Source organism: Aurantivibrio infirmus (assembly GCF_054767315.1).
Window position 1 is genome coordinate 288,357 of record NZ_BAAFSK010000003.1, and the last position, 57,671, is coordinate 346,027.

Sequence of the window (57,671 nt, forward strand, 5' to 3'; positions counted from 1 at the left end):
CTTTCTTTCTCTGTGATCTATGGTTACCGCCTGGGTGACAGCACACCCCTACTATCCGAGCAAAACAAGAATCAGTTCTTATTGGGCTTTTCGGAAATTGTTAAGTAAATTTCAACTAGCCTAAAGCCCTTCCCCCCCTCGCACTGTATTTAATACCCCAGAAACGCGCGAAACCAATTCCGAACAACTTTCTTTGAAATAATTTAAAAATCTTTGTTAATTCCTCGATCCCTGTCCGTCTAATTAAAGCAACGACGGAAAACTTACTTAAATACGGGGAATTCAACCATGGCTACACAAGCAGATTTAGACTGGGAACAATACCAATTAGGACAGCAAGGGACGGTAACAGGCTCGTGTTACAACGAAATGGGTCTCAATGATCGACCGCAATCAAATCCGAGCTGGTCTAGCTCAAGCACACGAAAGACATCCAAGCCAAAAGCGGCTACAAAACCCAAAGCTAAAGCTGCACCTAAGTCAGCTAAAGCCAAGGAAGAAGAATACGAGATGTTTTTTGGTTTTATTACTTTTGCAATCGTTGGCTTATACCTCTATCAACCCGCAGACGAAAATGGCGTAGCGGCTTTGATTTGCGCTGGTATCGCCGGCGTTGTGGTAGGGAAACTGTATAAAGTGATTTTGGCCGGTGCAATTTTGGTAGGGATTATTTACGCGATGGGTTACGCGGCGTAAATAAATTTAGCAGGGATGCTCTTTTTCCCAAAGCATTAAGAATCGCATCATCGCGAGCCGTTACTAAAAAACTAATGGGGAAGTATTTAGCTTAGAGTAGGAAGCTCTCATCGATAGGATGAAAAACATTCGCTGAGTCAATTAGCGAATTCGAGGTTAAACTAGGGACGCCATAAACTTCTGTTGAGACCGAAAAATCCTTTTTTATTTTTTCCAGCAACATATCGAAATCGCCATCTCCAGACAACAAAATAACCACATCAACATGTTTCGCGACATCCATTACATCAATTGCAATTCCAACATCCCAATCACCTTTAGCACTGCCGTCACTACGCTGGATAAAGGGTTTCAATTTTACCGTGAAGCCAATGTGTTTAAGAGCAGATTGAAATTTTAATTGGCTGTCATCGCCCCGATGAATAGCATAAGCGAAGGCTTCAACTATCTCACCTTGCTGTGAAATTTCTTGCCAGAATTTTCGATAATTAAACTGGCGTTGATACGCTTGGCGAGTTGTATAGTAAATGTTTTGTACATCGACAAAAATTGCGATTTTTTTCAATGGAACCTCATATTCACATCAATTCTTAGTCAAACTCGTGTCTAAATCATCACCTAAGAGATTATCAAAATCGAACTCATCGGAAATTCGATTTGACCGGCAATATAGCATCATTTACTTGTCTTAAATCGGTAATTTTAAATAGATTCCTTATGCCATGGGTCTTAGCGACAGTTAATTGACGAGTCAACAACACCTCCTCTTTGATCAACAGTAAGGTGTGTGTGCAAAAGCAATGCTTTCTTGAACAATGCGCGCAAATTGTGTAGTATTCGCGCCGCTTTAGCCCCCAGCATCTATACTGAAATGATGGTTAGTTTTTTGAATGGTTTTGTCTTTAAAAAACTAGCGAGCTATGTTGTAGATAGTATCGTTTTACCTTAAGCGTTAAGTAATTTATATCTCTCCACATCCCAGCTTTTTGATGGCAACGCCATTTTTACGCTTTCAAGCCTTAGCTGCTGTTGTGCAAGATCAAAACTTATCTCCAAAAGTAATTCCGCTATTTAAATCAATTTGCGTCAGTAAAATTCTCGCGCACTACTTCTACGCCATCCATTGCTAGCCAAATAATTTATTGTTAGCGGCATGGGCGTAAAAACAGAATGGAAACGAATAGGTAAATCATGATCGAGCTAATCAGCAATAGTGCCAGCAGCGTAAAGAACGACATACTTTCTGGACTCACCGTTGCTCTCGCACTTGTCCCAGAAGCCGTCGCTTTTGCGTTTGTTGCCGGCGTCGACCCACTTGTTGGATTATATGCAGCATTTATGGTGGGCTTGATCACCTCTATATTCGGAGGCCGACCCGGAATGATATCCGGCGCTACCGGTGCACTAGCCGTCGTCATGGTCAGCTTAGTTGCAGATCACGGCGTAGAGTATTTATTTGCGACGGTTATTTTGATGGGGATTTTGCAGGTATCTGCTGGTGCATTAAAGCTCGGTAAATTTATTCGCATGGTGCCCCATCCAGTAATGCTAGGCTTCGTCAATGGTCTTGCCATTGTGATTTTTCTCGCGCAACTGAGCCAGTTTGGCGACGGTGGTGAGACGGGCTGGCTCGCAGGCACATCATTAGAAGGTAGTATCATCGATCAATCTTGGCTAAGCGGCAACGCGCTATATATGATGCTGGGCTTGGTTACCTTAACCATGGCGATCATTTATTTTTTACCCAAATTAACTACAGCAATACCCTCTTCATTGGCTGCGATCGTCGTTGTTTCTCTCATCGTTATAGGCTTTGGTTTAGAAACCAAAACAGTTGGCGATGTCGCTTCGATCGCCGGTGGCCTACCAACTTTTAGCATTCCTTCAGTGCCGCTTAATCTTGAAACTCTGAGAATAATATTTCCTTACGCCTTTATTCTCGCGGCCATAGGATTAATAGAATCCTTGCTGACACTGCGTCTTATCGATGAAGTTACCGAAACACGAGGACGCGGCAATAAAGAATGTCGGGGTCAAGGATTTGCCAATATCGTATGCGGATTTTTCGGTGGCATGGGTGGCTGCGCGATGATCGGGCAGTCAATGATAAACGTAAACGCCGGAGGTCGTGGTCGCTTATCAGGAATAACCGCCGCACTCGCCTTACTCAGTTTTATTTTGTTTGCGTCAAGCCTTATTGAAAATATTCCCATCGCGGCGCTTGTTGGCGTTATGTTTATTGTTGTTATTGGCACCTTCGAGTGGTCAAGTTTAAGAATAATGAACAAAATTCAAAAATCTGAAGTATTTATTATTGTTTTGGTCTCCGCTATAACCGTTGCTACAGACTTAGCTATCGCCGTAGTTGCTGGAGTCATTGTTTCTGCATTGGTATTTGCTTGGGAACATGCGAAACACGTCGCTGTATACAAGATAGACGGGCGGGAAAACTCAACCTTCTACAAAGTTTCAGGCCCATTGTTTTTTGCTTCGACCACTGAATTCCTCAAGCAATTTAAACCCAGTGAAGATCTCGATGATGTGGTCATTGATTTCGCCGACTCCAAAGTTGTCGACCACTCCGGCATCACCGCTCTCGACACCCTGGCAGATCGTTATACCGCTAGCGGGAAAACATTACACTTAATTCACTTAAGCGCTGACTGTAAAAAACTACTTAAGAAAGCGGGTGACTTAGTCGAAGTTAACGTGGTGGAAGATCCTAAATATTTTGTTGCCGATGATGCTATTGCCTAATTTTTTATTATTATTAAAAATTATTTTTCGCAGAATAAATTTATATTATAAATGCTAATTTATGATGAAAAATATTCAAACATCATCATGACTATGCGCTCAATATAGCCACCTGTAAGGTGGCTTGTTTATCCTCACCCTAAAATTAATTAACTATTATTTTTCCGTTCCGCCTCAAGTCCCATTTGTGCCGCTAGATAATTTTTGAAGTGCTCGGCAAGATCCTCACCATTAATATCTTCGGCGACGGTAATGTCTCCATCAGAAACACTACTAGCGATAATTTTAAAGTGCTCTATTTTCTTAACGCCCTGCCCCGTACTGCCACTTTTCTTGAGCTTTAATCCAGTGATGGCATGAGTCGAAACGGTTTTACTGGACACAGGAATGAATAGGATTTTTCGAATTGAGCGAAGCTCTGTTCGGCTGACTCGTGTTTTGAGATTATTAAAAGGTAAATAAATACTTGCGATAGACGCTGCCAAAGCAACTAACGCAAAAGGAATCGAGAATAAAAACATGAATACACCGCCAAGGCCGCCACCCATTTGAGAATTGATACCATAAGTCGCAAAACCAAAGCCCCCCGCAAACACCCATGCAAACAAGGTCAATCCTTTATTTCGAAACATTGGAAAATACATAGACAATCCATCGCCAAGTTTATCAACCCTCACCACCTTGTTAAGGTCCGTTAGGTGGAAATTACCCTGCTCCACCGCTCGGGCTTTTTCTTCTGAGGCCTCTTTTTTTAACTCACTAACTTGTTCACTGATGTCATTTCTAGCAGTAGTTGATTTTTGGTTAGTTGCAAAAACAGGAATATTGTACGCGCGCTTCAAATCAAACCCTGGAAGATCACCATACACTTTTAGTCGCCAAAAATAATAATCTCCATTTTGCGCTACACTTGCTTCCGGTAAATGTTCCGGAACCGAAAACTTAAACGACAACATTACACCGGATACCGAGCGTTGCACTTCAGCTGCACCTTCCTCCGCCCACTTAATAGACTCACTCCTAGATCTATTCTTACCGCTTCCGGAAATATAGCTGTAAACACATTCTAAAGTCACTTTAAATTGTTTAGCGCTTGGATCCAGCTCAGCATACGGCAAACGCTTGACGTCGATATAACCGCCCACATCGCCACCAATTGAACCTGGATAAGGATCCATGACGAACTCTACCCGACCAAATCGGCGATACCGAAAGGTAATTCGCAGCGTTTGTAGAATCAACAACAAGGCAACGAGAGAGAATATACTTCCAACAACAAATTCTTCGTCAAACCTATCAAACCTTATAGAGATTTTGGATGCGATCAAAGTACCGATAGCAATCAAAAATAAACTAACGACCCACATCCCAATAACACCCGCGAGAGCATGGGACTTAATGCGATTGGTTTTCCAACTTTTGCGCTCTTGCCAAGAATCATCCGAAACGCGCTCGTCATTTAAAAAATCAACCAGCTCGGGATTCTTCGTCGCAACAAATTCGGGAAATGATTGCTTTTCTTCTCCAGAAAGTAAACGCCGGGTATCTCGATCCCATCGCCGCCTGAGTTTTTCAAGACGCTTTTTATTCTTACTTTTTTCAGAGGGCTTATATCTTATGCTTGCATAACATATAAACAATCCTATGAGGACGAAAACACCGGTAAAAGCAACGATGATAGAAAACAAACCCCACCGCATTTCTTTATCGATTATTGCTTCGCGCGGATTAGTGGGGTTAATCCAAATTGGAACGCTTTGATTGTTATTTCGAGAATGGTTTAAATCTGAGTAAAGTACTTGGTGATAAGAGCCAAAGTTATCGTTAAAATCCGCTAGATACACCCTATTGCTCTGATAAACATTCCCCTGAAAGTTATATTCGTAATCTGCTTTGGTATAGTTATCCGCGCCGTTTACCGCGATTATTTTTGCATCGACACTCACCCAGTCTCGGGTTTCCTGCCAATCCAATACCATTGGCACTACCGTCTCATTGGCAACATATAAACCCATCAAGGTAAATGGCAAACCAAAAAGACAACCCAACAACGCCCCAAATAATCTCACAGTGCACCCCAATTCAGTCGCTACGAATTATTTGGAAGAAGTGAACTCAGCAAAAATCTCTGCACCGGTTCTATTTTTGGTTTTGTTTGAAAAATCATAATAGCTTGGCTTCTCCTCGATAAAAACTTGATGATCAAAAACCAAACCCGCATCATTATCAAACAGCCCTACTGGTACCATATGCAACTGCCCTTCTTTTATCCGATAAAAAAGATGGCTACCGCAGTGTTTACAAAAACCTCGCTCCGCCCATTCCGAAGAGTCATACACAGAAATATTGGCCACATTGTCGAAGCTGACATTAGTACCGCAGTCAACTTCCAGATAGGGCCCACCACCCCACTTTCTGCACATATTACAATGGCAGGCACCAACACTATGCCCCAAACCCGTCGCAGTGAAGGTTACCGCTCCGCACAAACAACTCCCCGAACTTTGAAATACATCTGACATACATCCTCCCATCAAAATCTGTCGAAATTATTTTCGAGTTATTCTAAATGATTCATTAATAAAAACGAAAGCAAGACTAGCACAAAAATGATAAGAATCTATCGTTAACTTTTTATTGAGTTAGAGGAACTGTGTGATTGTACTGATCGCCTAATAATTTATTTTGCGCAACTCATTCGCAGACAGTATTTTTAATTTAGCACTTCACGCCAAAAGATAACCCTGTCATGCCCTCGGTATGAACCGAAGTTAATATTCGCTGAAGGTTGCGTTGTATCATCAGCATTATCATTATTCTGGTTCCAATCAAAACGCAGCCAAGGATAATTGGTCATCTGCGCATCAATAACAAACGTTCCAAGATTACCAACACCCGGCGCGGAAAAACTAAGGCCTGCACTACCATTAATAATATTGATATCGCTGTTTCCGGTAGGGTCTTGCGTAAATGTAGCGTTAGTACTACCACCACCAACCGGTACGCTAATTGGATCACCGCTAATCGCGGAACCATTAAAACGAATATCATTTCGCGCCAAACGCGTACAACTATCGTTTCCATTTAAAACAAATTTTGAGCCGTTCCAATATTGAACTTCAAAAGGAACCGTTAATGACGCAGATTCAGGGCCATATGTATCGCGCATATATAAACGCGCGAACAAAACATTTAGCGCGCTTCCTAACGGTACCGCATCACAATTTGTTGCGGCGACACAATCGCCGGTAGAATTTGCGTTCATGGTTAACTGTGAGGCGCTAAAACCCACCGGATCAACGCTAGCCGGATTGCTTTGAATACCCAACTGTAAATTCGCGTGGGGTCCATCCACTTGTTCCGTCGTAGAAAATAAACGACGGAACCCACCGTTATCTGTACCAGCAACAGTTAATTCTCCTTGCACCCATGCACCGGATGGAACCAAGGCTCGAGATGCTAAGTTGGTGCCGTTATTATTATTTTCTGCAACAACAGCAAATGTGTCGACGGGATAACCGAGAGCTGCGTCGTAATTCGTTACAATTTGATTATCAAGATATTCAGCATTAATGAGGTAATTAATATCGACCGGCGCATGAGAAAACCCTTGGTCCGACATGTAAGTAAAATTATCCGCCGAACAACCATTGTCAACACTACTGCTCATCAAACGTAATTGTCGCGGATAAAAACGACCAACGTTTCCGGATGTTGGACTAGTAAGATTTCCTGATCCCAAATAATCGCCACCAACAATACTGGCATTGATTGTTATCGTTCCTACCTCCAACCAGCTGACGGCGTTATTAACGAACTCGCCGGCGGTTCCGCTACCGACAAAACTATTCGCATTTTCTAGCGGCGGATTATTTCCACCGGCGGGCATCACCAAGGCAATCGAGTTCAACAACAAACCTTCACTGACAATTTCATTGCCAAAGTTAGGCGTTAAACCACCAAGGGCATTTCGAACTTGAACAACAACATTAAACGCTTCACCTGCAGGAATAAATCCATCGCCACTGACTGTTGTGCCTGGGTTCGCAACAGCAGTATTGGATTCAATTGTCGTAATCGCCAAACTTGCAGGGCGCACGGTGCTAACTTCACTAATACCATCAAGCGTTACTGCCGGATCTGGACCAGAAGCCGGTATCGTTAATTCTGCGTGCAAGCGAATATTGCCAACATCGCGATAATTAACTGTAAAAGGCGCTTCACCTTCAGCATCAAAAACAAGAGTAACCGCTTGAAAATCGACAACACTATTTAGATTATTTTCCTCAATCGCTGTGCCATTAATAGTGAGATCACGATTGTTAATGCAGGTCGTAGGGTTGACGCATTCATATGCCATATCGACACTGCGAGCGCCGGCAACGCGCGCTTGGCAGGCACCCGTATTGGTATTCGTTTCAATGGCACGCACAATCATTTGCGGTGAATTACTTCCCGACGTCAATGGCGTGGGAATAGGATCAGGAGTCCCATTTAAATCAAGGTCGTCCGCATTGCCATCGCCGTTCAAGTCCGCGTAAAAACGTAAACCTTGATCAGCAAAACTCAAGGGTAAATCTTCAGAGCCACCATCATCAAGATCCGTTAGTGTGCCTGAAATGGTTTCGAGCACGTCGATATCAATATCCGCTACGGAAGTATTGGCCAAAGCAAGTACAACTTCTGTCTCACCTCCAGAAAATTGGTAAGTCGCTTGTCCCGCGCCAGGTCCAACACTAAAGTTCGCGGGAGTCCCCGTTACCAATGCCCAAGTTGCATCGCTCGCCATCCATCCCGGCGTCGCTGATGTCGCACTCACTTGAATATTGGCTGTAGTCGCCACCGAGGCGTGCAAAATATCGTGAGGGGATATAGTAATACTAGCTGCTTCACACGTGACTGAACCGCCTCCATGAGAAATCCCAAAATGCGTTACTCCCTCGAAACTCGCCTCGAAAGCTTCAGAAAAAACAAAGACACTCGCGGATTCAGAGGTGTGGGCACGCTCAGTATCGTTCGCCCTATCTTCGTCTATGGTCAAGCCCACAAAAGAGTTTTGTAAATTACAGCGGCGAACCCAACCGCCATTGCTACCGTCACGACGAATCTGTGCGGCGACGACGATAGGTGCTGTGTAGATATCTGCGAAGTTAGTTGTGTAACAGCCGTTGTCCCAACCCAAAATATCATCGGCGCTACGAAACATTTCATAATCAATAATATTCATGTTATCGGCAGTTAGTTGTTCATTGGAGTTGTGCTGCACAGAAAAATAAGCAATCGTTTCTGCTTGTGTGACGCTGCCAGAAATGGCTTCTGCTCGATCAAGTGCGACATCAATTCGCGTCGAGGTTAAATTTCTTGCTGCTGTTACCAACCAAGGAACGGAAACATTATTAGGATCAAGAGCGGGCTCGTTGTTGGTCGTTTGAATCTGTAATAACACCGCTGGTGCGGACGAATATATTCGAGAAAAATTGATAGTATCCCAACCCGTTGATCCACCAACACCGGTTTGCACTCTATCGGTGTCAATACTACCGACTTCAAATACATCGCCATTTGGCAACGTGTGCTCACCCGGTTCAATTGCTATGTAGTCGACTGTTGTTTCTGGTGCAGCTCCTGCTTCACCGCTTGGACGAACCGAGGTAATTTCAAAACCATTAATAGTCACATTGCGAATGCGAACGGTATTCGGCGCCGAATCTTGGTCGGTAGGCAAAGTAAAGATATGAGGCGTAGTAGTAAAAGGATTGGGGAAACTTACTGTTGTCCATTGAGTATTAAATCCTCCTGCACCAACAATGGAGTTGCTTCCCGCCTCCATGTGATTGCCGTTCCGCGTGCCGTGAAAAGCAGCTGAAATTGCTAGCAGACCAACCCGTTCAGTAGTGTGACTTCTTTCGCTGTCTGCAGCACGATCTTCATCAATGGTCATTCCAACACTTGAAGTACTGATAGCACAGCGTCTTACCCAGCCACCATCACCGCCGTCGCGAGTATTCTGACTGGCAACGACTAAAGGTATCGCCGAGAAACTCGAAGGGTAATTACTATTACGACAATTATTACTCCAGCCCTGAATATTATCTGCGGTGCGCAAGGACTTTATTGTTTCGCCACCAATGCTGAGTTCTTCTCCCGACTCCATCGCTAAGTAGCCGATTGTTTCACTCACTACCGTGCCATCATTAGTTTCTGCGCGCTCTAAGGATATTTGCATGGAATTAGAACTCACACTTCGCATCGCTACTTCGAGCCAAGGTGAGGCAAGCACGCCAGCATCTAGTCCTGCTTGACTGTTGATTGTTTGAACTTGAGCTACTACAACAGGGGTCGAATTAAATGAGTTATTGGGGAAATTAATCGTATCCCAGCTCGTACCGCTTAATCGTTTGCCTTGATAGCTCGCGGTGGAATGAGTGGCAACCACAACTCTTACACCACCAGGAAAATTATACGTTCCTGTTTCAGCCGCGAAATAATCGAACTGCATCGCTGACGTTTGGCCATCTTCACCTTGTGGCTCGACTACACCCACCTCAAAACCCGTGGTGGTAACATTGCGAATTCGAAGACTTGCGGGGTCGGCATTAGTATCGGTAGGCAATACGAATACCACCGGAGTGGATGGAAATACTTGTTGAAACGTTACGCTTGTCCAAACCGCGCCACCGCCTATAGGGGTGTTAATGGTAACTTGATCGACCTTCATCGTTATCGAAAAAGTTGAAGCCGAAAAAGCACAAAATAATAACGTCAAAAAAATGACGTTTATGTAACGCTTCAGGGGTAGATTACTTTTGTAATTAGTCAGAAACATGAGCCTTTGCCATTTTTTTGCTTTATGCAAAAGAACACTTCAAGTCGTAAAAGTATGATGGAAAAAAGAGTATTTTCCATTAAAAGAAGTCGCAAAGGAGTCACTCGTGGAGCCAACGGAAGCTCTATCCGGGAGACATAGATTTATAGGAAATAAAAGGCTATGAAGGAAGGGAAATTCAGCCAGTTTTTCTTGAAAAACCAAGCGCTAGGTATTCCAAAAAAATGACGGTTTAGTTCAAAAACTCAACACACGCGCTAAGAATTTGTCTATTTCATTGTTCACAACATCGGGCGACTCCAAAGCAGCAAGATGCCCGACCCTAGGCAACACGTGAAACACGGAATGTGGGATAACATCGGCCATCCGTTTGGTCTCTACGACACTAAAAGTTCGATCCTCTTCACCGGCAATAAGCAATACCGGCTTACGTATATTTTTTAACAAGGCATGCTGATCTGTACGGCGAGGAACCACACTTTCAATTGCCCAGCTCACGGATTGAGGATCAACTTTGCTTATGGTTTCCCGAATTTGGTTTATCACATCAGGCTTTTTTAACTCCGTCGTCTTACCCGCAAAAGCTTTCACGGATTGTTCAATTAAGGACTGAGGATAAACGTCCGAATTGCGAAGCAATTTAATAGTTTCAGAATAAGCACGTTTTTGGGAATCACTCGCCACAGAAGCCGTGCAGTTCATTAATATTGCAGCACGAATTTGTTGAGGAAAGAGCGCCGTAAACACCCCGCCCATCATGCCGCCCCAGGAATTACCCAGCAAAACACATTCGCTTATTTTTAATGCTTGTAGGATCTCCGATAAGCAGTGGGCACACTCTTCAAGTGTAAACACCGTATTCAAACGGTCACTTAAACCCTGCCCCGGCGGATCAATAAGAATTACCTGAAAGGAACTTGAAAAATGTTTTGCTTGCCCCGCCCACATAAGCCCGGTCATCAACAAACTCGGCCAACACACCATCGCTGGGCCTTGACCACTAATGCGGATATTTATATTCCCTAGACTGGTTTCAACGATTGTAGATTTCAAATGAAGAGAACTCTTTTTAAAATTCTAGATACTCCGCAAACAGTAACTTGATAGCCGTTGAAAACTTAAAGAATGTTTTCTTTAAGAATTTGCGAAGTAAGCCCACGACAATATCAACGCGATAAACAGCGTCATGCTGATCAACTGCCAAAACAATAAAGGGTTTTGAGCTAAGATCGGTACTTGAACGTTATCTTTATATTTTGTATTTCGCGTGGTCAACTCGTATATAAATTCTGAAACATCACCATAGCGTCGATTGGGATCGAACCGCAAAGCTTTCTTTATCGCCCCATCTATCCAAACGGGAACTAAGGGATTAATTTCATAAGTCGGAATATATTTAGTCTTCAAATATGCCTTATCGGTACGACAGTGTGCTAACTTACCCTCAAAAGGTTGCTTGCCCGTTAGCATTTCAAAAACAATAACAGCTAATGAAAAAATGTCGGCCTGCGTTGACACCTCTCTATGCAACACCATCTCCGGTGCCGAATAGCTAGCGGTACCTAAAATAATATCTCGCTCAATCGGTGTATCAATTTCTTTAATCCCCTGTACTGAACAGGAACCAAAATCGATAATTTTTACTTCGCCATTGTTATCAATCAAAATATTACCAGGCTTAATATCCTGATGAAGTATTTCGCGGCGATGGAAGGCACGAATTCCCTTGGCAATTTGTTCAATGATATAGATCGCGTCTTGAACTGAGGGTTTTGGATTCTCTTTAATCCACTGCTCTAAGGTAACCCCCTCGATATACTCCGTCAGGTAGTACAAAAATGTTCGTTGTTTGCCAGGGTTCAACACTTTCACAACATAAGGACTTTGAATCCGGCTGCCGATCCAACTCTCCAATACAAACCGCTCAATATAAGCAGGATCATCGTCAAAATTTACCGACGGTGTCTTCATACAATAATGTTTGCCAGTATTAATTTCTTCGACGACATACAATTGACTGCGCCGACTCGCGTGTATTTCGCGAAGTACTCTATAACCGTTTAAAATCAGGCCTTTTTTTAACGGCGGTGGAAATTGCAACTCGGTAAGTTTTTCGTAAACTTCATTGGCATCTTGGGCAGGGAGTGAGTCGACTCGTAAAATCTGGCAACTTAAATTGTCCTCACTACCATTCGCCAGCGCTTTCTGAATTAATGATTCGCAACATTTTTCAAATTCATCACTTCGATGTGCTGCAACAATATCGACAATCGACTCATCACTCACGAAATCATGAATGCCATCGGTCGACAACAAAAATAGATCGCCATTCTCAATAGGAACGGTTTTAAAATCGACATCCAGACGAACATCAAGACCCATCGCTCGAGTTAGATAAGTTTTTTCTGAATTAATTCTCGTCGCATGATCTCGAGTGAGCTGCTCCAACTCTCCATTTCTCAAACGGTAGATGCGTGAATCACCGACATGAAATAAGTACGCCGTCGTTGATTTAAAAACCACACAACTAAAAGTACTCACGTAACCGCGCTGGGCATTTATATAGTGCTGCCCTTTACTATACAACCAGCGATTTAGTGCATTAAGCACCTGAGAGGTGGACTCTTTAACTCCCCAAGAGTCCGGCGTGGAATAGTAATCTGATAGAAAATTAGTAACGCAAGTTTGACTCGCTTCCTTTCCCGCTTCTGCGGCGGAGACACCATCCGCTATCACCGCTACGGCACCTTTGTTATCTAACAGCATGCCTTTCGGAATACGAATCCCAATTGCGTCTTCATTTTCCTTCTTTTTGCCGGCGATGGAAGATTGGCCGATAGAAAAAGCCAAATTTCCCGCGAGGTGCCAGTCGGTCATGGATTTGAAAGCCGTCGCTGAATGATAAACACAATGTCACGATCCGTTAATTATTATTAGCTCACTACGATTACTAAATTAGAGTTCGCTCACGCCCTCATGCTCATCGGAAAGCGTGCCTAATAGAGCAAACAATAAATTATAAATTTTTAGCTAGGCACTTCAACGCTATGAAAAGGTGGCTCGTTGTAAACATAGGCTAGCTGCATGGCATCAAGCATCGACCAAAGCACATCCAGTTTGAATTGCAAAATACCAAGCGCCTGCTCTTGTTGTTCACGGGTTTTAAAATAATCTAAGGTGACGGCCAGACCTTGCTCAACATCTCGACGCGCTTCACTAAGGCGCTGCCGAAAATACTGATATCCTTTTTCTTCTATCCAAGGATAATGCTGCGGCCAAGTATCTAAACGATTTTGATGAATTTCTGGTGCAAATAATTCGGTCAGCGAAGAGCAAGCAGCTTCCTGCCAACACGCCCGTCTCGCAAAATTTACGTAAGCATCACACGCAAAACGTACGCCGGGTAACACATGCTCTTCTGACAAAATTTCTTCACGACTCAAGCCGACGGATTCTCCCAGACGCAACCATGCTTCAATGCCCCCTTCACTGCCTTCAAAACCATCATGATCGAGAATACGTTGCACCCACTGGCGGCGAACATCACGTTCATGACAATTGGCAAGTATCGCAGCATCTTTAATCGGAATACTGGTTTGATAATAAAATCGATTCGCCACCCAACCCTGGATCTGCTCTTTACTACTCTTACCCGTATTCATTGCCACTTGAAAAGGGTGATGAATATGATAAAAACGGCCTTTATCGTGTAGGGCCTGACGAAATTCTTCTTTACTCCAAGGGGTTTGGCTCATATCTTTCTCTACTAAATTTTTCGAGTCTAAGGTAATCCCAATCGACAATCATTCAAGTTCTTTCGCTTGGATTAACTTAGCATTGCGAGTATTTCGAAATACAATTTTTTCTTTATCGACTTCATTCTCAGCTTGCGCAAGCGCTTCTTCAATAATGTGATGTTGCGGAGACAAACTACACACGGGATCAGCCGCGCGAACATCGCCGGTTAGCAAATAAGCCTGACAACGACAACCACCGAGATCAAGCTCTCGCTCCGGACATTCGCGACAAGGCGCTTGCATCCAATCGGTGCCGCGAAAAGCGTTAAATAATTCTGAGTCATTCCAAATACTACCGAGGTCATGATCGCGTACAGAGGGAAATTCTAGATCAGGAATTACTTTCGCGCTTTGACAAGGTAGCACTTCACCATTCGGTGTTACCGTCATAAAGGTCGTTCCCCAACCATTACTGCACTTCTTAGGTCGATCATCGTAATAATCTGGCGCGACAAAAAATACTTGGGTTTTACCTTGGTGTTGTTGGCGAAATTCTTCCGTCGCTTGCTTTGCCTCGTGCAATTGTTCTTGCGTAGGCATAAGAAGATCACGATTATGCAAAGCCCAAGCGTAATATTGGCAGTTTGCTAACTCAACAAACTCTGCATCTAAAGATTCTGCTAATAATAAAAAATCTTTTACTTGATGAATATTGTGGCGATGTAATACAAAATTTAATCCCAAAGCAATATCCGTTTTAATTACCGCTTTGCACATAGCCAGCTTGTGATCAAAACTATCGGTGGCGCCGTATTTTAAATTGGTTTCACGGTCACTACCCTGAAAACTGATTTGCATATGATCTAAACCAGTCTCCTTAAAAGCAACAACTTTTTCCTCATCCAAACCAACCGCCGAGGTGATTAAATTACAATAAAAACCTAAAGCCTTTGCTTCTTTTAGTAATTCCAACAAATCGGGTCTTACCAAGGGTTCACCACCCGAAAAACCCAATTGCACAGCACCTAAGCTACGTGCTTGCTTTAAAACACGCAGCCATTCCTCTGTCGTTAATTCATTTTTTCGGGAGCTAGATAACTCTAAGGGATTGGAACAATACGGACATTGCAAAGGGCAGGCATAAGTCAACTCAGCCAGCAACCACATCGGAATATGGGAATTAGTCGACTTCATTTTAGCGTTTACTTTCTGTGATCCAATCTTGTTGTTGGGCATCGGCGAGGAATTCTTTGACATCTTGAGCGATGCCTTCGGCATCAGGAAAGGTTTGTTGTAGCTCTTCAATCAGTTGTTGTAATGTTGTTGCTTTTACACAGCGTTGAATAATTTCTGCTGCGCTTCCGCCAAGTTTAATAAGACCTTCTGGGTATAAAAGCACATGACACTGTTGTGCTTCTTCCCACTGAAACTGAAAACGAGGGTTTATACTAAAACGACTGGTCTCAAGATCAAAATTGGCCATTAATTTTTTCACTCCACGAACAAAAGAAATTTATATTTCTATTTCCATTCCATCATAGGAAACTTCAATCCCCTCTTGAACTAGTTGCGCTCTTTCGTCGGACTCTTCGTTCAATATTGGATTGGTGTTATTGATATGGATAAGTACTTTACGAGGTTTTTGCAAAGGACGTAACACCTCCATCATACCGCCAGGACCTGATTGTGGAAGATGCCCCATGTCTGCGGCTTTTTTGGTTCCCAAACCCACGACCTCCATTTCGTCTTCACGCCAAAATGTTCCATCTACTAATAAACAATCGGCATCTTCCATTAATGCCCGAGTCGCATCCGATATATGACCGAGGCCCGGCGCGTAAAATAAATTTTTGCCGCTACGTTTATCCGTCACTTTTACGCCAATATTATCGCCAGGATGAGCGTCATGACGATGAGGAGAATACGGCGGCGCTTTGCCGTCAACCGCAATCGCGGTAAATTCTAAATCATTAATATTTTCAATAGTAAAACTCGAACCATCGAGAGGAATAGCATGGCGATTCACCCCACCATTCCAATGCTTGAGCATATTAAATAAGGGGAAGCCCGTCGTTAAATCTTCATAGACCATATCGCTGCAATAAACTTCATGAGGACAACCCTCTCTCAGCATTAACAAACCGGTGGTGTGATCAACCTGACTATCGATATATACGATGGCTTTGATCGCCGTGTCTCGTACTTGTCTGCCAGGCTGGATCGCGGGAAACGCGGCAAGTTGCGCTAACAAATCGGGAGAAGTATTAAATAGAACCCAGTTTTCTCCATCACTGCTTACCGCAATCGATGATTGGGTTCGTGCTGAAGTCTTCATTGTATTACTGCGTAGGCCATAGCAATTGGGGCAATTACAATTCCACTGAGGAAATCCGCCGCCTGCTGCTGAACCAAGAATATGGATATACATAGCTGCTCTTTTTTTATGTGCGTTTTTTAAAAAACTTCTGTCTTATACGATTGTTGTTTTATATGACTGTGATTTTCTGAAAGATAGGTGTTAAAACTTTTATTATTCGATGCAAATCTAATTGTGCTAGAACCAAAAAACGCCAGTAACCTGGCGTTTTAAGTCTAATTCGAGAATCTTACTAAAGTGTAAAACTTCGAGATAGTCGTGCCTTTAATTAGTCGTTCTTGAAATACATAGTAATTTCAAAACCAAGGCGGATTTTTTCGTAAGAAGGTTTAGTCCACATATTTATATCTCCTCATCACACTAGCTATTGTTTGATTTTTGCTTGCTATCACTGCCTATTTACTGCTGCTTAGATAACTACCTTGATAGTCCGAAAGTAGTGCAGCGAAAGTACCACGCCCTGGCGGCGATATCTAGCCCCTACAAGACTCCGCAACATTTCGTTACATTCAAGCCTCCAAGGGTGCACTATATGGGTGCATGTTGCTGGCATCATTTTTAATATAAGTGGATATAAAACAATGACTTAACTGTGTACTCGACCTCGAACCATGGAGCTAATAAGCCCTGGAACACACAGCCCAGCGGCCAGCAAAAAACACAGCTGAATAGCTCGATTTAGGGCCTCAAAGTGAGTGCTGCTAATTTGAACAGGACCGAGGACAAAAGCAATACACAAAGCCACCAAAATCATCGAACTAAGCTGGCCCAGGATGCGCATCATCGCAACTGTTGCCGATGCGCTGCCAAAGAATTTGGGCGACACAGCACCCATAATCGCGTTGACGTTTGGTGAGGAAAACAAACTAAACCCAAACCCTGTTAACATCAACGGCAAAATAATAGCCCACAAACTACTACCCTGATCAATTGTACTGAGTAGCAATAAGCTCAGCCCCGTTAAGCCCATACCAAACGAAGCCACGATGCGCGGCTCAAATTTCTCAGCTAAGCGTGCAGCAAAAGGCGAAAATAAAGCCATCACTAAGGGCTGAACCATCATTACCGCTCCTGCCGCACTCGCCGAAAAATTCTGTAAATATTGTAAATATAAGCTCACTAGTACGACGTTCGCATAGGTCGCGCTATAAATAATAAATGCAGCCAAGCAACTGAAACTGAATATTCGATTAGAAAAAAATAATTTTAGATCCCACAGAGGATGAGATTTGCGGAGTGATCGTTTTATAAATAAAGCAAGAATGACTAAACCGGCGACAAAAATAAACAAGGCCCGTAAATCTGGCAGTTGGGAAACCGCAACACAGATAGTTGCGATGCCCAGCGCGTAATAAAATGCTCCTTCAATATCAACGCCTCCCTCTCGATTACCAAACCAGTCTTCTTTGACTTTACAAACTCCAATAATCAGGGCGGCTAAACTCAAGGGAATTTGAATTAAAAAAACTGCACGCCAATTTATCCAATCTAAGGCCAGCCCACCTAAAACTGGTCCGCTCGCTAAACCGATATAAACACAAGTAATCGCCCAAGCGATTGCTCTACCTCGAATCGCTGCAGGCATTACGGAACTAATTAAGGCGACTTGAGTGGAATAATTTAATGCTGCACTGACACCTTGCAAAGATCGGGCGGTAATTAAACTTACGGCATCGACACTAAACGCCGCCAATAGCGAGCTTGCAATAATACAGAAGGTTCCAATCAGAAAAATCTTCTTGCGACCAAAAAGATCAGCGAGTCGACCTGCAACTAATACACACATCGCGCTGGTCATTAAGAAGGCCATCGGAATCCAACTTAAAACAACGGCACTTAGCTGCAAACTGTCGCCAATCACCGGAAGCGCTGCGTTCGACGCTGATAACATCATCGGCGTTGCCAAGGCGTTTAGCAAAACCATGACAAAAACCCAAGAACGGGTGTTAGAGGACAGGCTATTTTGATTCAATTTTATCGTATCGCGTAGAATTAAATTTAGGATTGACCAGATTTTGCTGCGTTATTATTTTATTTTCTGTTCTTTTTCTTTCCATATTTCTCGACAAGAAAATCCGTCATCAAACGTTCATATTCTTGCATCATGTCCATTTCTTCTCGAAATATTTTCGTGTCTGGGTTAAACATTAAACCAACCGCTATACCGCGCATCGCAGTGACATGAGTGCGAATAAGAATATCAACCATTTTATTATCTTCGATCTCAAAATCTCGCAAAAAAGCTTGCTTGCCGAACTCTCGTAACTCCGCCATATAGTCAACCATCGGCCGAAAACCTTTCTTTAACTCCGAATTGTTTCGTGTCGCCATCATGATTTCTATTAGCGCGGTATAGGATGGATGATTAATTATTTTCCAACTGGCTTCCGCTGTATGACTAATACTTTCCCGGCCTGGCTCAAACTGATCGTAAATATCGGAACGGATTTTAGTATGTAGCTTGAGACAGTACTCCGCTACAGCAAGCATCAATTCAGTTTTACTCGGGAAGTGATGTTGCGCCGCACCCTTACTAAACCCTGCTCTTTCCGCAACTAATTTTATTGACGTACCTTCATAGCCAAAGGCATAAATATTATCGATAGCCGCATTGATAATTTTTTCTTTCGCTTCTGCAGTGCGTTCTGCATTGGTACGGGATTTTCTTTGGTTTGGTGGTTTGTCAGGCAGTTTATTTTTACTGTTCGCCAACACAGTTTTGTTATCGGAGTCAGCCATGCGAAGTGGTATACCCTATAAATAAATACGACAGAACCCTAGGAGTATATCGTCCCCGCGTTAAAAAATGCCAGCCAAAATATCGCTGATACTATTTTCTAGGAAAATAAAGTAACCAAAAGTATGACCAATCTCCACTCTCGCGCCATTCTTTTTGATTGGCAAAACCAAACAAACAGAATACAATCCGACCGGATTGTTTTTAACCAAACAGAACTTTTTCCCATAATACTAAGTTCCCCCTCGCTGGCTAAACACCTTTTAATTACAGCAATAGGCGATAAATCAAATCAATGCCAAGTGCCTGTAAAAGTGTTAATAAAAGAGAAAAAAATGAAACCAACTCAAAGAACAGAAATAAGCTCAAAAAAATATTTATTTTTATCGGCGATATGTATTGCACTACTTACTGCCGTTGTCGGTTCAACGATGGCTCAAGATATTGCTCCCCTTCCACCCCGTACCCAAGTTGAAAAAACCTGGACGGACCACTTCTGGACGGGACCTGACGGCACTAAATTTCATTATGTTGAACAAGGCAGCGGCACACCGATGATCTTGATTCACGGCCTAACATCTTCCGCCACCAACAATTGGTTTAGTACTGGCATTGGACAGAAATTAGCAAAAACCAATCGTGTTATCGCTATCGATATGCGCGGCCACGGTGAGACTGGCCCAAGTCCCGAAGACAGTGACGGTACAATGATTCAAGACATCATCGACTTTATGGATTACCTAAAAATTGAAAAAGCACACATTGGCGGCTATTCGATGGGTGGTGCGACGACATCGGGCTTATTAAAAATCGCGCCAGAAAGATTTATTACTGCTTCAGTTATGGGGATTGGTATTAAAGAAACTGAAGAGTGGCGGGACATCGCACCAAAAGATCCAGTACCCGCGCGAGTAACTGACGCTGAAAATGACCGACCTCGCGTGGATTTAACACTGAACCGCAGCGGCACTCCGCGCGGAGCACCCAAAGGCGCGCCTGAAGCGAATCCCGAAGTTGATTTAACGACGATTAAATTTCCGGTACTCGCCTTAAACGGTGGGAACGATAGACCAATTAGCAAAACTCATCGCATGTGGCGAGAACTGATTGATTTTACTTACGTTGTGATTCCGGGCCGGAACCACATAGAAGCCTGTCGCGATCCCTTATTTGGAGATGCTTTGGTTCGCTTTATTACTTCCAACAATCCTTAGCACAATTAAGAAAATTAGTTATCTGGCTTATAGTGGTATCAAAAAAAACGGCTAAATAAATAGCCGTTTTTTTATTGCTACAAATCAATTGGTAGCAAAACAATAGTAGTAACCATTGCCACCAGTACCTACTAAGGCTTCTTGACTGCAACCTCGTGTACCGTGAGCTGAATTCCAAGAAGTTGGATTCGCTCCGCCACCCGTTCGATCATGGTGTCCGGCTTGCGCGGTACCCTCTCCATTGCTGGTCCAGTTTGAACAAGTATGATTTTTGCCATCATCGAACGCTGTACCATCAAGATTGGAACCCGTAAGAATATCGTGTTGATTAGGAGAATCACCACGGCCATTGACCATTGTCCCTTTCTCTGTCAAAGAATTTTCCTTACCTAGTTTCGTGCTTTCACTGTGTAGATCATTGATGTCCTTCGCAACCATTACACCTTTAGCGTTATACCAAGGTCCACTACCAATTCGATCTCTGGCGTTGATTGCTGCTTTGCCATCGTCAGTTTGAGTACTTAGATAAGCTCGCCAGGTTTTATCCCCAGCACCTACTGCGGATGCCAATGATTGGCAGTGTTGATCAGCTCCCTCTAAACCGCCTAGGTTAGCGCCATCGCCCGAACCAACACTGACGATAAAAAAGCTGAACTTACTATCCTGTGCGACGACAACTGCACCGCCAACGATTAATGCCAAAGCAGCTGAAATTATTGTTATTTTTTTCATATCTCTCCTTCTTAGTTTTATTTATTGTTAAAGCCAGTTTGCTTGACCACCATCAGTGTTTTTCGTTCCCCGATTGAAACGAATTACAGTCGAGATTCATGCTGATCGAGAAAACGTTGCCTAATGTACCACTTTGCGAGACAAGGCCTGATAAATAGACAGACAATAAACTGCAGCTATTCCTAAACCTATGGCAAACAATCGATCTTCGGGAAACAAAAACCACAGGGCGAGTACCAAAACAGTACGTAAAATCGCGTGAATCAAACCCAGGGGATGCTGAATAAGCCAAGAATATATAACCCAATGTAAACCGAGGCCTATGCCCAAACTCAAGGGTAGAAAAGCCGGGACATAAATAAATAGAGGAATATGAACTGCCCACAACAAGTTCACCATCAGTACACTCATGCCCATCAGTCTCGCCAAGGGGTTTTCTCTCGACAAAACCGATTCACTGCGCAAACGTGCGATAAGCAGCGCAATTGGAAATATAGCGCCTGAGGCAAAAAGTAAAATCACTAAACCAAGTCGTTCATTTACTTGCGTAGAAATAATTGCAACGACTAACCAAACAATCGCGCCCGCAAGCGGCATCGAAATTGAACGATTGGTGGCTCGCTCAAAATCCTTTCTGTAATCCTCTAATGTCAGGCTCATAGATTTATTTCATTTCTACACTTGAGTTCGGCTGGCTTACAAACTTCAAACCATCATGTTTTCGAGTTTTCTTACCATTCAACATAGTACCTATAAAACTATAGCGAATTAATAGATCGTAAATAATAATTGAGACAAGAAACACCACTGCCGTGCTAATTAAAAATTTTATCAACACCGGGATATTTAACTCCACCAAGTAAACTTGCACATACAGCAACATGGGTACGTGAACCAGATAGATCCAGTAAGATGCGTCGGAAATGTAACGCATCAACCGACTTTCTTTATTCAGCAACTTCTTACCAAAATACAAAAAGATTATCGCGAGATAAAAACTTAAATAAACCTCCAAAGTAACCAGTAGTAGGCGATCAAAACTAAAGGCCCAGCCGACTGTCGGCGACATCAGCTCAGGTGAAAAGCCCTGGGACAAATCCGGTAAGGAAACGAGTGTCAAAAAAATCGGAAATGCAACAACACAAAACAGGCTCATTTTCCAAATATGTTTTTTCATCATATCCAGATACCCTTGGTGATGTAAAAAATGCCAACCAAAGAAGAAAAACAATCCGTAATATCCATATGACCAGAGCTGCGGAGTGAAATACTCCGGCGACGGTACAGGTACACTCACTGAATACAAGCCAGGCAATAAAAATAATGGAAGGTAGAACAAGTGCCAACCAGAGCTAAAAATGTTTGTCATAAATCTAGTGAGAAAGCTTAGATTTAGCTTAGTCAATAAGGCTGCTAATAAGCAAAAATACATTAAGTTGTACAAAAACCATAAATGCGCGGTCGATGGAGGGGTGGATTCAGCTTCAGGATTGTTCATCACTTGCAACATAAACTTCGCCACTGGTGACAAACTTTCTTCAGGCAAATAATTCGCCATAAAATTAAACACCAGAAGAAAAGAAATCATTACCAACGGATAAAAAACCAAGAACGGCAGCAAGATGCGGATAGCACGGTTTTTCAAGAAAGCTTTAACGCCCCGCTTTTGAATCAGGAAATTAGCAAAAAATCCTGCCACAAAAAAGAACAGTGCCATTCTAAATAAATGTGAAAATATGAAAAAAATACTTAAGGAATCGGAGCTCTTAACGTCGGTCAAGAACCAGATGTTTTGGGCACCGGTACTATAAGTTACAGCAGCGTGAAAAAAGACTCCCGTCAGCATCGCCAAGGCGCGTACCTGATCGAGATAGTGAATACGCTGATTCATAAGGTCGGACGTTAATTCTGTTTTTTCGGTTATTGCCTTTTCCATAATAGCTTTTCCCCCAGAATATCCCCTGTGTCCATCATTCCTTATGTTTACTGACTTAATGACGCCCGAAATTGGCATAGCCAATGCGAGCCTATATTACTCGTTAGGGAATGAAAGAAATGTTAATTTTTTGAATACTGGATTTATTATAATTATAAATTCACCGGCCTACGCCGTCCCTGAACATTAATATATAAAGCAAGGAACTGCAATAACACAGCCGTTCATCTTAGAAAAGAGGACAGCAAAACAACCGAGGTCGCAACACTACGGTCCTTGCGAGGCGCGACCGCGATACCTTCTTCTACCCAAGGTACAATTGCGGCCAAGAGATCGTGCTCAGCGTCTATTGCCGGCGAATTAACATTAATCTCGGCAGGATCAATACCCATCTCATTTAAAAACGTTTTTATCTTCGCTGTACTGCCATCGATGGGGTTATAAAGTGACTCTAGGTCACTACTGGCGGTGGTAAATTGAATGGGCCAAATAACTATATCCGCACTGTATTCTCGCTCCGACAACCCCTTTACCATGGCACTTCTGTCAAACTGTTTAAACGTTATCGCCGCGTCAGCGAGAAAATATCCCAAGCCTATGAAACCCAAGAACATAAAAATACCGAGAATAAAAACGCTCACTTTACTATTTTGTTGCTTGCTAATGTCCTTTTAATTTACGCCTTTATTCTCGTTTAACCAGGCATATCAAAATCTAATATTGCTCAAGAACTACTTAGCGGCGATCGGGAACTGAGGAAGTTTCTGTATATCTCGCGCATCATGTTGAATGATAACGGTAGCATTTAAATTTTTTGCAATATTCTTAAACCGGTCAAATGAAGCCAAGGTGTCCGCCCTATCGGTATTAAATGTTGGCACCCCATTGCTAGAATAATTCTCGTGAAAATGCGCTAGATCACCAGAGATCAGAACGTTACCCATCGTTTTTAATTTCACTAATAAACTATGGTGGCCGGGTGTATGTCCAGGCGTATTGAGCATGATCACAGTGCCATCTCCAAAAACATCTTTGTCCACAGGAACCGCTTCGACTTTCCCACCACCAGATATCCAGTGCGCGAACGGTGCAGGGTTTGCCATACGATTTGGCGAAGCACCAGTTAGCACATCCCAATCACCCTTCCCTATTAACAAAGTAGATTGCGGCAACAAAGGTGCCTGGCCAACGTGATCGCCGTGATAATGACTAATACCAAGATACTTAACCTGCTCTGGTTTAATTTTCAGCTCTGCTAACAAACCGACAAGGTTTGTCTTCGGCGCTCTTGCATCACCGTTGTCAGGCTGCCCCGCATCCCAAATCATGTATTCATCGCCGTGTTGAATCAAATAACAGCTATAGGTAAGTTGAACTTTTTTGTCGTGATAAGCGTGGGTATCGGAAAACCGAGTGACATCTGAAGGTTGCGACGCGGTGCCGCAATCTAGTCGAGTCAGGGACACTTCGGCGTCGGTTTGTGCGAAAGCACCTGAAACAAATATGGCAACCGCTACCATTGTTATAATACGGATCATAATTCACTCCTAGTTTTTTAAAGATTAGTGTTTATTAATTTCGAGCAAGCTTTGTCGTTGCTTGAAAATCCAAATCAACAAATATCTTCACCCGTCGCAGCGTAGTAGACCGCACAAACGTGTACGATAGTGAGGTCTGCGTAATTCTTCCACCTTCGCATTATCCAGGGTGAAAAATGAAGTATGCTCTGGTACTTTGTGCCGCCAAAAAATAATGATAAAACGAACAACGTTCGATATAAATATGTTTTTAATTCTCTGATGCAAGTGTTTCTCGATAGACAAAATCACTTGCTATCATTTTTTCATTTTCGAATCCTCTAGGTGCAACCTCTGTCACGTTGCGTCAAAAGGTTTAGCAAAGGTAAAGGCTATTTGGCTTGGTCCATTATGATTTAGATGAGAAAGTTTTTCTTTGCCCTCTTCCGGCGTCGGAATATGTCCGCGAGGAATCCACCACAAGACCTGATGAGACTCCGCGATTTTATCAAACCAAGCATCCCGGTGTTGAATAAGTTCTACGTGAGCGCTTCGATATACATAGTTTTTAAGTGAAGTAATATCTTCCCAAACACTCATATTGACAAGGAGCAGAGGATTATCAAATACACGAATAGCCGTCGAATCACCAGCGTCAGATTTAAGCCGCCAAACAAAGCCTGGGGACTTATCCGCCAAGGCGTTAATTTCTTCTAGACGTGAAACAAACCCAGACATCTCCTTCGTATCCATCTCCGCTTTCGCTTGCGCGATATTTATTTGGGCTAACTGATATTGGCTCACGAAAAAATACTCCTAGATAAGCTTATGAACGAACAATTATTTTGTCGTTTCCGGGCGCAGAAAATACGCCCAAATCTCCCTACATAAATTATTTATAAATATTAATCTCCGTTAAAGCAAGGAGACTGGTAGATTCAAAACCTATAACAAATTTTTTCCGTCATAATGTCTAATTTTGAGACTAGAAATATCGATATTATCAACACAAGCCAGATTAACTTTGCATTGGCTACCTGTGTAAAAAACGTAAACACCACAAACGCTACAAAACTTATGCTCGACTACTTTATCAGCAAACAAATAGCAATTTATTTTTTCCAGACCCTCGTCGATACGGAAATGATTGGGATCTATTCTTTGCGAATGAACAATATTAATTTTCGAACAATAAGAGCAGTTACAGCGAGTTCCTTCTGTAATGGATTCAGGCACATCGAAAGAAAACTGTACCGCACAACAATGACATCGGCCTTGATAGGAAATCATTTTACCTCACCTAAGGCTGATTTTTGTCGAGTGTATTGCCATCAAAGTGACGCAAAAAATGTTCTCTCAGTGCCAAACACCTACAATAGCCCCCATAATGGTAAAGCCAACTGTATGGTAACCCGCGTTAATCAAAAATAACTTCAGCGATCGTTGCTCGAAAAGATCATTAATGCCAAAAGCCATTGCTACCCAACCAAAACCTGCGAGAAACCCATAAAAAGCTCCGGTACCGAGTGTGCTTTCGGCCCCGAGGAACATAGCCAAATTAAATGCAATGACCAAGCTGGCGACAAACGCTAAGGAAAAAGTTCTTAGCATATTTGCGTTCTGGGCTTTTTCTTCGGTGATACCTGTTTCCTTCATCCACGCGTTGCCAAATAAAACTTTTGAATACCACAAACCACCCAGGACAAAGCTAGATATTGCCGCGACTAGAATAGCAATAATGTTCAATTGTGAAAAATCCATAACTCCCCCTATTAAGTTGATAGTAAATAAAACAGTTTTGAAATTTGAGATTACGCGACTTACATACCCGAATTTTCGCTATATTACTTGCGCTTGCGTCAGATCTCTATACTCTGAGCTATTTTAAGCGTTGTCATTTATCAAGATAGCTAACTTAATCACGCACGATTATTAGGATATAGATAAATGACTTTACCGCTGAGAGTTCGCTATCAAACCATTGAGTTTGGCAACATCGACATCCATCTCTGTACACTCCGTGACAAACAACAATTTAGTGACCGGGAAGGAATCGCTCAAAAGCTAGGCATAAGCTCCGCGTTATGGCCTATTTTCGGAACTATTTGGCCTTCTAGCATGGTGTTGGCCCACTACATTTCCCGTTACCAAACGGAAGGAAAAAGAATACTAGAGGTGGGCTGCGGCATGGGATTATCTAGTTTGCTACTCAACAAACAACAAGCTGATATAACAGCCACAGATTACCATCCAGAAGCCGAGTTTTTTTTGCAGCGAAATACCAAACTCAATAACGATAAACTAATCGCATTTGAGTGCGTTAATTGGATCGACAGCACAGACAACCTTAAGCGTTTTGATTTAATCATTGGCAGCGATCTTCTTTATGAAGATGAACATGCCCAACAACTGGCCAACTTTATTAACAATCACGCGAAACCAAATTGTGAAGTTATTATCGTCGATCCCGGCCGAGGGAGAAAAAACAAACTCCGCTCACAAATGGAAAAGTACGGGTATTCAAGCACTCAATTTAAACCCATGCACACTGACTACCTTATCGACGCATTCAAAGGACATATCTTAAAATTTTCCAGAAAAAAATAAATTTTCTGATTCTCCTTATCTCTGCCTTCAAGTAGGAATACAATCGTCACGATTATTTTCTAATTAGTTAATTTTATTCTGAAAACAAAGTAAACGACCTTACGTGTTATACAGCTCGAAATTTAATTCTTATCTGACCCCACTTATTTTGATCTGACCCCACTTATTTCGCGTATTACGGGAGGTCCTGTGCAAGTCGAAAACCTAGAGTGTTGCGTGGTAAAAATACGTCCATGAACAAAAATCGGAAAGCGATGCGTATGTCCTGTCTGTGGTACCACCAGCAGCCTCCGCGCGCGACGCGACGGGTACATACTCCATCATTTGTTTCTTCCCACGCCTCTCCGTTAACAGGTGCGCCCTCGTAATTTTCGTGCGCGCAGTCTTGTGTCCATTCCCTGAGATTCCCGTGCATGTCATATAAACCGAAGTCATTCGCCTGGAAGCTGCCAACCGGAGCTGTATACACATAACCATCTTCGCAGTCGATTTTTTCACTCCATGTAAGTCCGTTAGGTAAAGGAGTCAGGTCACCGCCATTTCCATACTGGCACAGAGAGTCAACATCTCCTCCAAAGCTGTACGTCGTATTGCTACCGGCCCTTGCTGCGTATTCCCATTCCGCTTCTGTTGGCAAACGAAATGGTGGCTCACCTGCACTCAGCCGTGTGTCGTTGAGCCACTTGATATAGGACTGTACGTCCTGCCAACTCACACACATTACCGGGTGAGCATCGCTGCCCTGTTCAAGGCCGTAAAGCTCCGCGTTACGCCAGTTCTGGTTAGCGGTTCCACCCCATGAAGAGACACCACCTTCCCGCACGGCTAAAGTGGTGCAACCCGTGCCCGGGTCCTGTTCAGCCTGAGTGCGGTAGCCTGTTTCCGCAACGAAGGACCCGAACTGGCCGCGCGTGACTTCATATTTACCCATTGCAAAGGGCCTCAGGTGCACCTGGTGTTGCGGACCTTCACTCTCACTCCGTCCCTCTTCGGAAGCAGGGCTACCCATGAGAAAACTACCAGCTGGCACAACGACCATTTCCGGACAGTTGTCGCAGGTTCTGTATGGCTTCTCAACCTCCTGTGCCGAGAGGTTAAATGTGAAACAGGCTGTTATATAGAAAGTAAGAAGAATTGAACTATTTTTGTTTTGCATGAGCTTCCCTTTTTCTTTTTTATATCAAAATTCGAAATTTCCGATTTGGGTTGTGGGCAAAACACCTCGAAATTTTATTCTTATCTGACCCCACTTATTACCACTTATTATTGCCATCGTTTTGATCTCGCATCCCAAAAATTGCTCTCTGCCTGGCCTTGATATGCGATTTTTTGATGCGCGTGTTTAGGTATTAATTTTTAACTGAAGCTGGATGTGGCATCTTCATGTAAACGCCACCTTGTTTAAGTTCATTCAACATCTGGTTTAGCCGCTTTTGTTTGGTTGAATGCTGTTTTGCTTGATTAATCCAGCCAATGTAATCGTTCTGTTGATAAGCTGGCCGCGCAAGGTAATCTTGCAATAGCGCATGATCTTCTAATGCCACTTTTACAAAAGAAGGAATCGGATGCCGGTCTCGCTGCAGTTTTGAGAAGTCTGTAGACATTGATCTAACCTCGACTTATTCGTATAGCGCTTGGATTAACGGCGAAAAAAGCGCAGCATTTTTGAGCCCTATTGATTGTACTTGTTACTCTTTCACTCTTTTTTAAACTCTTCATACCCTGGTGAATTTTCTTTTGGATCATATGACTTACCGTTTTGCACGTAGATTTCTCCCCGCTTTATACTGTTATTCGATAAAATCAATAGACTAAACTCATGCTCATGATACCCTTCTGTATTCTGCATATTTGTTTCGCTTTTGAAAATGAAACGATAGCCATTTTCACCGACAGAATTGTAAGCTAGAGTTGGAGCGTTACCTTGCGGACAGTAATGCGTAGCTATCAAGGTGTCACCATCCATAGAATATATTGTCAACGATGTACGATCTGATCCCATTGACCATCTTTCAGATATCGCTGAACCATTAGCAATCACTTCAAATGTAATTTTGGTTTTGCTTTTCTCCGACAGACTTTGCCATTCCCCAGTTAAGCTTTTAATACTTTCAAATACTTCTATTGGAGATTTCACAACATCGGCTTTAGCTTCAAAAATGGACACAGATAACACAAGAGCTATAAGGATCAAGACGTTTTTCATATTTCCTCCAAAGAAGAGTAACGCCGCCACAACGGGCGAGCGAAACATCGTGGAACGATGTCCAGCATTAGTTGCGCTTTTTGCAACTAATGCGACGTTGGTGGCTTTGTTAAGTCCTTTTACCAAAATTTCCATTTCGATTTCACTCTTTTTAGACCTACCAGGGGTATTGATTCTGGTTCAACTTGGGAAGCATCTATAGGCCCTTCTAGCTGATAACCAAAAAATTCTAGAAGAGCTGCTTCTCCAAATTCTAATGGATGGAATTGCAACGGGTAATCTGCGTCATCCTCATCGGGGTCTATAGCAGGATATTTTCCTTCCCAATAAGGCATTTCGAACGATAGGCGTTCGCCTATATCTTCCTGTATTCCATTATCGGGCGAAACACTAAGCGATCTAACCAACTTACCCTCTGTCCACACTGCATACGCAAACCAATCGACTACGCTGTGCATAGCATGTAGATATATTGAACATGGTCCAGCTAAATCAATAAAATGTTGTGGGAGTTTTGAAGGATAATCAATACCAAACTCTTTAGCAGCTACGATACTAATTCCTGGAAACACTCCTATATATATCTCGTTATCTGGCGGGCAGGTATAAGATAGATCTCCGTCAGATATTATTTCCAATTTCTCTGATGGGAATAATTTATTTGCGAGAGCTATTGATGCACCCCTATTTAATTCAGGGTTTTGCTTTAGGCTTTCTTTCGCATCATTCTCAACAATAGCAAGCATCCATGTTTTTGCTCCCATTTTACTCTCCTAGGCTATGGCTTTATTTGTAGACTTAACGCCAAGGTTTGGGGCGCGACGCCAGGAGCGTCCCGCCGCGTTTAGCGGCAGACAACACCGCCTTGTTAGCTGTGTTTTTTGTACGCATGATGCAGATATAAACCAGCAATAACATTGAAAACAACATATGCTACCCACTTACCGCTATAAAACCCGATAGTTGCTTTAAATCTATTGAAACCATCTAACCATATATACGCGGCGGGAAGAATGAAAGAGAGCGAGAATAAACTACCAGTAACTTGTAGTAATACACTTGGTTTTTCTATGCCGAATATATTTAAGCCGACAAGCAACACCGCCATCATAAAAAAGCTGATGATACTTACTCGATACATAAATTCTCGTTTATCCATTCTTACTTTCCAATCCCTAAATACAGCTAACGCCAAGGTTTGGGGCGCGACGTTAGGAGCGTCCCGCCGAATCAAAGGGTCAGAGTAACTGATTCGCGATTAAAAATATTTTTCGTAAAAATCAGTTACTTTGACCCTTTGATTTGCATTTGTGACAATAAATCATATTTTATATCTAATGCTTCCTTAACTGGTACAACACCTCTATGGCTTACGTTGCTGCTGCCTTGATCAGACCATAGGGGTGGATAAAACGTATAGCACTGATCAGTTGTGATATTTTTTATATCGCTTTGCCAGCTGTCCCATCTAATCCCCTCATAAAAATTATCCAAATCTCCTGAGAGTAACCAACCAAAAAAATCAGAAAACAGTAAATCAAGTGGCTCCCACTCGAATGAATCCGGCGCCCAATAGTAAATAGAATTCATGTCCCCCGAAAAAGCGCCTCCATTTATTGCATAAAAACCCCCTGCAGCGTCATCAGCTACAAGATAGATACCCTGTTTAATAGGTTGATTCCAGTTATGGATATCTCTTGCAAAGTCGGTGTTTCCAGATCCAAGTATTCTTACCCATCCATGGTCAATCAGTACGCCACCAGTATGGTAAATCAGTGAGCCAAGTATTGAGTGTGTTGTTACTTGAACATTCAATAGTATTTGATCATGGTTTTCAGAAGGAGAAAGTATTTCTACATGATTCTTAGCTTCAGAAACCCATTCCTTCATTACATTAATGAATGGGTCTTCTTTATTGATTAGCTCTTCCAGTGTCTTCATGTCATATACACGTGACGAGGATGTAGAAGAACTAATCCTCAAATTCCAAATATAAAATTACTGTCAAAAACCATGCTTCTACGTTCCGTTTCAGAGAAAAGAGAGTTGAATTTTTAATTTCACACGACTCTCGGCACGATTTCATTTTCTGTAAAAAACGATTTTTAGTTTTTCTACATCTTCAACGCCGAAAAATCAGAAAAATCAAAGGGTCAGAATAACTGATTCGCGGTTAAAAATATTTTTCGTAAAAATCAGTTACTCTGACCCTTTGATTGTTAAGCAGCGGCGCGCGTTAGCGCGTTCAGCCCGCAGGGCGGTGCTGCCTTTGCTTGTTAAGCCTTTCATTAAAAATTACGATTGATATCACCAGTAGCAAGCGGTGCTTGGCGGAGTAATTTCATATACGAAATATCATTATCACGATTATCCCAAGTGGCCTGTATATGCTCTGCAAGTTTTGGTAAATCGGATTGTAAAGTTGAACGCCATAAGCATGAATCATACTCAACGACCCTAAGCATATTATCCACATCAAATATTCGGCCAGTGCCAGTAGCTTTGATTAAAGCTACTGGTTTGTCTTCTCGCATCCTCATTCCAAGTTCGAATAATACATTCGGATTGTGTTCCGTGAGGTCTGCTACAACTAAATCAGCTTCAAGTAATTCATTAACTATTGTCGATTGAATTACATCACTGCCTTGTCTATTAGCTGTTCTTACAACAAAGCCAACACTTTCTGCCGCTGGTGTAATTAGACTGGCGAGAACTTCTTCAAAAAAACCAGTAGGCCTAGTTTCCTCACGTTCTACAAATGGCATTATGACAAAGCAAATAGGCCCATCTCCAATTGAGGAGTCAGTAACAACTGGTGATGAAATTGTCGATCCATTGTTGCCGGTATTGGCGGGAATAACTTGTTGCTGACTAATATCAAACTGGTGTCCAATTTGTAGAAAGCGACAGTTTTTTTGGTATATATCTATAAAGTCATCATGAATAGATGGATCAATACCAAACTCTGTTTCAAGGGTGTTTGATAAGTATTGTGACTCTGGAAGATCGCTCCCCTTGTAATACTCCAATACTTTTCTAAATATATCTACGCTCAAAAAAGCTTCTCGCTTCGCAACCATTTCCTCTTCTGGTGATCTTGGATATAAAACTTTTTTACCAAGGGCAGTTAATGATATTTTTGCGGCGTCTCTTGTTCCTTCTGTAAGATTGTAATCTCGTGCGCCAGCCGTAAGGTAATAGAATCTTGTGCTCATACCCATACTTAATGCTTTTCCAACCTCTGCTGGAGGCCAAGGATTACCAGCATTTTTTTCTTTAAGTGCTGTAGGTACACGAAGTGCATTTTCTAGTGTTACACGCGGGAATGGCCATGTAATTCTTTTAGGTGTGTTTTCGCCTTTTTTGGCCATTTGATAACTCCTTGTCTATTTTGTTGATTGAGGTTGGGGGCTTAACGCCGCCAACACGCGCGTATTTTTTGGGGGGAGGCTCCAACGAAAAATACGTCGCGGTGCTTGGCCTTATTATAAGTTGATAGTGCTGATTGCATAATAAAAATCATCTGGGTGGTTAAATAGCCAAGCATCACCGTAAGCTACTGACTCGTAGTGGATTCTAGATAGTTCATCTTGGTAATGTTCCATTTCAATTGCCTCGCCCCAAGAATCATGAGGTACGATGATTCTCGCCTCACCGGGCTGCAAATGAACTTCATCCGCTCTTATTCGCCACTCTCGCTCCCACGTGAAGTCAATTGGCGGGTCGGAATCTGGTTCATATCTGACATGCCGCCAGCGATGCGACTCTGCTAGAGATGCATATTCAGAATCTGACTGATAAATTACTGGACGACCGCCTAGCGCATACAACCACTTCTTTGAAACGCGAATTCCGAACGGTCTATACCTTCCAATAACATTGTGAAAGGTATTTTCTGGAGCTTCGGTAAAACATACACAGCGGTAACCATCTTTAATATGGCCAGAACCACCAAGGAGTCTATGACCAAAGACGATCTGACGGAGAATATGAAATGATTCTTCGTCTGAATCGCCTTTAATCCAGTGTATTAAATCATTGGAAAGATCAGCTCGTGGCATGGCTTATCCGAAACTTATAACGCCTCAATGTGCGGCAGCCGAAACGCAGTGTAGGCTGTTCAGCACCGTAGGCGCGATGCACCATTGACTTGTTAGAAAGCATCGGCGAGTAACCACCCTTCATGGGTTAACTCAAATATTTCATCTTTGTAGCCAACACCTATTACGTATCCGTTTGCCATTAACTCTTTAAGTGCCGAGTCATATGCCGCGTACTCCCTCTTTGACCCCTTTCCGAAAACTTTACCTCCGGCTTGAATACTTTGCTCGCCTATGGTCTTGGGCTTCATGATAGTGCCATTTTTGTCTGAGGCAGCCGCTTTTAAGAGATTTTTTGCGAATTCTGAAAGATTAATATCGTGTTCTGTTCGAATTTTGCTGATTTCAGCTTCGAGCTCCTTCTTTTTCTTTTCATCTGTGATTTGAGATATTGATTCGTCACGCTTCGCTCTATCAATAAGCTCTCTTTCTCTCGCTGCAGTTATATCAACGCGTACTTGCTCCAGCTCTGATTGGCGAATAGCTTTTTTATGTTCCGCTTCGAGATTGGAGTTTTCGATTAGCTCCAAAGGTTTTTCGGCAACAAGCAAGAAAAGGTATTTAAGCCAGTGTGTTGACGCCGCAACTATTGCTCCCGCAATTAGAGGAAATACAACGAGAGACCAATAACTAGTGGCTGAATCAAAGGCTTCTAGTCTACTCGTCGGATCCCCTTCCGTTGCAGACAGTAAAAAAATTCCTCGCCAGTTGAGCGCAAAAAAGGACAAAACGGCATATCCAAAATATGGAGATTTTAACCTTGTATTTATTGCGTCAATGACATCGTTCATTTTTCATTCCTTGGTACGAACACGCTTGTACTTTCTAACAATTTAATAAATAGCGTGGTCAGATATAGACACTATCCAATCAAATTACGGCGTAGGTATCCACATCTGACCACGCTACCTATTTCTTTATAATGGCTCCGTACAGACACATCCATCCAAACGAAATCAATACAAAACCACCGAACGAATACTTTCGCCTTTGTGCATTAAATCAAATGCTTTATTAATATCGTCCAATGGCATTGTGTGTGTTATAAGTTCATCAATTTTTATTTGGCCATCCATAAACCAATCAACAATTTTTGGTACGTCGGTTCGACCTCTTGCGCCACCGAAGGCGGTGCCTCGCCATACTCGGCCGGTGACGAGTTGAAATGGTCGGGTAGAAATTTCTTTTCCAGCACCGGCGACGCCGACAATAATAGATTCGCCCCAGCCTTTATGACAACACTCTAATGCTTGGCGCATAGTGTTTACATTGCCGATACATTCAAAACTATAATCTGCGCCGCCATTGGTCATGTCGACGATGGCTTCTACTACATCGTGAACGTCTTTAGGGTTAATAAAGTCGGTCATGCCAAATTTTTTCGCGAGTTCGACTTTGCTTGGATTAATATCGATACCAATAATTTGACTGGCGCCAACGAGTCGAGCACCTTGAATAACATTAAGACCTATTCCTCCAAGCCCAAATACAACAACCGTTGAACCAGGTTCCACTTTTGCGTCGAACGCAACGGCACCGACACCGGTGGTTACACCACAACCGATATAACACACCTTATCTAGTGGCGCATCGCTACGAATTTTCGCAACCGCGATTTCAGGAAGCACAGTGTAGTTAGAAAAAGTTGAACAACCCATGTAATGCAAAAGTGGTTTACCGTCGAGGGAAAAACGACTGCTGCCATCAGGCATTAAGCCCTGCCCTTGTGTACCGCGTATTGCTTGGCATAAATTTGTTTTTGGGTGTAGACAATATTCGCATTCGCGACATTCAGGTGTATATAAAGGAATTACGGTATCACCCACGGCGACCGACTTCACACCCGGGCCTACTTCAACAACAATACCGGCACCTTCATGACCGAGGATTGCAGGGAAAGCGCCTTCGGGATCGTCCCCAGACAAAGTAAAAGCATCGGTGTGACAAACACCGGTGGCTTTTAATTCAATCAACACCTCGCCCGCTTTCGGGCCATCTAAATCGACTTCGATGACGTCTAAAGGTTTTCCTGCAGCAAAGGCAACGGCCGCACGCGTTTTCATAAGCATCTCCAATAACTATTTCTAAAAGGTTCTTTAACCCGCTAAATATTATGTTTGTGACTTTTTGATTTTAGAGCTTCGCGCTGCTGATTATGATATTTATACCGCGAAAGATGTTTGGGATTCTAACGTAAGTTTCTGCGCTATACACCCCTGTTTGAATAGCTGAGACAATTAGGCATAGCATATACCGATATACATAAAAAAAGCCGCACCAGTGTCTACTGTTGCGGCTTTTAAAACTTAGGGCTTGATGCCTAAAATGAAGGCTTTATTTACGAATACCCTCAATATACAACTCCAATTCGACTTCTTGTGCGCTAGCGCCTAGATCTGTCGGGATCCCAAAATCTTTCAGCGTTAATGTGGTAGAACCCGCGAAGCCAACGCGGTAGCCACCCCATGGATCTTTACCTTCACCAATTTTCATAAACTGAATTTCTACATCTTTAGTTACGCCACGCAGGGTTAACTTACCCTGCAAGCTGCCCATTTTGCCATCGTCGCTGACAAACTTTTCACTTACGAATGTCGCCGTTGGGAATTCCTTGGTGTTCAGAAAACCCTCTGCCTGCAAATGGCCATCACGTTCGGGGTGATTGGAATTCAAGCTCGTCGTGTCGATTGTGACATCGACTTTAGACGCCTGAGGATTTTTGTCGTCATAACTAAAATCTCCGGAAAACTTATCAAATCGCCCCACCAAAATACTGTAGCCAAGATGAGGGATTTTAAAATTGATCGATGCATGAGCCCCATCTGTATCAATCTTATAGTCAGCTGAAAAAGCCGGTGCGATCAAAAACACTGTCGCAATTAGTACGATGAGTGAAAGACGATTTTTCATTAAATTCTCCGTGTAGTAAGACAATAAACAGTGATGTGGTTAGGTTAGTAAATACGCTGTATTCCATACAAGATTTTATGCAAAGTGCCTGTAGAACCGCTTTTTTGTAGACTACTTTTAAAAAATTTACCTGTGACAATCAGTTACCAGAATACGACTAGGGGCCCTTGTTGACACCAAGATCATCTGAAATCGTTGCTTCAATGAGGATACGAAATTTATTACGACAAAATTATTATTAAGCTAAGCCCCAAAATTTAGATTTTAATCACCGGCAAATCTGATCCTCAATAAGATCAAAAGTTCCTGTTCGTAATCAGGCCTCAGACTGTGCTTGAATAGTCCCAGCTTGACGTGGATGTTCCCCACTATAGCGATTGGCACAAGCTTTGCTCTTCCCTATCTATCGACTGTGAAGAACGCCTACTAAAACATCACCAGGCCCGAAGTGAGGCTCAAAATAGCACGGAAAGCAGGCGCATAGCCTTTAGGGCTCTCCTGAAAGGTGCCAAAGTGCACCAATGAGTGGCACAATTGCTCTTTTTAGCGCCAGCATATACATCAATACGAGACAAACGATCAAATATAGCCAAATGATTTCATATTCAGAAGCCCTACACTCGAAGCCGTACCGAGCCAGCTATCAACTAAAACAAGGCCCCAAGGTGAGCTGTGATCAACGATTTTGATTCACTCATTAAGCAGTTCGTTCAGTCCGAGCAACTACCTGAACTCTATTCAGATATGGCTCGACGCTGGTTCTTGCCGCTCGCGAAACAACTCGCGGTTGACATTGCACAACAAAAGCTAAAAGTATTAGGGATAGTGGGCAGCCAAGGTAGTGGAAAATCGACTTTGGCAAGCCTACTAAAAGTGATTCTAGAGGCTGACGCAAAAAACAAAAATTCCTCTTTAAAAGTCGTGGTACTTTCATTAGATGACTTCTATCTTACTCGCGATGAAAGAACAAAGTTAGGCGCTGAGGTTCATCCTTTACTCAGCACTCGCGGTGTTCCTGGCACTCACGACGTGAAACTTGCCATCGCCACCATCGACTCGTTACTCAATACCAGTAATTCGAAAAACCCTGACTCAGTAAAAATTCCCAGATTTGATAAAGCTCGCGATGATCGCGTTCCTAAAAATGAATGGGAAGTAATAAGAGAACCTGTAGATTTAATTATTTTTGAAGGCTGGTGTGTATCAAATTTAGCGCAGTCCGAACAAGAGCTAACGAAGCCAATCAATAACCTGGAGCGACTGGAAGATAGTGAAGGCGTATGGCGGACCTATGTTAATTCTTGCCTCTCGAATCAATATAGTGCGCTTTGGAATAAAATCGATAAATTAATCATGCTACAAATCCCCAATTTCGATTTAGTCTATCACTGGCGACAACGCCAAGAAGATAAGCTCATCGAAAAACTAAAAGGAGACGAAAAAAATTCTGATTTAAAAGTAATGGATCAGGATTCGATAAAACGATTCATTCAACACTTTGAACGTCTAACGCGACACAATCTTAACGCTCTGCCAAAAATTGCCGATATTGTTTTTAAGCTAAACGAACAACAGATTATCGTCGACAAATTTGAGAAAAATGATTCTGCGACTAATTGGTTGGTGGTTACTGATCTTGATGGCACACTGCTGGATCATTTTACCTATTCACACGAACTTGCTGACAATACGCTCGCTGCGCTAGAAACCAAGAGCATTCCCGTCATTATTAACACCAGTAAAACTTTTGCAGAACTGATCGAGCTTCGTGAAGAGCTGCGCAATGTGCATCCATTTGTCGTTGAAAATGGCTCCGCAATCTACATTCCTAAAGGTTATTTCTCTTCACTATCGTATCGAGATAATGTTACTGAGATTGATGACAAAACTAAAATATCAAGCCAAGACTTTGATGTCATTTGCCTTGGTGTCGAGAGAGCTTCGATCCAAACATGGTTGAAAAAAATAAAGCCTAGCTTTCCTAATCAATTCAACAGTTTTAGTGACTTGGGAATTGATGGCATCGTTGCTGCGACGGGACTTTCGGTCGAACAAGCAAAGCTTTCCAACCAACGAGGATACTCTGAACCGCTTCGCTGGTTGGGGTCCGAAACTGAAAAGCAGGTCTTTATTAATAAGGCTCAAGACGCTGGTTTCGGTGTACTCGAAGGTGGTCGCTTCTTACACGTTCTCGGTAATTCAGACAAAGGCTTGGCTACTAAACGAATCAAAGAGCTTTATCGTATCAATTTCGAAAAGTCGTTTTCAGTCGTGGCGGCCGGCGATGGAAAAAATGACATTGCCATGTTAGAAGCCGCAGATGTAGCGGTTCTAGTAAAATCACCGGTACACAAAGCGCTTAAACTTTGTAATGGATCATCGACTAAGGTTATTCAAACCGAGGAATTGGGTCCGTTAGGGTGGTCCGAGGCCCTCGATCTATTTTTCGATGAAGCGCAGATCACTGCGCAAGCAAAAGACCAAGCTATTTCAAAACCAAAATAAATTAATAAACATAAAACTAATTATAATTTCCGGAGCTTAATGTGACTGACTTTTTTCAAAACGGCAATATCACTACCCTGCATAATCTATCTCACCGCTCTCATGAAGATCTTGAAGCGGAGCTTACGGGCTACTCTTCTCAACGCCCAATGTCTCTTCTTCTGCCTTCATTATTTTCTGAATTAGAGGGGCCTGCATTAAGCAATATTGTTACGGAACTTGAGCATGTACCTTATTTGTCAGAAATTGTGATTGGTTTAGACAGAGCAAATGAGGAACAGTATCGGTATGCGCTTAACTATTTTAGCCGACTAAATCAAAACCACCGTGTTCTTTGGAACGAAGGTCCAAGATTGCAAGCTATAGACAAACAACTGCAAGAAATTGGATTGGCACCGAGAGAGCTAGGCAAAGGTAGAAACGTTTGGTATTGCCTAGGTTATATACTCGCGTCGGGAAAAGCGGAGGCGATTGCCCTGCACGACTGTGATATTCTTACCTATAACAGACAATTGCTTGCTCGGCTCATCTATCCGGTTGCAAACCCAAACTTTAACTATGAATTTTGCAAAGGCTATTACTCAAGAGTGGCAGATGGAAAGATTAATGGCCGCGTCTGCCGATTGTTAGTGACCCCCTTGTTACGCTCATTAAAAAATGTGTGTGGAAAATCCGACTATCTCGATTATATGGATAGTTTTCGTTACGCTCTCGCCGGTGAGTTTTCATTTCGGCGTGATGTAATTTCTGACCTTCGCATTCCTAGCGATTGGGGTTTAGAGATTGGCGTATTATCGGAAATGCATAGAAACTATTCGTCGAACCGTTTATGCCAAGTTGATATCGCACACAACTATGACCACAAGCATCAGGATTTATCGCTACAGGATGACGAAGGCGGACTTTCGAAAATGTCTATCGATATTTGCAAGGCTCTGTTTAGAAAACTGGCGACTCAAGGAGAAGTTTTTTCAAATGAGAAAATTCGAACCTTAAAAGCCAATTATTTTCGAATCGCCCTGGACTTTGTCGAAACCTACAAGAATGATGCGCTAATCAATGGATTAGATCTGGATATCCACCGTGAAGAACAATCAGTAGAGTTATTCGCTCAAAACATCGTTAAGGCAGGAAAAATGTTTTTGGATAACCCAATGGAAACGCCTTTTATTCCCAGTTGGAACCGCGTCAAAAGTGCCATACCGGATATTCTCGATCAAATTCATGAAGCGGTTGAACTAGATCACAAAGAATATTCGGCCAAGTAATTTTTATATCTGTTGACCATAACTTTTGGTAGTTAAAATATTATGCCCACCAATTTGAAATCTACTATTTACGACGGATTAAACCAACGTGTCCGGAATCACTTACAGTTTATTTACCCGGACAAAGATATCGATCATGAGAGCGAACGTTTTCTCGCGGCAATGAGACTTAAAACCGAATATAAACAACCCGAACACCATCAAAACTTATGGAACCAGTCGACCATCATCGCCATTACTTATGGACATAGTTTACTCAAAACTGGTGAGAAACCGCTTCATACTTTACACAATTTCTTTAAAGCACATTTTCGCGATCTTATAAGCTGTATACATATATTGCCGTTTTTCCCACACAGCGGCGATGATGGCTTCGCCGTCGTTGACTATGACGAAGTCGATGAGTCGATTGGAGACTGGGAAGATATTAACGCAATATGCGACGATTTTGATTTAATGGCCGACCTTGTTATTAATCACTGCTCGTCTCGTCATCAGTGGTTTAAAAATTTTAAGAAAGGTATCAGGCCGGGCAAAGACTATTTTTTCCTGAGTAATGAGACTGCTGACCTGAGTCAGGTTGTACGACCAAGAACCAGTGAATTACTACAGCTCGTTACGACAAGTGATGGGAATAAGCACGTATGGTGTACTTTTGGCCACGATCAAGTCGATTTAGATTTTCGAAACCCGGAAGTATTATTAGAATTCGTCGAAATCATTCGACGCTATCTTGATCAAGGTATTCGAATTTTCAGACTTGATGCAGTCGCCTTTATTTGGAAGATTGAAGGCACCAGCTGCTTAAACCTAAATCAAACCCATGAAATTGTTCGGCTGTTGCGAACCTTAATCGAACACGCCAACCCTCGTGCAGTAATAATTACAGAAACAAATATCCCGAACCAAGAAAACTTATCGTATTTTGGCAATGCCAATGAAGCGCACTGTATTTATAATTTTTCACTACCTCCCCTACTCGTACATGCCTTGGTCAGTGGGAATTGTCGACACTTAAAGAACTGGCTGATGAGCATGCCGCCCGCTCAGAACGGTACCGCTTATTTTAACTTTATCGCCTCGCACGACGGCATTGGCTTGCGGCCTGTAGAAGGTTTATTAAGTGACGAAGAAACGTTAGATTTTATTAAGGCAATGGAAAAATTTGGCGGAAAGATTAGCTGGCGGGCACTGGATGGTCTTTCTCGCAAGCCCTATGAAATTAATATATCTCTGATTGATGCGCTTAAAGGCACGAGTACACATGGCGTAGACGAGTGGCAGCTTGAACGATTTATTGCAGCCCATACGATCATGCTTTCTTTGGAAGGAATTCCTGGAATTTATATACACAGCCTGATCGGTACAGAGAACGATTACCAGCGATTAGAAGAACATGGCCATAATCGCGCAATTAATCGAAGACAATGGAATATTGACGAACTGAATGCGAATTTAGCAGACCCCAGTAACTTGCATGCAAAAATCAAAGCTCGCTTGAGCACTTTAATCTCGGTTCGAAAATCACAATCTGCATTTCATCCAAACGCCACGCAATTCACTTTGCACCTAGGGGACGCTATCTTTGCGTATTGGCGACAAAGTATGGATCGAACACAAAGTATTTTTTGTTTAAACAATATCTCTGATCAAAACCAGACAATTTTGCTAAATGACATCAATCTTATTGGTACCGATAACTGGAGAGACTTGATTGGTGGCAGTGAAATCAAACCATACAGTAACTCACCTGAAGGAAACTCGCTGAAATTAAAACCTTACCAATGTATATGGCTTAGCAACCGCTAGATAACGATTAAATTAAACATCGCGATTAGTCATTTCGAAACGACTAAGGAACATCAAGTGGCTTCGATATTCGACTCATGTTTTTTTCGATAGTCGATCATTTGTGGTGTGGCTAACTCGATGCCATGAATCACCGAGGCTTCATTTACTGCTTCTTGTACGATACTTGGGGTACTAACTAAATATTGCCTAATTGTCCGGGTAACCTTTGTGTTCGGTAGCGCATCAATATAAAAATTTAATGTAAATTCCAATGCATAATTCCCAGAATCCGTTAAGGCCACCTCAAATTCTTGATTAGGGTTTATTTTTGCCTCTGAATTCTCCAGGACTATCTGATTTGCGGCCTCGAACATCCGTCTTATCCGGTTTCTATACACGTCATAATTAGAGTTCAATGTCGGATATTTATTATTTCGATTTTTCTTAGTTTCCGTTTTTTTATCGTTTTGATTTGTGTCAGATTGGCTGTTATTTTCTTGCTCAACATACGGCGCCGCTGCTTGACTCCCTTGTGCCGATAAACTCTCAGTTTGTCCTGGGCCGCCTGGATAAACTTGATCAACGATCGGATAGGCGATATTAAATTTTATCGCGTGTCGAATGCCATCAATAGACGCTCGCTTGCTCAAATTATCGATTTGGGAATTTAATAAGCGATGATTTCGGATAATTATGCGATGATTATTTCTAACATCTAACAACATGGTATAGATAAACGAAACCCGACTAATAATAAATTCATCGCGCTTACCCTCGATCTTAATAACGTCGCCGTCTTCTAGCATTTTGGAATTGAGTATGACAAGACCATAATAGATATCCGGAAACCAAACACCGTTGGTTAACGCGATAAACGCAAATACGATTCCCAAAAACCCAGTAGCTTCTAAAAGGGTGTTCAGCTTCCAAATATAAATGAAACAAAATATAGCGATGATAACAACTAAAATAGAAGCCACAACATCGACCAGGCGCGAATTGTAACTATCAATGAACGTAGTTTCTCCATCTACTTCTCGCGGAATACCGAATTTTTTCCGACTAAAATAAGAAACGATATTAAAAGTGATAAGACACGCAAAAATAGTGGCGATAGAAAAACTAAGACTGCGGAAAAGATTAGGAAAAACATCAAAATTAAAAATCTGCAGAAAGATCTCTACAATATGAAAAATTAATATTGAACCCGCCGCAAATCGAAGTATTTTCGCTTGCGTTGCTACTTCTTTACTCTTATTAATAACTCGCAGTAATGGATCAGACAATATTATGATTAGAACATTCACCAATAACAGGCCACCATGGAACATCAAACCTTGAGTACCGCCAAGTGAATCAATTACATTATCTAACATCGGTATTTCCTAAAATTATCGAACGCGTATTACAAGCAAATCATACGTTAAATATTATTATTTCAAAAAAAGTATACAAAAATACCGTAGTTGAAGTGATTTACTTCTAATACGGTATTCATTTATTTTTGTATCCCTCGTTGAGCGAGCTACAAGTTTTCGAGAACACTTTCAGCGGAGCTGGCTTCAATACCTTTGGCATCAACTCCCAAGTAACTCACAACTCCGTTGTCAACGATCATTGCGTAACGTTTGCTACGCAAACCAAAACCAACAGCAGCCAAATCCAATTCCAAACCCAATGCTTTGGTGTAATCAGCGCCGCCATCGGCCGCCATTATAATTTCCTCCGCATTTTGTGCTTTGCCCCATGCATCCATTACGAAAGCGTCGTTTACGGCAACACAAACAATACTATCAACGCCCGCGGCTTTAATTTTATCTGCATTCACAACGAACCCTGGTAGGTGTGTCATCGAGCAGCCAGGCGTAAATGCACCAGGAACCGCAAACCAGACAACTTTTTTGTTAGCAAAAATTTCATCTGTAGTTAAGGGCTTTGGACCATCAGCAGTCATTACCGCAACTGCTCCTTTTGGTAATGTATCTCCTACTTTTATTGTCATGTTTCTTCCTCTATTTACTGATTAAGATTAATTTAAAATCGCCAAAAAGGTCCGGCGTGATGATAAGGTTTTTCAGGGCCAGGTAGAATTTCTCGCATATAAAATTGTGGCCCATGTGCACTGCGCCAATCTCTAGGGTATCCCAAAGAAACCTCTTCAAATCGCACACCATCTTTGTAATCGGTTGCTCGCATATGGAGATGACCAGAAACAACTGCTTTAGCATTAAAGCGCAGATGCCAATCTTCTGTGTGCTTGGTACCACACCAGATGGAAAAGCGTGGGATCCGCATCGTTCGCACAAGATCGTATCGTAATGGAAAGTGATTAACCAATACCAGTGGTATTTGTTTGTCGCATGTTTCTAATCGCCGCGAAGAGTACTCAACGCGCGCTCGACACCATTCGACTATCGAAGGGTACGGGGCTGTATTAAACAGGTGCTCATCCTTACACAACACACCAGACTCCGTCGCCCATTCAACAGCATCAGCCAAAGCGACAGAGTCAGGCCTAAAACTGTAATCGTACAACAGTGTTAACGGCGCAATGATGTGATCACCTCCCGCGCCTTCCCATAGTAAATAAGGATCTTCGGGTGTTGATACATCATAGCGTCGACATAAATCCACCAGCGCCTGATACTTCTCTACCGATGAATTTTCTTGATCACTTTGAGTTACCCACAATTCATGATTGCCGGGAACCCATATCATGCGTGCAAATTTATTACTCAAGTTCTGTAAACAAGATTCGAGTTGTTTTGCAGTTGATGCGATATCTCCGGCCAAAATCAACCAATCGTCTTGATGACCCTCTAAGGCATCTATAGCCTCGCGATTAGCTCGATGATCAAGATGTAGATCACTGATGGCGAATAATCTCATCTAAGAAAAAGCTCCTTAACAGAGCCTTTAAACTGCCCAACGTCGGCATTTTTGAACAGTATATTCATTAGCATTTAATTAATGACCTCAGCGCGTTTTTACAGATCTGATGGACTATCGACTTAAAAGTGAGTAATTGTAATTCAAAACGTACAAAAACACCTCAATTCTAAGGCATCCTCATCGCTACCTCATTGTAGTTACCAATATAAAAAACTATGCACTTTGACGAAATGACTAAATCGGATAGAATCCGGTAAATTCAAAAGTAATTCGCCTATGTATGCAATTATTGATCTCGGATCAAATAGTTTTCATCTGTTGATTGCAGAATACCGTGATGCTCGTTTTTCAGTTGTCGCTCGCTGCAGCGAAAAAATCCAACTCGCCCAAGGCTTAAATCGCACTAACTCGCTAAGCAAAGTCGCGATGAAACGCGGTATAGATTGCCTTCATCGATTTCAAGAAGTTCTCAACGAACACCCCATCCTGCAATTAAAAGTTGTCGCTACAGAAGCCCTGCGCCGCGCGAAAAATGCGGACGTCTTTATTCGGGCAGCACAGAAGGTCGGTTTTGAAATTGATATTATTTCGGGAGAGCAAGAAGCTAAACTAATCTTTCGCGGAATTTGCGATCCACTGGTTGATTCTCTCACTCGTCGCTTAACCATAGATATTGGCGGTGCCAGCACAGAAATAGCAATCGGCAATTCAGAAACAATATTTCTCGCCGAAAGTATTCCAATGGGATGCGTGCGTTGGCGTGACCAATATTTCCCAAAAAAACTCGATTATGCAAAACGTAGTATCGCAGCGAAAGAAGCCGCCTACTTACAAATCAAACCAATATTACCCGCGCTACGGAAAGGACAATGGGAGGAAGTATATGCCTCTTCCGGATCTGCAAAAATGATCGCGAACATTGCGATCGCCAATGAGTGGTCTGACGGGGCAATCACCAACAAGGTTATTCGAAATACCGAAAAAGCGATCTCTCAAGTCGCTCGAGCAGAAGAAATCAACATCCCCGGTCTAAACCCACAACGATTAGATTTATTAGCGCCGGGTATTTCGATATTGGCGACGATAATGGAAAGTTTAAATATAGAATCGATTATTTACAGCCCGACTTCATTGCGAGAGGGAATATTAGGCGAGCTTTCGCAACAGCGAGTTGATTATCGCTTGTATTACAATGTAAATTAATTTCATCTGGGCCGAACGTAAAACATAAAAAAAGCAGCTTTCGCTGCTTTTTTTGTTAACTGTCTAAATTAAAATTACCAACCAGTAATTTCTTTTAAAGCTTCACCAATTTGCGCCAAACTTCTTACCGTTTTTACGCCTGCATCTTCTAGGGCCGCGAACTTTTCATCGGCGGTACCTTTACCACCAGAAATAATTGCACCCGCGTGACCCATGCGCTTACCTGCTGGAGCGGTTACACCGGCAATGTAAGAAACCACAGGTTTAGTTACGTTGGCTTTAATAAACGCGGCCGCTTCTTCTTCCGCAGTACCACCAATTTCACCGATCATTACGATGGCTTCAGTTTTATCATCAGCTTGGAACATGCCCAAGATATCGATAAAGTTTGAACCAGGAATCGGATCGCCACCAATACCAACACAGGTTGATTGACCAAATCCATAATCAGTTGTTTGCTTAACCGCTTCGTAAGTTAAGGTTCCTGAACGAGAAACGATACCCACTTTACCCGGCTTGTGAATGTGTCCCGGCATAATACCAATCTTACATTCTCCAGGAGTGATAACGCCTGGGCAGTTTGGACCAATCAATTGCACGCCCAACTCGTCGCATTTAACTTTGCAATCCAACATATCAAGCGTTGGAATTCCTTCAGTAATACAAACCACTAATTTAACACCGCTATTTGCAGCTTCTAAAATAGAGTCTTTACAAAATGGCGCGGGAACATAAATTACCGAGGCATCAGCACCGGTTGCTGCCACGGCGTCTGCCATCGTATCAAAAACTGGCAAACCCAAATGCGTTTGACCACCTTTTCCAGGTGTTACGCCACCGACCATTTTTGTGCCGTACTCAATCGCTTGTTCAGAGTGAGACGTGCCTTGTGAGCCAGTAAAACCTTGACACAAAACTTTTGTGTTTTTATCAATTAAAATACTCATTAAAATTTCCTCAAATTCTTTGCTGTCGCGGTTTATTTGGCTGCTTTAACAACTTGTTCTGCTGCATCGGTAAGGCTGGTTGCGGCGATAATATTCAATCCACTTTCTGCCAATTTCTTCGCGCCAAGCTCTGCGTTATTCCCTTCCAAGCGAACGACCACTGGAACTTTAACGCCAACTTCTTCAACGGCACCTATAACACCGTCAGCGATTAAGTCACAGCGAACGATACCGCCAAAAATGTTGATTAAAACCGCTTTAACATTTTCGTCTGAAAGAATAATTTTAAACGCTTCAACAACTCGCTCTTTAGTTGCACCGCCACCAACATCTAAAAAGTTTGCCGGTTGGCCGCCAGTTAATTTAACAATATCCATAGTGCCCATTGCCAAACCAGCGCCGTTTACCATACAACCAATGTTGCCATCTAAGGCAACGTAGTTGAGTTCCCACTTCGCCGCATGAGCTTCACGCTCATCTTCCTGTGAGGGATCATGCATTTCTTGCAATTTCGGTTGGCGATACATTGCATTGCCATCAATATTTATTTTTCCATCCAAACAATGCAAATCACCTTGATCAGTAATCACCAATGGGTTGATTTCCAATAAGGCTAAATCATAGTCTTGGAATAATTGAGCCAAGCCTAAAAATATTTTAGTGAACTGCTTAACTTGCGCTGAATTCAAACCTAATTTAAATGCAAGCTCACGACCTTGATAAGGTTGCGCGCCGACCAAGGGATCAATTATCGCTTTAAGAATTTTCTCTGGCGTTTCTTCCGCCACTTTTTCAATTTCCACACCACCTTCAGTCGACGCCATAAACACGATGCGACGAGTTGAACGGTCAACAACTGCGCCCAAATAAAGCTCCTGATCAATATCGGTACAGGTTTCAACGAGGATTCTGCTAACTGGCTGACCATTCTCGTCGGTTTGATAAGTCACTAAGTTCTTGCCTAACCACTGTTCGGAAAAAGCCTTAATCTCATCTTTCGAAGATACCAACTTCACGCCACCCGCTTTACCACGACCACCAGCGTGTACTTGTGCTTTAACAACCCATTTGTCACCGCCAATTGTGTCCGCTGCATCAACTGCCTCTTGTACAGTTTGCGCTGCAACACCTTTTGAGACCGGCAAATCGTATTCAGCAAATAATTGTTTTGCTTGATACTCGTGTAAATTCATGGCTACCTTCCGTCTAACTATTAATTGAATGTGAAATTGCTCTCGACTTTTGCTTCTAGCCGAGGCAAAAAAAGTTGGAATTATTAATACTAGGGAAGCCCTAAATTCCAATTGCCGACTAAACTAACATCGACGTTTTGCTCTCTATTTCATTTTATTTTTTGTAATTCGTTTCTTACTTTTTTCTCGGGCGGCGATTGACACCATGAATTGCATGACCATTCACAGCCAGAGCGGCTTCATGGACACATTCAGAAAGGGTCGGATGACCAAATACAGTCATACCAATATCTTCAGCCGTTGAACCAAATTCCATTGCAATCGCAACTTGTTGAATTAAATCCGGCGCACTAGGCCCAACAATATGGCAACCCAATATACGATCTGTTTCTTCATGGGCAATCATTTTAACTAAACCAGCGGTATCATTTGCCGCCATTGCTCGGCCACTAATTGCAAAAGGAAAAGTACCCACCTTATAGGGCTCACCATCGGCCTTCAATTGCTCTTCAGTTTTTCCGACCGCAGCAACCTCTGGATGAGTGTAAATTACGTTCGGTACAACGTCATAATTCATCGCTGTTTTTTGCCCAGCAATTCGTTCCGCAACCATGACGCCCTCTTCCATACCCTTATGTGCCAGCATCGGGCCGCGCACAACATCACCAATTGCCCAAACACCCGGCGCACTGGTAGCACAATAATCATCAACAAATATATAACCGCGCTCATCTAAATTTACCCCGCTATCCGCTGACAGCAATTCCTCGGTGTAAGGTCGACGACCAACACACACTATTAATTTATCGAATACTTCTTTGCTTTCTTTTCCGTCTTTATCAGAAAAAGTTACGGTGGTTTTTTTACCTTTAACTTCTGAAGCCGTTACTCGACAACCTAAGCGAATATCCAAACCTTGCTTAGTTAAGATTTTTTTAGTTTCTTTTGCAATTTGCTGATCCATCATTGGCAAAAAGCTATCTAAAGCTTCGAGTAATACCACTTCAGAACCAAGGCGACTCCAAACACTACCAAGCTCTAAGCCAATAACACCCGCACCAATAACACCTAAACGTTTTGGTGTTGCATCAAATTCAAGCGCTCCAGTGGAATCTACAATCACGTTGCCATCGATCTCTGCGACAGGAATATTGACGGGCACAGAACCTGAAGCAAGAATAATATTTTCTGCTTCTAGAATAGATTCCTTACCATCTTTGTCAGTTAGTTGAACTTTTTTATTGGACAGTAATTTACCGTGACCAAACAAACCGGTAACACGGTTTGATTTAAATAACGCTGCCACACCACCCGTTAATTGTTTAACGATGGCGTCTTTTCTGGCAATCATTGACGGCACGTCAACTTTTACACCGGTGGCAGAAATACCGTGAACACCTAGATTGTCTTTTGCTTCGTGATATTTTTGGGAGCTATCCAGTAGCGCTTTAGAAGGAATACAACCAACGTTTAAGCAAGTACCGCCATTAACACCCTTGCCACTCGCATCAGTCCACTTTTCGATACACGCGGTTTTCAAACCTAATTGCGCAGCGCGGATTGCCGCTACGTAACCCGCAGGACCTGAACCAATTACAACAACATCATATTTATTTGACATAGGGTACTTCCAAAGAGAGATTTATTTTAATAGAACGTTCGCCTGAGTAATCGAGGCTTTGCCTTCATAATATAACTAAGCCAAAACGACAAAAGCCAAATTAAATTCGGCTTTGTCATTTCATATTTATATTTCCAAAAGAATACGTGCTGGATCTTCGAGGAGATCTTTAATTGCCGCCAAGAATTGAACCGCATCTTTTCCATCAATTAAACGATGATCGTAAGACAACGCGAGATACATCATTGGCAAAATTTCGACTTTGCCGTCAACAGCCATCGGACGATCTTGGATTTTGTGCATGCCTAAAATAGCAGATTGCGGCGGATTTAAAATCGGAGTAGATAGCAATGATCCGAATACACCCCCATTAGTTATAGTGAATGTGCCACCCATTATTTCATCTATCGACAACTTGCCGTCACGCGCCCTTACACCGTAATCTCGTATCGTGGCTTCGATATCAGCCAAACCCATGTTCTCGACATTACGCAATACTGGAACTACCAAACCTTTATCGCTAGAGACAGCGACGCCAATATCTTGATAACCGTGGTAGACCGTATCACTACCATCAATTGACGCATTCACCACGGGAAACCTTTTCAACGCTTCAACCGCTGCTTTTACAAAAAAGCCCATAAAACCCAAACGAGTTCCATTGTGCATTTTTTCGAAATCAGCTTTATATTTAGCACGCAAAGCCATTACCGGTGCCATATTAACTTCATTAAATGTCGTTAACATTGCAGTGTTTTGACTAACGTCCAACAAACGCTCGGCAATTCGATTACGCAAGCGAGTCATTGGTACGCGTTTTTCAACTCGTTCTCCACTGAGCAATTCCGCAGGAGGGTTTGCGGTACTCGCACTGGCGGCTGGTTTTGAGCTTGCGGCCGGAGTACTTGCACTGGCAACAGGAGCCGGAGCTTTAATTGCATTGACGACATCTTCTTTGGTGATTCGACCGTCTTTACCGGAACCACTTACCGTCGCTAAATCGATATTGTTTTCAGCCGCTAATTTTTTCGCTGATGGACTGGCGAGACCTTCACCGCTTCCGCCACTCGATCCTGCTTCTACTTTCGCTTCACTTGCCGGTGCCGCCGCGACACTTCCACCAGCGCCTTCGGTAACAATCGCTATTATTTCATTGCTCAGTACGGTCGTGCCTTCGTCTTTTAGGATTTCGCTAAGTTGTCCGTTAGCAGGCGCAACCACCTCCAAGACAACCTTATCCGTTTCGATGTCTACGATTAATTCATCGCGACTCACTGCTTCACCCGCTTTTTTATACCAGGTGGCAATCGTTCCATCCTGAACAGACTCCGGAAAAGTTGGGGCTTTGATTTCGATAGTCATCCGTTTATTTCCTATTACGTTTTGTTACGTCTTTATCGTCATTTATGTGACGCACTAATTAATTCGGATTACCTTAAGCTTTTAAAAAGTTTATTAAATTCCTAAGGCTTCGTTTACAAATTTATTCTGTTGCTCTAAGTGTGTAGACATATAACCTGCTGCAGGTGCAGCCGCGGCATCACGACCCGCATACATTAAATATAAACTTAAATCGACATCGTTAATAACGCGACGCATATGATGTTGACTGCTGTACCAAGCGCCCTGGTTTTGCGGTTCTTCCTGACACCATACTATTTCTTTTAAATTTTTAAATGAGCGCAAAGCTGTGCTCAATTCTTCTTCAGGGAAGGGATAAAGCTGCTCCAGTCGAACAATCGCAACATGCTTCATGCCTTCTTCTTCGCGCCTTTCTAGAAGATGGTAATAAACTTTTCCGCTACACATAACGACTCGGGAAACATCGTTAGAATCAACTGACTCATCATTAAGAACGTTGTAAAACTGTCCATCCGCTAATTCTTCTAATGACGAAACTGCAAGTTTGTGACGCAAAATCCACTTAGGACTCATGACAACTAAGGGTCGCCGCATTGGACGGATAGATTGCCGTCTTAACAAATGGAAAATCTGTGCTGGCGTTGTCGGAATACAAACCTGAATATTATGTTCAGCACACAACTGCAAAAATCGTTCGAGGCGAGCAGAGGAATGCTCAGGGCCCTGCCCTTCATAACCGTGTGGTAACAACATGGTTAACCCGCAAAGACGACCCCACTTAGATTCACCACTGGTAATGAACTGATCGATAACTACCTGTGCGCCGTTTGCGAAATCGCCAAATTGCGCTTCCCAAATCACCATCGACATCGGCGTTGTCGTCGCATAACCATATTCAAACGCTAGTACGGCTTCCTCCGAGAGTAGAGAATCATATATATCGAAATCGGGCTGACCTTCAAACAAGTTTGATAAGGGGTAATAAGTTGATCCGTCGTTTTGACTAGAGATCACCGCGTGACGATGTGAGAAAGTTCCGCGTCGACAATCCTGACCGGTAAAGCGAATTCGATGCCCTTGTTTTAGCAAGGTCGCATAAGCGAGAATCTCGCCCATTCCCCAGTTAATGGGCAAAGCGCCGCCGGCCATTTTACGTCGGTCTTCATATATTTTTGAAACTTGTTTTTGAACTCGAACACCGTCTGGAATATCGCAAAATTTCTGCCCTAACTCCTGCAATTCTTTAATTGGAAAAGTTGTATCCGCAAATTCAGTCCAGTCGTGGCCGATATAAGGCGACCAATCAACAAACAATGATGAATCGGGCTCGCTAACTAGGCTACTGACAACGTGATCGCCACGATCCAAAGCGGCACGATAGTCGTCCATTATTTTGTCAGATTCTTCCTGGCTCACGACGCCTTCTTGAACTAATTTTTCTGCGTACAAAGTCCGAGTTGTTTTGTGTGAACGAATTGCGGCATACATCAAAGGCTGTGTCGATGATGGCTCATCAGTTTCGTTGTGGCCGCGACGGCGATAACAGACCAAATCAATCACAACGTCTTGTTTAAATTCGTTGCGATAATCCATCGCAAGCTCTGTGACAAATAAAACTGCTTCTGGGTCGTCACCATTGACGTGGAAAACGGGTGCGCCAACCATTTTACTAACATCGGTACAATATTCTGTCGAACGCGAATCATCACGGCGATGAGTTGTAAAACCAACTTGGTTATTGATGACGATATGAACTGTACCGCCAGTGTAATAGGCGCGAGTTTGCGACATTTGAAATGTTTCGAGAACAACACCTTGTCCAGCAAACGCGGCGTCGCCATGTATTACGATGGGGACTACTTTGTTTCCTAGGGGGTCTTTACGTCTATCTTGACGGGCTCGAACAGAACCCTCGACAACAGGCGATACAATTTCTAAATGGCTTGGGTTAAAGGCCATCGCCAAATGTACTTCACCACCAGGGGTCATTACATTTGATGAAAAACCTTGGTGGTATTTCACATCACCAGATGTACCGATGAAATGCTTACCTTCAAACTCATCAAATAAATCTGCTGGGTTTTTACCAAGAATATTAACTAAAACGTTAAGACGGCCACGATGTGCCATCCCTAATACAATTTCTTTTGCGCCGTAATAACCCGCTCGATTAATTAAAGCATCCATCAGTGGAATTAAACTTTCGCCACCTTCCAAACCAAAACGCTTGGTACCTGGATACTTACTATCAAGATGTTTTTCCATACCCTCCGCAGCAGATAATCTTTTTAGAAGATTGTTGCGAATGTCGACACCATAATTTGGTTTTGAACGCACACTTTCTAAACGCTGCTGCAACCATTGTTTTTCAGCAAAGTTTGTTATGTGCATGATCTCGGGACCAACTGAACCACAGTAGGTGCTTTCAAGTGAATTAATAATTTCACTTAAGGTGGCTTCGTCTTTACCAATAAATAAATTACCGGTTTGAAAGACAGTGTCGAGATCAGCAGGTGTTAAGCCGTGAAAACTGAGATCTAAATCAGGAACGGTTTCTCGCTCCATCAACCCTAAAGGATCTAGCTTGGCTTTTTGGTGTCCTCTGAAACGGTAGGAACTAATTAACTGTACGACTTTAATTTGCTTGCGTTCATGCTCAATATTAATGCCGCCAGAACCTGGCGCAGCAATAGGTCGAGCACGTCGCTTACCGAGCAATTCAAAATGTTTACGGACAACTGTATGCGAGGCATCTTGTGTAACAACGCCTTCGATACGGGGAAGTTTATCGAAATAACTGCGCCACTCTTCAGGTACAGTATTGGGATTATGGAGGTACTGTTCATACAACTCTTCGATATAAGCAGCATTCCCACCCGATAGCTGGGATGTGCTCCAAAGTAGCTGCATGATGCTTTCTTTCGCGTCGCCTTGCATGTTGCCCACCTTCAGTTAGGGCATAGATTCAATGAATTAACTGAATAGTAAAATTAATCCTGTCCCTGCCTAATAATTCAGTATAGCTAGATATCCAGTTTTGCCAGTACCAGCCGCTTGCGAGGCATTTGACCTCGACTTTTAATCTTAATCTTGTTTGGCACAACACTGCAGTCGATTTAGGTCGCTCGCTGCAGCAGCATATTGCGAATATGTCCAATTGCTCGAGTTGGGTTCAAACCCTTAGGGCAGACCGCCACACAATTCTGGATACCGTGACAACGAAACACACTGAAAGGATCATCGAGTTTGCTGAGGCGCTCTTCGTCGGCGGTATCTCGCGTATCCGCTAGAAAACGGTATGCCTGTAACAAGCCTGCAGGACCGATGAACTTGTCTGGATTCCACCAGAAAGAAGGACAGCTGGTTGAACAGCAAGCACACAAGATACATTCATAAAGGCCGTCGAGCTTTTCTCTGTCTTCAGGCGACTGTAAACGCTCAATAGCAGGCGCAGGGCTGTTGTTCTGTAAATATGGCTGGACCTTTTCATACTGAGCGTAGAATTGGCTCATATCAACAGCAAGGTCTCTGATAACTGGCAAACCTGGCAATGGGCGCAAAGACAATTTATTGCCTTTCACTGTTTCTGATAATGGCGTGACGCAAGCCAAACCATTCTTACCGTTCATATTGATCCCATCGGAACCACAGACACCTTCCCGGCAAGAGCGGCGGAACGCTAAGGAGGTATCCTGCGCTTTTAACATCTCTAATACATCGAGAACCATAAGATCCTTACCATCGGTCTCAACTTCGTAAGACTTCATGTAAGGCTTCTTATCCACTTCCGGGTTATAACGATAAACTTCAACCTTCAACATAGCTTTTCGGCCCGATAATATTCAAACATTGATGAAAATATAAATTCTTTTCTTTACGTAATGAGCTTGATTCAACAATCGCGACTCAATGAGAGCGACTTAATTAGTAGGTGCGCGATTAATAGGTGCGCGCCTTTGGCTCAAATGCTTCCATCGTTTTAGGAGCAAAATTAACGCCACGTTTCGCCACGCGCTTATCGGCGGGGAAATACATTGAGTGACACAACCAATTCTTGTCGTCACGCTCTTGGAAATCTTCACGAGCATGTGCGCCACGACTTTCTTTTCGCTCTTCCGCCGCAATAGCTGTCGCTTCTGCAACTTCCAACAAGTTTTGCAGTTCAAGCGCTTCGATACGCGCGGTGTTAAAGGCATTACTCTTATCACTGAGCTCTACGTTAGCGATACGATCACGCAATACTGCTAGCTTCTCAATGCCTTCTTGCATGAAATCGCCTTTCCGGAAAACGCCAAAGTGATTTTGCATAACAGACTGTAATTCTTTGCGAAGCGCAGAAACGTCTTCACCACCGGTTGAGGTATTTAATTTATTTAAACGACCCATTGCGGCTTCAAGATCAGACTCGCTAGCTTCTCGATGCTCTATGCCTTCGCGTAAGGCTTTCTCAATGAACAAACCTGAGGCGCGACCAAAGACAACCAAATCCAAGAGTGAATTACCACCGAGACGATTGGCACCGTGCACGGAAACACAAGCAACCTCACCACAAGCAAAGAATCCGTCGACAACTTTATCATTGCCTTTTTCATCTTGATCTAAAGCTTGACCATGAACATTGGTGGCGATGCCGCCCATCATGTAATGGCAAGTGGGTACAACAGGAATAGGTTCTTTGATTGGATCAGCATGAGCGAAAGTGCGAGACAGCTCCAAAATTCCTGGCAGCTTGGCGTTTAGGGTATCTGCACCGAGGTGATCAAGCTTTAGGAAAACGTGATCAGCTTCTGGGCCACAACCTCGACCTTCTAAAATTTCCATTACCATGGAACGAGCAACAACATCACGGCCCGCCAAATCTTTTGCATTCGGTGCATAACGTTCCATAAAACGCTCACCGTCTTTATTTACTAGGTAGCCACCTTCACCGCGACAACCCTCTGTAACGAGAACACCGGCACCGGCGATTCCAGTCGGGTGGAATTGCCACATTTCAATATCTTGCACCGGAAAACCCGCACGTAGAGACATGCCAATACCGTCGCCAGTATTAATATGAGCATTTGTTGTCGATGCATAAATTCGACCAGCACCACCCGTGGCAAGCACGGTTGCTTTTGATTTCACAAATACAGTTTCGCCATCTTCAATATTAATCGCGATAACACCAACCACGGCGCCATCTTGGTTTTTGACTAAATCAACGGCGAACCATTCATTTAGAAAAACCGTATTGTTTTGCATGTTGTTTTGGTAGAGGGTGTGCAACAAAGCGTGACCGGTTCTATCCGCCGCCGCACAAGTTCTTGCTGCTTGTCCTCCGCGGCCAAAATCTTTCGACTGACCACCAAAGGGACGCTGATAGATTCTGCCATTTTCAGTTCGAGAAAAAGGTAAACCCATATGCTCTAATTCGAAAACCGCTTCTGGTCCAACCGAGCACATGTATTCAATGGCGTCTTGATCGCCAATATAATCCGACCCCTTAACGGTATCGTACATATGCCAGCGCCAATCATCATTAGGATCATCACTCGCAATCGCACAAGTAATACCGCCTTGTGCAGATACCGTATGCGAACGAGTCGGAAATACTTTGGTAATAACCGCTGTTTTATAGCCGGATTGAGCTAACTGCAGTGCCGCACGCATACCGGCTCCACCGCCGCCGACGACAATACCGTCAAATGAAATGGTTCGTAATTTTGTCATTACTCAACGTTCCCCAACAGGATTAAAGGCCCCATAAAATTTCAACACCCCAAAGGGTGTAAGCGATTGTCACTACCGCAAGAATCATTTGGATAGCAATTCGAATTACATTTCCTGCTGCGCCAACCATACGCACTGTTACGTAGTCGGTTAAAACAGACCATAAACCAATCCAGGCATGGGCTGCCAAAGCGATTAAAGTAATCAAGCTAAAAACGCGCATCCAAAAATGGCTATACAATTGCTGCCACTCTGAATAATTCATATCCGGGTGCATCAATATAAAAGCGACTACAAAAAATGTGTAGGCCGCCAAGATGACCGCAGAAACGCGCTGGATTAACCAATCATAAAGTCCGCTTCGACCAAAGTTCGTTACTGCAGTTACCATATCCAAACTCCTGCCAATGCAATCAAAATGGCTGCGACGATGATCACCAGAATAGAACCGATTTTTCCACCCTGTAGGCTTTCACCGATTCCCATATCCATAATCAAATGCTTGATGCCAGCCACTAAGTGATAGGCCAATGCTGCAACCGTCGCCCAAACAATAAACTGGCAAACTGGATTGCTTAATGTTTCCTTTAAGTCAGCGAAGCTCTGTTCCGATTGTAAACTCGCTTGCAAACCCCATAACAAAACCGCAATACCAGCGTACAAAACAACGCCAGAGATTCGGTGGAAAAATGAGATATATGCAGTGATAGGAAGCGCGCTAGGCGTAACGTGTAAATTAACCGGTCGATTATCTTTCACGATAGGGACTTACCTTTAAATTGACAGTGTTGATAAACCTTCACAACAAGATGCATGAAATTTGCA

53 protein-coding genes (1 of these 53 only partly in view) are annotated in these 57,671 nt (G+C 42.8%); 9 read left to right on the forward strand and 44 right to left on the reverse strand.

The annotated features are described in order from the left end of the window. Together ACYUCY_RS08060 and ACYUCY_RS08065 are read left to right on the forward strand one after the other, a co-directional pair. Positions 1-108, forward strand: the end of a protein-coding gene (locus ACYUCY_RS08060) for a transglycosylase SLT domain-containing protein (protein ID WP_460225954.1). It extends 1,899 nt beyond the left edge of the window; 108 of the gene's 2,007 nt are visible here — the last part of the coding sequence; the start codon falls outside the window, past its left edge; it ends in the stop codon at positions 106-108. A 180-nt stretch (positions 109-288) separates the two neighbouring features. Beyond that, positions 289-696 (forward strand): hypothetical protein, encoded by a 408-nt coding sequence (locus ACYUCY_RS08065; protein WP_460225955.1) that lies wholly within the window; start codon positions 289-291, stop codon positions 694-696. A 91-nt stretch (positions 697-787) separates the two neighbouring features. On the opposite strand, the gene ACYUCY_RS08070 is transcribed toward ACYUCY_RS08065, so the two are convergent. Beyond that, positions 788-1,261, reverse strand: a complete 474-nt coding sequence (locus tag ACYUCY_RS08070; protein ID WP_460225956.1) for a LabA-like NYN domain-containing protein — start codon at positions 1,259-1,261, stop codon at positions 788-790. Positions 1,262-1,887: 626 nt separating this feature from the next. Between ACYUCY_RS08070 and ACYUCY_RS08075 the strand changes: the two genes are divergently transcribed. After that, positions 1,888-3,453 carry a SulP family inorganic anion transporter gene (locus ACYUCY_RS08075; RefSeq protein WP_460225957.1) on the forward strand — a complete coding sequence of 522 codons (1,566 nt, stop codon included), beginning with the start codon at positions 1,888-1,890 and terminating at the stop codon, positions 3,451-3,453. 149 nt (positions 3,454-3,602) lie between these two features. Here the strand turns inward: ACYUCY_RS08075 and ACYUCY_RS08080 are convergent, their stop codons facing one another. The 12 genes from ACYUCY_RS08080 to ACYUCY_RS08135 all read right to left on the reverse strand — a co-directional run bounded on the left by ACYUCY_RS08080 (position 3,603) and on the right by ACYUCY_RS08135 (position 19,132). Next, the gene (locus ACYUCY_RS08080; protein ID WP_460225958.1) at positions 3,603-5,522 is read right to left on the reverse strand and encodes a DUF3592 domain-containing protein; all 1,920 of its coding nucleotides are present in this window, start codon (positions 5,520-5,522) and stop codon (positions 3,603-3,605) included. Between the two features lie 27 nt (positions 5,523-5,549). Further along, positions 5,550-5,975 carry a GFA family protein gene (locus ACYUCY_RS08085; RefSeq protein WP_460225959.1) on the reverse strand — a complete coding sequence of 142 codons (426 nt, stop codon included), beginning with the start codon at positions 5,973-5,975 and terminating at the stop codon, positions 5,550-5,552. A 191-nt stretch (positions 5,976-6,166) separates the two neighbouring features. Beyond that, positions 6,167-10,171: a DUF6701 domain-containing protein gene (locus ACYUCY_RS08090; RefSeq protein ID WP_460225960.1), complete on the reverse strand. Its 4,005-nt coding sequence runs from the start codon at positions 10,169-10,171 to the stop codon at positions 6,167-6,169. Positions 10,172-10,516: 345 nt separating this feature from the next. After that, positions 10,517-11,332 carry an alpha/beta fold hydrolase gene (locus ACYUCY_RS08095; protein ID WP_460225961.1) on the reverse strand — a complete coding sequence of 272 codons (816 nt, stop codon included), beginning with the start codon at positions 11,330-11,332 and terminating at the stop codon, positions 10,517-10,519. Between the two features lie 81 nt (positions 11,333-11,413). Then, positions 11,414-13,156, reverse strand: coding sequence for a protein kinase domain-containing protein (locus ACYUCY_RS08100; RefSeq protein ID WP_460225962.1), 1,743 nt, complete (start codon positions 13,154-13,156; stop codon positions 11,414-11,416). A gap of 149 nt (positions 13,157-13,305) precedes the next feature. Next, positions 13,306-14,034, reverse strand: coding sequence for a pyrroloquinoline-quinone synthase PqqC (gene pqqC / locus ACYUCY_RS08105; RefSeq protein WP_460225963.1), 729 nt, complete (start codon positions 14,032-14,034; stop codon positions 13,306-13,308). 48 nt (positions 14,035-14,082) lie between these two features. Beyond that, complete coding sequence (gene pqqE, locus ACYUCY_RS08110) at positions 14,083-15,210, reverse strand: pyrroloquinoline quinone biosynthesis protein PqqE (RefSeq protein WP_460225964.1); 1,128 nt, start codon at positions 15,208-15,210, stop codon at positions 14,083-14,085. A gap of 1 nt (position 15,211) precedes the next feature. After that, complete coding sequence (gene pqqD, locus ACYUCY_RS08115) at positions 15,212-15,499, reverse strand: pyrroloquinoline quinone biosynthesis peptide chaperone PqqD (RefSeq protein ID WP_460225965.1); 288 nt, start codon at positions 15,497-15,499, stop codon at positions 15,212-15,214. Between the two features lie 30 nt (positions 15,500-15,529). Continuing rightward, positions 15,530-16,444 carry a pyrroloquinoline quinone biosynthesis protein PqqB gene (pqqB, locus tag ACYUCY_RS08120; protein WP_460225966.1) on the reverse strand — a complete coding sequence of 305 codons (915 nt, stop codon included), beginning with the start codon at positions 16,442-16,444 and terminating at the stop codon, positions 15,530-15,532. Between the two features lie 217 nt (positions 16,445-16,661). Beyond that, positions 16,662-16,733, reverse strand: coding sequence for a pyrroloquinoline quinone precursor peptide PqqA (gene pqqA / locus ACYUCY_RS08125; protein WP_460226229.1), 72 nt, complete (start codon positions 16,731-16,733; stop codon positions 16,662-16,664). A 246-nt stretch (positions 16,734-16,979) separates the two neighbouring features. Next, positions 16,980-18,317 carry an MFS transporter gene (locus ACYUCY_RS08130; protein ID WP_460225967.1) on the reverse strand — a complete coding sequence of 446 codons (1,338 nt, stop codon included), beginning with the start codon at positions 18,315-18,317 and terminating at the stop codon, positions 16,980-16,982. A gap of 107 nt (positions 18,318-18,424) precedes the next feature. Continuing rightward, positions 18,425-19,132 carry a TetR/AcrR family transcriptional regulator gene (locus tag ACYUCY_RS08135; protein ID WP_460225968.1) on the reverse strand — a complete coding sequence of 236 codons (708 nt, stop codon included), beginning with the start codon at positions 19,130-19,132 and terminating at the stop codon, positions 18,425-18,427. A 333-nt stretch (positions 19,133-19,465) separates the two neighbouring features. Here ACYUCY_RS08135 and ACYUCY_RS08140 point away from each other — a divergent pair, with 333 nt between their 5' ends. Beyond that, complete coding sequence (locus ACYUCY_RS08140) at positions 19,466-20,344, forward strand: alpha/beta fold hydrolase (RefSeq protein ID WP_460225969.1); 879 nt, start codon at positions 19,466-19,468, stop codon at positions 20,342-20,344. Between the two features lie 84 nt (positions 20,345-20,428). Here ACYUCY_RS08140 and ACYUCY_RS08145 read toward each other — a convergent pair whose 3' ends face one another. The 8 genes from ACYUCY_RS08145 to ACYUCY_RS08180 all read right to left on the reverse strand — a co-directional run bounded on the left by ACYUCY_RS08145 (position 20,429) and on the right by ACYUCY_RS08180 (position 26,290). Then, positions 20,429-21,076, reverse strand: coding sequence for a hypothetical protein (locus ACYUCY_RS08145; protein WP_460225970.1), 648 nt, complete (start codon positions 21,074-21,076; stop codon positions 20,429-20,431). Between the two features lie 120 nt (positions 21,077-21,196). Continuing rightward, entirely contained in the window at positions 21,197-21,736 is a 540-nt protein-coding gene (locus ACYUCY_RS08150) for a DUF7010 family protein (protein WP_460225971.1), read from the reverse strand. 4 nt (positions 21,737-21,740) lie between these two features. Continuing rightward, a complete protein-coding gene (locus ACYUCY_RS08155; protein WP_460225972.1) occupies positions 21,741-23,090 on the reverse strand; it encodes an acyltransferase family protein in 1,350 nt (449 codons plus the stop codon). A gap of 146 nt (positions 23,091-23,236) precedes the next feature. Continuing rightward, entirely contained in the window at positions 23,237-23,653 is a 417-nt protein-coding gene (locus tag ACYUCY_RS08160; RefSeq protein ID WP_460225973.1) for a hypothetical protein, read from the reverse strand. 90 nt (positions 23,654-23,743) lie between these two features. Further along, positions 23,744-24,550, reverse strand: a complete 807-nt coding sequence (locus tag ACYUCY_RS08165) for an N-acyl homoserine lactonase family protein (protein WP_460225974.1) — start codon at positions 24,548-24,550, stop codon at positions 23,744-23,746. 336 nt (positions 24,551-24,886) lie between these two features. Further along, positions 24,887-25,333 (reverse strand): DUF3291 domain-containing protein, encoded by a 447-nt coding sequence (locus ACYUCY_RS08170; protein WP_460225975.1) that lies wholly within the window; start codon positions 25,331-25,333, stop codon positions 24,887-24,889. 141 nt (positions 25,334-25,474) lie between these two features. Then, positions 25,475-25,819 carry a GFA family protein gene (locus ACYUCY_RS08175; RefSeq protein WP_460225976.1) on the reverse strand — a complete coding sequence of 115 codons (345 nt, stop codon included), beginning with the start codon at positions 25,817-25,819 and terminating at the stop codon, positions 25,475-25,477. 66 nt (positions 25,820-25,885) lie between these two features. Continuing rightward, a complete protein-coding gene (locus ACYUCY_RS08180) occupies positions 25,886-26,290 on the reverse strand; it encodes a DUF1761 domain-containing protein (RefSeq protein ID WP_460225977.1) in 405 nt (134 codons plus the stop codon). Positions 26,291-26,476: 186 nt separating this feature from the next. Between ACYUCY_RS08180 and ACYUCY_RS08185 the strand changes: the two genes are divergently transcribed. Next, on the forward strand, positions 26,477-27,136 hold the full coding sequence (locus ACYUCY_RS08185; protein WP_460225978.1) for a class I SAM-dependent methyltransferase: 660 nt from the start codon (positions 26,477-26,479) through the stop codon (positions 27,134-27,136). A 175-nt stretch (positions 27,137-27,311) separates the two neighbouring features. On the opposite strand, the gene ACYUCY_RS08190 is transcribed toward ACYUCY_RS08185, so the two are convergent. The 11 genes from ACYUCY_RS08190 to ACYUCY_RS08240 form a co-directional block, all read right to left on the reverse strand. After that, complete coding sequence (locus tag ACYUCY_RS08190; protein WP_460225979.1) at positions 27,312-28,292, reverse strand: formylglycine-generating enzyme family protein; 981 nt, start codon at positions 28,290-28,292, stop codon at positions 27,312-27,314. 193 nt (positions 28,293-28,485) lie between these two features. Continuing rightward, complete coding sequence (locus ACYUCY_RS08195; protein WP_460225980.1) at positions 28,486-28,740, reverse strand: YdeI/OmpD-associated family protein; 255 nt, start codon at positions 28,738-28,740, stop codon at positions 28,486-28,488. Between the two features lie 92 nt (positions 28,741-28,832). Next, positions 28,833-29,477, reverse strand: coding sequence for a hypothetical protein (locus ACYUCY_RS08200; protein WP_460225981.1), 645 nt, complete (start codon positions 29,475-29,477; stop codon positions 28,833-28,835). Further along, complete coding sequence (locus tag ACYUCY_RS08205) at positions 29,462-30,106, reverse strand: DUF6928 family protein (protein WP_460225982.1); 645 nt, start codon at positions 30,104-30,106, stop codon at positions 29,462-29,464. The genes ACYUCY_RS08200 and ACYUCY_RS08205 overlap by 16 nt, the downstream gene beginning before the upstream one ends. Positions 30,107-30,210: 104 nt before the next feature. After that, positions 30,211-30,501, reverse strand: a complete 291-nt coding sequence (locus tag ACYUCY_RS08210; protein ID WP_460225983.1) for a hypothetical protein — start codon at positions 30,499-30,501, stop codon at positions 30,211-30,213. 125 nt (positions 30,502-30,626) lie between these two features. Next, on the reverse strand, positions 30,627-31,283 hold the full coding sequence (locus tag ACYUCY_RS08215) for a DUF2625 family protein (RefSeq protein WP_460225984.1): 657 nt from the start codon (positions 31,281-31,283) through the stop codon (positions 30,627-30,629). A gap of 347 nt (positions 31,284-31,630) precedes the next feature. Beyond that, the gene (locus tag ACYUCY_RS08220) at positions 31,631-32,713 is read right to left on the reverse strand and encodes a hypothetical protein (RefSeq protein ID WP_460225985.1); all 1,083 of its coding nucleotides are present in this window, start codon (positions 32,711-32,713) and stop codon (positions 31,631-31,633) included. A 114-nt stretch (positions 32,714-32,827) separates the two neighbouring features. Beyond that, a complete protein-coding gene (locus tag ACYUCY_RS08225; protein ID WP_460225986.1) occupies positions 32,828-33,403 on the reverse strand; it encodes a hypothetical protein in 576 nt (191 codons plus the stop codon). Positions 33,404-33,495: 92 nt separating this feature from the next. Continuing rightward, on the reverse strand, positions 33,496-34,233 hold the full coding sequence (locus ACYUCY_RS08230; RefSeq protein ID WP_460225987.1) for a hypothetical protein: 738 nt from the start codon (positions 34,231-34,233) through the stop codon (positions 33,496-33,498). A 165-nt stretch (positions 34,234-34,398) separates the two neighbouring features. Beyond that, on the reverse strand, positions 34,399-35,505 hold the full coding sequence (locus ACYUCY_RS08235) for an S-(hydroxymethyl)glutathione dehydrogenase/class III alcohol dehydrogenase (protein WP_460225988.1): 1,107 nt from the start codon (positions 35,503-35,505) through the stop codon (positions 34,399-34,401). 271 nt (positions 35,506-35,776) lie between these two features. Beyond that, entirely contained in the window at positions 35,777-36,352 is a 576-nt protein-coding gene (locus ACYUCY_RS08240) for a YceI family protein (protein WP_460225989.1), read from the reverse strand. A gap of 672 nt (positions 36,353-37,024) precedes the next feature. On the opposite strand from ACYUCY_RS08240, the gene ACYUCY_RS08245 reads away from it, so the two are divergent. The 3 genes from ACYUCY_RS08245 to ACYUCY_RS08255 are packed head-to-tail and all read left to right on the forward strand — an operon-like array spanning position 37,025 to position 41,934. Then, a complete protein-coding gene (locus ACYUCY_RS08245) occupies positions 37,025-38,857 on the forward strand; it encodes an HAD-IIB family hydrolase (RefSeq protein ID WP_460225990.1) in 1,833 nt (610 codons plus the stop codon). A gap of 41 nt (positions 38,858-38,898) precedes the next feature. Then, positions 38,899-40,125, forward strand: coding sequence for a glycosyltransferase family protein (locus tag ACYUCY_RS08250; RefSeq protein ID WP_460225991.1), 1,227 nt, complete (start codon positions 38,899-38,901; stop codon positions 40,123-40,125). A 42-nt stretch (positions 40,126-40,167) separates the two neighbouring features. Further along, positions 40,168-41,934 carry a sugar phosphorylase gene (locus tag ACYUCY_RS08255; protein ID WP_460225992.1) on the forward strand — a complete coding sequence of 589 codons (1,767 nt, stop codon included), beginning with the start codon at positions 40,168-40,170 and terminating at the stop codon, positions 41,932-41,934. Between the two features lie 53 nt (positions 41,935-41,987). Here the strand turns inward: ACYUCY_RS08255 and ACYUCY_RS08260 are convergent, their stop codons facing one another. From ACYUCY_RS08260 to ACYUCY_RS08270, 3 genes are all read right to left on the reverse strand, one after another. Continuing rightward, positions 41,988-43,292, reverse strand: a complete 1,305-nt coding sequence (locus ACYUCY_RS08260; RefSeq protein ID WP_460225993.1) for a hypothetical protein — start codon at positions 43,290-43,292, stop codon at positions 41,988-41,990. 149 nt (positions 43,293-43,441) lie between these two features. Next, the gene (locus ACYUCY_RS08265; RefSeq protein ID WP_460225994.1) at positions 43,442-43,918 is read right to left on the reverse strand and encodes a redoxin family protein; all 477 of its coding nucleotides are present in this window, start codon (positions 43,916-43,918) and stop codon (positions 43,442-43,444) included. Between the two features lie 32 nt (positions 43,919-43,950). Then, positions 43,951-44,805 (reverse strand): metallophosphoesterase family protein, encoded by an 855-nt coding sequence (locus ACYUCY_RS08270; protein WP_460225995.1) that lies wholly within the window; start codon positions 44,803-44,805, stop codon positions 43,951-43,953. 279 nt (positions 44,806-45,084) lie between these two features. Between ACYUCY_RS08270 and ACYUCY_RS08275 the strand changes: the two genes are divergently transcribed. Further along, positions 45,085-46,011: a Ppx/GppA phosphatase family protein gene (locus tag ACYUCY_RS08275; protein WP_460225996.1), complete on the forward strand. Its 927-nt coding sequence runs from the start codon at positions 45,085-45,087 to the stop codon at positions 46,009-46,011. A 74-nt stretch (positions 46,012-46,085) separates the two neighbouring features. Here ACYUCY_RS08275 and sucD read toward each other — a convergent pair whose 3' ends face one another. The 9 genes from sucD to sdhC all read right to left on the reverse strand — a co-directional run bounded on the left by sucD (position 46,086) and on the right by sdhC (position 57,605). After that, positions 46,086-46,958 (reverse strand): succinate--CoA ligase subunit alpha, encoded by an 873-nt coding sequence (gene sucD / locus ACYUCY_RS08280; RefSeq protein ID WP_460225997.1) that lies wholly within the window; start codon positions 46,956-46,958, stop codon positions 46,086-46,088. Between the two features lie 32 nt (positions 46,959-46,990). Further along, entirely contained in the window at positions 46,991-48,151 is a 1,161-nt protein-coding gene (gene sucC / locus ACYUCY_RS08285; RefSeq protein WP_460225998.1) for an ADP-forming succinate--CoA ligase subunit beta, read from the reverse strand. Positions 48,152-48,326: 175 nt separating this feature from the next. Then, a complete protein-coding gene (gene lpdA / locus ACYUCY_RS08290; RefSeq protein WP_460225999.1) occupies positions 48,327-49,772 on the reverse strand; it encodes a dihydrolipoyl dehydrogenase in 1,446 nt (481 codons plus the stop codon). A gap of 126 nt (positions 49,773-49,898) precedes the next feature. Further along, positions 49,899-51,134 carry a 2-oxoglutarate dehydrogenase complex dihydrolipoyllysine-residue succinyltransferase gene (gene odhB / locus ACYUCY_RS08295; protein WP_460226000.1) on the reverse strand — a complete coding sequence of 412 codons (1,236 nt, stop codon included), beginning with the start codon at positions 51,132-51,134 and terminating at the stop codon, positions 49,899-49,901. A 93-nt stretch (positions 51,135-51,227) separates the two neighbouring features. Beyond that, a complete protein-coding gene (locus ACYUCY_RS08300) occupies positions 51,228-54,071 on the reverse strand; it encodes a 2-oxoglutarate dehydrogenase E1 component (RefSeq protein ID WP_460226001.1) in 2,844 nt (947 codons plus the stop codon). Positions 54,072-54,250: 179 nt separating this feature from the next. Beyond that, positions 54,251-54,955, reverse strand: coding sequence for a succinate dehydrogenase iron-sulfur subunit (locus tag ACYUCY_RS08305; protein WP_460226002.1), 705 nt, complete (start codon positions 54,953-54,955; stop codon positions 54,251-54,253). Positions 54,956-55,073: 118 nt separating this feature from the next. Beyond that, entirely contained in the window at positions 55,074-56,846 is a 1,773-nt protein-coding gene (gene sdhA, locus ACYUCY_RS08310; protein WP_460226003.1) for a succinate dehydrogenase flavoprotein subunit, read from the reverse strand. A 22-nt stretch (positions 56,847-56,868) separates the two neighbouring features. Next, positions 56,869-57,237: a succinate dehydrogenase, hydrophobic membrane anchor protein gene (sdhD, locus tag ACYUCY_RS08315; RefSeq protein WP_460226004.1), complete on the reverse strand. Its 369-nt coding sequence runs from the start codon at positions 57,235-57,237 to the stop codon at positions 56,869-56,871. Next, entirely contained in the window at positions 57,231-57,605 is a 375-nt protein-coding gene (gene sdhC, locus ACYUCY_RS08320; RefSeq protein WP_460226005.1) for a succinate dehydrogenase, cytochrome b556 subunit, read from the reverse strand. The genes sdhD and sdhC overlap by 7 nt, the downstream gene beginning before the upstream one ends. Between the last annotated feature and the right edge of the window lie 66 nt (positions 57,606-57,671).

Excerpts from the sequence above, each read along its gene's own strand:
- ACYUCY_RS08065 (WP_460225955.1), top strand. The coding sequence starts at position 289 with ATGGCTACACAAGCAGATTTAGACTGGGAACAATACCAATTAGGACAG.
- ACYUCY_RS08075 (WP_460225957.1), top strand. The coding sequence starts at position 1,888 with ATGATCGAGCTAATCAGCAATAGTGCCAGCAGCGTAAAGAACGACATA.
- ACYUCY_RS08085 (WP_460225959.1), bottom strand. The coding sequence starts at position 5,975 with ATGTCAGATGTATTTCAAAGTTCGGGGAGTTGTTTGTGCGGAGCGGTA.
- ACYUCY_RS08090 (WP_460225960.1), bottom strand. The coding sequence starts at position 10,171 with ATGAAGGTCGATCAAGTTACCATTAACACCCCTATAGGCGGTGGCGCG.
- ACYUCY_RS08100 (WP_460225962.1), bottom strand. The coding sequence starts at position 13,156 with ATGACCGACTGGCACCTCGCGGGAAATTTGGCTTTTTCTATCGGCCAA.
- pqqC (WP_460225963.1), bottom strand. The coding sequence starts at position 14,034 with ATGAGCCAAACCCCTTGGAGTAAAGAAGAATTTCGTCAGGCCCTACAC.
- pqqE (WP_460225964.1), bottom strand. The coding sequence starts at position 15,210 with ATGAAGTCGACTAATTCCCATATTCCGATGTGGTTGCTGGCTGAGTTG.
- pqqD (WP_460225965.1), bottom strand. The coding sequence starts at position 15,499 with ATGGCCAATTTTGATCTTGAGACCAGTCGTTTTAGTATAAACCCTCGT.
- pqqB (WP_460225966.1), bottom strand. The coding sequence starts at position 16,444 with ATGTATATCCATATTCTTGGTTCAGCAGCAGGCGGCGGATTTCCTCAG.
- ACYUCY_RS08130 (WP_460225967.1), bottom strand. The coding sequence starts at position 18,317 with ATGGTTTTGCTAAACGCCTTGGCAACGCCGATGATGTTATCAGCGTCG.
- ACYUCY_RS08135 (WP_460225968.1), bottom strand. The coding sequence starts at position 19,132 with ATGGCTGACTCCGATAACAAAACTGTGTTGGCGAACAGTAAAAATAAA.
- ACYUCY_RS08140 (WP_460225969.1), top strand. The coding sequence starts at position 19,466 with ATGAAACCAACTCAAAGAACAGAAATAAGCTCAAAAAAATATTTATTT.
- ACYUCY_RS08145 (WP_460225970.1), bottom strand. The coding sequence starts at position 21,076 with ATGAAAAAAATAACAATAATTTCAGCTGCTTTGGCATTAATCGTTGGC.
- ACYUCY_RS08150 (WP_460225971.1), bottom strand. The coding sequence starts at position 21,736 with ATGAGCCTGACATTAGAGGATTACAGAAAGGATTTTGAGCGAGCCACC.
- ACYUCY_RS08155 (WP_460225972.1), bottom strand. The coding sequence starts at position 23,090 with ATGCCAATTTCGGGCGTCATTAAGTCAGTAAACATAAGGAATGATGGA.
- ACYUCY_RS08165 (WP_460225974.1), bottom strand. The coding sequence starts at position 24,550 with ATGATCCGTATTATAACAATGGTAGCGGTTGCCATATTTGTTTCAGGT.
- ACYUCY_RS08175 (WP_460225976.1), bottom strand. The coding sequence starts at position 25,819 with ATGATTTCCTATCAAGGCCGATGTCATTGTTGTGCGGTACAGTTTTCT.
- ACYUCY_RS08180 (WP_460225977.1), bottom strand. The coding sequence starts at position 26,290 with ATGGATTTTTCACAATTGAACATTATTGCTATTCTAGTCGCGGCAATA.
- ACYUCY_RS08185 (WP_460225978.1), top strand. The coding sequence starts at position 26,477 with ATGACTTTACCGCTGAGAGTTCGCTATCAAACCATTGAGTTTGGCAAC.
- ACYUCY_RS08190 (WP_460225979.1), bottom strand. The coding sequence starts at position 28,292 with ATGCAAAACAAAAATAGTTCAATTCTTCTTACTTTCTATATAACAGCC.
- ACYUCY_RS08195 (WP_460225980.1), bottom strand. The coding sequence starts at position 28,740 with ATGTCTACAGACTTCTCAAAACTGCAGCGAGACCGGCATCCGATTCCT.
- ACYUCY_RS08200 (WP_460225981.1), bottom strand. The coding sequence starts at position 29,477 with ATGGAAATTTTGGTAAAAGGACTTAACAAAGCCACCAACGTCGCATTA.
- ACYUCY_RS08205 (WP_460225982.1), bottom strand. The coding sequence starts at position 30,106 with ATGGGAGCAAAAACATGGATGCTTGCTATTGTTGAGAATGATGCGAAA.
- ACYUCY_RS08210 (WP_460225983.1), bottom strand. The coding sequence starts at position 30,501 with ATGGATAAACGAGAATTTATGTATCGAGTAAGTATCATCAGCTTTTTT.
- ACYUCY_RS08215 (WP_460225984.1), bottom strand. The coding sequence starts at position 31,283 with ATGAAGACACTGGAAGAGCTAATCAATAAAGAAGACCCATTCATTAAT.
- ACYUCY_RS08220 (WP_460225985.1), bottom strand. The coding sequence starts at position 32,713 with ATGGCCAAAAAAGGCGAAAACACACCTAAAAGAATTACATGGCCATTC.
- ACYUCY_RS08225 (WP_460225986.1), bottom strand. The coding sequence starts at position 33,403 with ATGCCACGAGCTGATCTTTCCAATGATTTAATACACTGGATTAAAGGC.
- ACYUCY_RS08230 (WP_460225987.1), bottom strand. The coding sequence starts at position 34,233 with ATGAACGATGTCATTGACGCAATAAATACAAGGTTAAAATCTCCATAT.
- ACYUCY_RS08235 (WP_460225988.1), bottom strand. The coding sequence starts at position 35,505 with ATGAAAACGCGTGCGGCCGTTGCCTTTGCTGCAGGAAAACCTTTAGAC.
- ACYUCY_RS08240 (WP_460225989.1), bottom strand. The coding sequence starts at position 36,352 with ATGAAAAATCGTCTTTCACTCATCGTACTAATTGCGACAGTGTTTTTG.
- ACYUCY_RS08255 (WP_460225992.1), top strand. The coding sequence starts at position 40,168 with ATGCCCACCAATTTGAAATCTACTATTTACGACGGATTAAACCAACGT.
- ACYUCY_RS08260 (WP_460225993.1), bottom strand. The coding sequence starts at position 43,292 with ATGTTAGATAATGTAATTGATTCACTTGGCGGTACTCAAGGTTTGATG.
- ACYUCY_RS08265 (WP_460225994.1), bottom strand. The coding sequence starts at position 43,918 with ATGACAATAAAAGTAGGAGATACATTACCAAAAGGAGCAGTTGCGGTA.
- ACYUCY_RS08270 (WP_460225995.1), bottom strand. The coding sequence starts at position 44,805 with ATGAGATTATTCGCCATCAGTGATCTACATCTTGATCATCGAGCTAAT.
- ACYUCY_RS08275 (WP_460225996.1), top strand. The coding sequence starts at position 45,085 with ATGTATGCAATTATTGATCTCGGATCAAATAGTTTTCATCTGTTGATT.
- sucD (WP_460225997.1), bottom strand. The coding sequence starts at position 46,958 with ATGAGTATTTTAATTGATAAAAACACAAAAGTTTTGTGTCAAGGTTTT.
- sucC (WP_460225998.1), bottom strand. The coding sequence starts at position 48,151 with ATGAATTTACACGAGTATCAAGCAAAACAATTATTTGCTGAATACGAT.
- lpdA (WP_460225999.1), bottom strand. The coding sequence starts at position 49,772 with ATGTCAAATAAATATGATGTTGTTGTAATTGGTTCAGGTCCTGCGGGT.
- odhB (WP_460226000.1), bottom strand. The coding sequence starts at position 51,134 with ATGACTATCGAAATCAAAGCCCCAACTTTTCCGGAGTCTGTTCAGGAT.
- ACYUCY_RS08300 (WP_460226001.1), bottom strand. The coding sequence starts at position 54,071 with ATGCAAGGCGACGCGAAAGAAAGCATCATGCAGCTACTTTGGAGCACA.
- ACYUCY_RS08305 (WP_460226002.1), bottom strand. The coding sequence starts at position 54,955 with ATGTTGAAGGTTGAAGTTTATCGTTATAACCCGGAAGTGGATAAGAAG.
- sdhA (WP_460226003.1), bottom strand. The coding sequence starts at position 56,846 with ATGACAAAATTACGAACCATTTCATTTGACGGTATTGTCGTCGGCGGC.
- sdhD (WP_460226004.1), bottom strand. The coding sequence starts at position 57,237 with ATGGTAACTGCAGTAACGAACTTTGGTCGAAGCGGACTTTATGATTGG.